42 protein-coding genes, 1 tRNA gene and 6 pseudogenes (2 of these 49 only partly in view) are annotated in these 57,671 nt (G+C 64.2%); 19 read left to right on the forward strand and 30 right to left on the reverse strand.

What is annotated here, in order from left to right:
- The 11 genes from CU_RS08965 to CU_RS09015 form a co-directional block, all read right to left on the reverse strand.
- Window positions 1-329: the 5' end (the start) of a lysoplasmalogenase gene (locus CU_RS08965; RefSeq protein ID WP_012361023.1), read on the reverse strand. The gene continues 541 nt to the left of window position 1, outside the view; the window shows 329 of its 870 coding nt (coding positions 1-329); it begins with the start codon at window positions 327-329; its stop codon lies off the left edge, out of view.
- A 58-nt stretch (window positions 330-387) separates the two neighbouring features.
- Complete coding sequence (gene pyrE, locus CU_RS08970) at window positions 388-945, reverse strand: orotate phosphoribosyltransferase (protein WP_012361024.1); 558 nt, start codon at window positions 943-945, stop codon at window positions 388-390.
- Between the two features lie 211 nt (window positions 946-1,156).
- The gene (locus tag CU_RS08975) at window positions 1,157-2,329 is read right to left on the reverse strand and encodes a DMT family transporter (RefSeq protein WP_012361025.1); all 1,173 of its coding nucleotides are present in this window, start codon (window positions 2,327-2,329) and stop codon (window positions 1,157-1,159) included.
- Window positions 2,330-2,570: 241 nt separating this feature from the next.
- Window positions 2,571-4,241 carry a type III secretion system chaperone family protein gene (locus CU_RS08980; RefSeq protein ID WP_012361026.1) on the reverse strand — a complete coding sequence of 557 codons (1,671 nt, stop codon included), beginning with the start codon at window positions 4,239-4,241 and terminating at the stop codon, window positions 2,571-2,573.
- 99 nt (window positions 4,242-4,340) lie between these two features.
- On the reverse strand, window positions 4,341-4,724 hold the full coding sequence (gene gcvH, locus CU_RS08985) for a glycine cleavage system protein GcvH (RefSeq protein WP_012361027.1): 384 nt from the start codon (window positions 4,722-4,724) through the stop codon (window positions 4,341-4,343).
- Between the two features lie 285 nt (window positions 4,725-5,009).
- Complete coding sequence (gene gcvT, locus CU_RS08990) at window positions 5,010-6,200, reverse strand: glycine cleavage system aminomethyltransferase GcvT (RefSeq protein WP_012361028.1); 1,191 nt, start codon at window positions 6,198-6,200, stop codon at window positions 5,010-5,012.
- Between the two features lie 30 nt (window positions 6,201-6,230).
- A complete protein-coding gene (gene gcvP / locus CU_RS08995) occupies window positions 6,231-9,152 on the reverse strand; it encodes an aminomethyl-transferring glycine dehydrogenase (protein WP_012361029.1) in 2,922 nt (973 codons plus the stop codon).
- 243 nt (window positions 9,153-9,395) lie between these two features.
- Window positions 9,396-12,026, reverse strand: a complete 2,631-nt coding sequence (locus CU_RS09000) for a DEAD/DEAH box helicase (RefSeq protein WP_012361030.1) — start codon at window positions 12,024-12,026, stop codon at window positions 9,396-9,398.
- The gene (locus CU_RS09005; protein WP_012361031.1) at window positions 12,026-14,020 is read right to left on the reverse strand and encodes a site-specific DNA-methyltransferase; all 1,995 of its coding nucleotides are present in this window, start codon (window positions 14,018-14,020) and stop codon (window positions 12,026-12,028) included. The genes CU_RS09000 and CU_RS09005 overlap by 1 nt, the downstream gene beginning before the upstream one ends.
- 141 nt (window positions 14,021-14,161) lie before the next feature.
- Window positions 14,162-15,058 carry a D-isomer specific 2-hydroxyacid dehydrogenase family protein gene (locus CU_RS09010; protein WP_012361032.1) on the reverse strand — a complete coding sequence of 299 codons (897 nt, stop codon included), beginning with the start codon at window positions 15,056-15,058 and terminating at the stop codon, window positions 14,162-14,164.
- Between the two features lie 13 nt (window positions 15,059-15,071).
- A complete protein-coding gene (locus CU_RS09015; RefSeq protein WP_012361033.1) occupies window positions 15,072-15,965 on the reverse strand; it encodes a D-isomer specific 2-hydroxyacid dehydrogenase family protein in 894 nt (297 codons plus the stop codon).
- Between the two features lie 209 nt (window positions 15,966-16,174).
- Here CU_RS09015 and CU_RS09020 point away from each other — a divergent pair, with 209 nt between their 5' ends.
- Window positions 16,175-17,044, forward strand: a complete 870-nt coding sequence (locus tag CU_RS09020) for an SDR family oxidoreductase (protein WP_012361034.1) — start codon at window positions 16,175-16,177, stop codon at window positions 17,042-17,044.
- Window positions 17,045-17,073: 29 nt separating this feature from the next.
- Here the strand turns inward: CU_RS09020 and CU_RS09025 are convergent, their stop codons facing one another.
- Genes CU_RS09025 through CU_RS09035 form a run of 3 tightly spaced genes read right to left on the reverse strand, consistent with a single transcriptional unit; the run spans window position 17,074 to window position 19,062 of the window.
- Window positions 17,074-17,586 carry a hypothetical protein gene (locus tag CU_RS09025; protein ID WP_012361035.1) on the reverse strand — a complete coding sequence of 171 codons (513 nt, stop codon included), beginning with the start codon at window positions 17,584-17,586 and terminating at the stop codon, window positions 17,074-17,076.
- 4 nt (window positions 17,587-17,590) lie between these two features.
- A complete protein-coding gene (locus CU_RS09030) occupies window positions 17,591-18,169 on the reverse strand; it encodes a PTS sugar transporter subunit IIA (protein ID WP_231837662.1) in 579 nt (192 codons plus the stop codon).
- Between the two features lie 11 nt (window positions 18,170-18,180).
- Entirely contained in the window at window positions 18,181-19,062 is an 882-nt protein-coding gene (locus tag CU_RS09035; protein ID WP_012361037.1) for a sulfurtransferase, read from the reverse strand.
- Between the two features lie 165 nt (window positions 19,063-19,227).
- Here CU_RS09035 and CU_RS09040 point away from each other — a divergent pair, with 165 nt between their 5' ends.
- Complete coding sequence (locus CU_RS09040; protein WP_012361038.1) at window positions 19,228-20,343, forward strand: hypothetical protein; 1,116 nt, start codon at window positions 19,228-19,230, stop codon at window positions 20,341-20,343.
- 133 nt (window positions 20,344-20,476) lie between these two features.
- On the opposite strand, the gene clpB is transcribed toward CU_RS09040, so the two are convergent.
- Window positions 20,477-23,059 (reverse strand): ATP-dependent chaperone ClpB, encoded by a 2,583-nt coding sequence (gene clpB, locus CU_RS09045; protein ID WP_012361039.1) that lies wholly within the window; start codon window positions 23,057-23,059, stop codon window positions 20,477-20,479.
- 262 nt (window positions 23,060-23,321) lie between these two features.
- Here clpB and CU_RS09050 point away from each other — a divergent pair, with 262 nt between their 5' ends.
- On the forward strand, window positions 23,322-24,560 hold the full coding sequence (locus CU_RS09050) for a flavohemoprotein (RefSeq protein ID WP_012361040.1): 1,239 nt from the start codon (window positions 23,322-23,324) through the stop codon (window positions 24,558-24,560).
- Window positions 24,561-24,598: 38 nt separating this feature from the next.
- Here the strand turns inward: CU_RS09050 and CU_RS09055 are convergent, their stop codons facing one another.
- A complete protein-coding gene (locus CU_RS09055) occupies window positions 24,599-25,504 on the reverse strand; it encodes a carbon-nitrogen hydrolase family protein (protein ID WP_012361041.1) in 906 nt (301 codons plus the stop codon).
- Window positions 25,505-25,725: 221 nt separating this feature from the next.
- Between CU_RS09055 and CU_RS09060 the strand changes: the two genes are divergently transcribed.
- The 3 genes from CU_RS09060 (at window position 25,726) to CU_RS09070 (ending at window position 29,174) form a co-directional block, all read left to right on the forward strand.
- A complete protein-coding gene (locus CU_RS09060; RefSeq protein ID WP_012361042.1) occupies window positions 25,726-26,283 on the forward strand; it encodes a hypothetical protein in 558 nt (185 codons plus the stop codon).
- On the forward strand, window positions 26,283-27,572 hold the full coding sequence (locus tag CU_RS09065) for an alpha/beta hydrolase (RefSeq protein ID WP_012361043.1): 1,290 nt from the start codon (window positions 26,283-26,285) through the stop codon (window positions 27,570-27,572). Before CU_RS09060 ends, CU_RS09065 begins: the two co-directional genes overlap by 1 nt.
- Before the next feature lie 72 nt (window positions 27,573-27,644).
- Window positions 27,645-29,174 carry a basic amino acid/polyamine antiporter gene (locus tag CU_RS09070; RefSeq protein WP_012361044.1) on the forward strand — a complete coding sequence of 510 codons (1,530 nt, stop codon included), beginning with the start codon at window positions 27,645-27,647 and terminating at the stop codon, window positions 29,172-29,174.
- 86 nt (window positions 29,175-29,260) lie between these two features.
- Here CU_RS09070 and CU_RS09075 read toward each other — a convergent pair whose 3' ends face one another.
- Window positions 29,261-29,719: a heat shock protein transcriptional repressor HspR gene (locus CU_RS09075; RefSeq protein ID WP_012361045.1), complete on the reverse strand. Its 459-nt coding sequence runs from the start codon at window positions 29,717-29,719 to the stop codon at window positions 29,261-29,263.
- Window positions 29,720-29,745: 26 nt separating this feature from the next.
- Window positions 29,746-30,951, reverse strand: a complete 1,206-nt coding sequence (gene dnaJ / locus CU_RS09080) for a molecular chaperone DnaJ (RefSeq protein ID WP_012361046.1) — start codon at window positions 30,949-30,951, stop codon at window positions 29,746-29,748.
- Window positions 30,952-31,155: 204 nt separating this feature from the next.
- Between dnaJ and CU_RS09085 the strand changes: the two genes are divergently transcribed.
- Window positions 31,156-32,127: a hypothetical protein gene (locus CU_RS09085; RefSeq protein ID WP_231837663.1), complete on the forward strand. Its 972-nt coding sequence runs from the start codon at window positions 31,156-31,158 to the stop codon at window positions 32,125-32,127.
- A 147-nt stretch (window positions 32,128-32,274) separates the two neighbouring features.
- On the opposite strand, the gene exaC is transcribed toward CU_RS09085, so the two are convergent.
- The 3 genes from exaC to dnaK all read right to left on the reverse strand — a co-directional run bounded on the left by exaC (window position 32,275) and on the right by dnaK (window position 36,610).
- Window positions 32,275-33,795 carry an acetaldehyde dehydrogenase ExaC gene (gene exaC / locus CU_RS09090; protein WP_012361048.1) on the reverse strand — a complete coding sequence of 507 codons (1,521 nt, stop codon included), beginning with the start codon at window positions 33,793-33,795 and terminating at the stop codon, window positions 32,275-32,277.
- Between the two features lie 299 nt (window positions 33,796-34,094).
- Window positions 34,095-34,757: a nucleotide exchange factor GrpE gene (grpE, locus tag CU_RS09095; RefSeq protein ID WP_012361049.1), complete on the reverse strand. Its 663-nt coding sequence runs from the start codon at window positions 34,755-34,757 to the stop codon at window positions 34,095-34,097.
- Window positions 34,757-36,610, reverse strand: a complete 1,854-nt coding sequence (gene dnaK / locus CU_RS09100; RefSeq protein WP_012361050.1) for a molecular chaperone DnaK — start codon at window positions 36,608-36,610, stop codon at window positions 34,757-34,759. The genes grpE and dnaK overlap by 1 nt, the downstream gene beginning before the upstream one ends.
- A 298-nt stretch (window positions 36,611-36,908) precedes the next feature.
- Here dnaK and CU_RS09105 point away from each other — a divergent pair, with 298 nt between their 5' ends.
- A complete protein-coding gene (locus CU_RS09105; protein ID WP_012361051.1) occupies window positions 36,909-37,850 on the forward strand; it encodes an alpha/beta hydrolase family protein in 942 nt (313 codons plus the stop codon).
- Between the two features lie 217 nt (window positions 37,851-38,067).
- Window positions 38,068-41,682 carry a (Fe-S)-binding protein gene (locus CU_RS09110; RefSeq protein ID WP_012361052.1) on the forward strand — a complete coding sequence of 1,205 codons (3,615 nt, stop codon included), beginning with the start codon at window positions 38,068-38,070 and terminating at the stop codon, window positions 41,680-41,682.
- A 195-nt stretch (window positions 41,683-41,877) separates the two neighbouring features.
- Here CU_RS09110 and CU_RS09115 read toward each other — a convergent pair whose 3' ends face one another.
- Window positions 41,878-42,489, reverse strand: coding sequence for a DNA-3-methyladenine glycosylase (locus tag CU_RS09115; RefSeq protein ID WP_012361053.1), 612 nt, complete (start codon window positions 42,487-42,489; stop codon window positions 41,878-41,880).
- A gap of 49 nt (window positions 42,490-42,538) precedes the next feature.
- Window positions 42,539-43,558 carry a CE1 family esterase gene (locus CU_RS09120; RefSeq protein WP_012361054.1) on the reverse strand — a complete coding sequence of 340 codons (1,020 nt, stop codon included), beginning with the start codon at window positions 43,556-43,558 and terminating at the stop codon, window positions 42,539-42,541.
- 5 nt (window positions 43,559-43,563) lie between these two features.
- On the opposite strand from CU_RS09120, the pseudogene CU_RS09125 reads away from it, so the two are divergent.
- A pseudogene (locus tag CU_RS09125) lies at window positions 43,564-43,989 on the forward strand (transposase); the annotation flags it as partial.
- 64 nt (window positions 43,990-44,053) lie between these two features.
- Here the strand turns inward: CU_RS09125 and CU_RS09130 are convergent.
- The 3 genes from CU_RS09130 to CU_RS09150 all read right to left on the reverse strand — a co-directional run bounded on the left by CU_RS09130 (window position 44,054) and on the right by CU_RS09150 (window position 46,997).
- Window positions 44,054-45,246, reverse strand: a protein-coding gene (locus tag CU_RS09130; RefSeq protein ID WP_095075332.1) for an IS3-like element IS3502 family transposase whose coding sequence is annotated in 2 segments (ribosomal slippage) — window positions 44,054-44,958 and window positions 44,958-45,246 — 1,194 coding nt in all. Because the reading frame shifts where the segments join, the coding sequence is not laid out codon by codon here.
- 99 nt (window positions 45,247-45,345) lie between these two features.
- Window positions 45,346-46,520 (reverse strand): IS3 family transposase gene (locus CU_RS09140; protein WP_231837664.1). Its coding sequence is split into 2 segments (ribosomal slippage): window positions 45,346-46,241 and window positions 46,241-46,520, totalling 1,176 coding nucleotides; the frame shifts between segments, so codons are not numbered across the junction.
- Window positions 46,521-46,556: 36 nt separating this feature from the next.
- Complete coding sequence (locus CU_RS09150; RefSeq protein WP_041628529.1) at window positions 46,557-46,997, reverse strand: type I restriction enzyme subunit R domain-containing protein; 441 nt, start codon at window positions 46,995-46,997, stop codon at window positions 46,557-46,559.
- Between the two features lie 73 nt (window positions 46,998-47,070).
- Between CU_RS09150 and CU_RS09155 the strand changes: the two are divergent.
- Window positions 47,071-47,784, forward strand: a pseudogene (locus tag CU_RS09155) (IS6 family transposase).
- A 79-nt stretch (window positions 47,785-47,863) separates the two neighbouring features.
- On the opposite strand, the pseudogene CU_RS09160 reads toward CU_RS09155, so the two are convergent.
- A pseudogene (locus tag CU_RS09160) lies at window positions 47,864-48,311 on the reverse strand (NAD(P)/FAD-dependent oxidoreductase); the annotation flags it as partial.
- Between the two features lie 156 nt (window positions 48,312-48,467).
- On the opposite strand from CU_RS09160, the gene adhP reads away from it, so the two are divergent.
- Both adhP and CU_RS10505 read left to right on the forward strand, forming a co-directional pair.
- Window positions 48,468-49,496, forward strand: a complete 1,029-nt coding sequence (gene adhP, locus CU_RS09165; protein ID WP_012361064.1) for an alcohol dehydrogenase AdhP — start codon at window positions 48,468-48,470, stop codon at window positions 49,494-49,496.
- Window positions 49,497-49,650: 154 nt separating this feature from the next.
- Window positions 49,651-49,797 (forward strand): annotated as a pseudogene (locus CU_RS10505) (sodium:glutamate symporter); the annotation flags it as partial.
- Window positions 49,798-49,884: 87 nt separating this feature from the next.
- Here the strand turns inward: CU_RS10505 and CU_RS10510 are convergent.
- Window positions 49,885-50,598: pseudogene (locus CU_RS10510) on the reverse strand (IS6 family transposase).
- A 46-nt stretch (window positions 50,599-50,644) separates the two neighbouring features.
- On the opposite strand from CU_RS10510, the pseudogene CU_RS10825 reads away from it, so the two are divergent.
- From CU_RS10825 to CU_RS09190, 3 genes and pseudogenes are all read left to right on the forward strand, one after another.
- A pseudogene (locus tag CU_RS10825) lies at window positions 50,645-50,912 on the forward strand (transposase); the annotation flags it as partial.
- Between the two features lie 327 nt (window positions 50,913-51,239).
- The gene (locus CU_RS09185) at window positions 51,240-52,106 is read left to right on the forward strand and encodes a hypothetical protein (protein WP_012361068.1); all 867 of its coding nucleotides are present in this window, start codon (window positions 51,240-51,242) and stop codon (window positions 52,104-52,106) included.
- A gap of 45 nt (window positions 52,107-52,151) precedes the next feature.
- On the forward strand, window positions 52,152-53,396 hold the full coding sequence (locus CU_RS09190; RefSeq protein WP_012361069.1) for a pyridoxal phosphate-dependent aminotransferase: 1,245 nt from the start codon (window positions 52,152-52,154) through the stop codon (window positions 53,394-53,396).
- Window positions 53,397-53,479: 83 nt separating this feature from the next.
- Here the strand turns inward: CU_RS09190 and CU_RS09195 are convergent, their stop codons facing one another.
- Window positions 53,480-54,934: a UDP-glucose dehydrogenase family protein gene (locus CU_RS09195; RefSeq protein ID WP_012361070.1), complete on the reverse strand. Its 1,455-nt coding sequence runs from the start codon at window positions 54,932-54,934 to the stop codon at window positions 53,480-53,482.
- A gap of 74 nt (window positions 54,935-55,008) precedes the next feature.
- The gene (gene dcd / locus CU_RS09200) at window positions 55,009-55,575 is read right to left on the reverse strand and encodes a dCTP deaminase (RefSeq protein WP_041628532.1); all 567 of its coding nucleotides are present in this window, start codon (window positions 55,573-55,575) and stop codon (window positions 55,009-55,011) included.
- Window positions 55,576-55,785: 210 nt separating this feature from the next.
- On the opposite strand from dcd, the gene CU_RS09205 reads away from it, so the two are divergent.
- The 3 genes from CU_RS09205 to ramB form a co-directional block, all read left to right on the forward strand.
- Window positions 55,786-55,856, forward strand: a tRNA-Gly gene (locus CU_RS09205).
- 189 nt (window positions 55,857-56,045) lie between these two features.
- Window positions 56,046-57,497 (forward strand): LssY C-terminal domain-containing protein, encoded by a 1,452-nt coding sequence (locus CU_RS09210; RefSeq protein WP_012361072.1) that lies wholly within the window; start codon window positions 56,046-56,048, stop codon window positions 57,495-57,497.
- 105 nt (window positions 57,498-57,602) lie between these two features.
- A protein-coding gene (gene ramB / locus CU_RS09215; RefSeq protein WP_012361073.1) for an acetate metabolism transcriptional regulator RamB crosses the window boundary here: on the forward strand, window positions 57,603-57,671 show its beginning. The gene runs 1,476 nt beyond the window's last position; only the first 69 of its 1,545 coding nucleotides appear in the window; it begins with the start codon at window positions 57,603-57,605; its stop codon lies off the right edge, out of view.

Consider the following 57,671-nt stretch of genomic DNA (forward strand, 5'->3'; position numbering starts at 1 on the left):
TCCCCCAGCCAGCCGCCTACCAGACCTGCGAGTAGAAGCGCCTGCCCCGCGCTGGGGGTGTGGATCTTGCCCCAGGAGCGCGGGTTATCTGCGGTGGCACCGGGGGCGAACACGGTGCTCGCGAGCAGGGGCATGAGCGTTGGCTTCACGGCGCGCGTGATGCGATCCGAGCGCGTGGCTGCGGCAGCGACAGAGACGGCGCCGGCCGCCAGGTAGGCGATGCGGCCCGGGTGTGGGTGGCGTGCGGCGGTGCGCAGGGCGCGGGTGCCTTCGGCGGCTCGCTCCAGCACGTGGCTCAGGATTCGGTTCTGCGTCAGGGTGCTGCGCATCGGTGTCTCCTTGTGGGTTCACGGCGCGGCTATCTCACCACCGCGGCGGCGGGCAGGCCTAGTTCAGGCCGAGGTCGGTCAGGCCGAGCAGCGGGCGGTACTCCAGGCCCTCAGCTTCGATGACGTCGCGGGCACCGGTGTCGCGGTCCACGACCGTCGCCACGCCAACGACGTTCGCCCCGGCTTCGCGGGCAGCAGCTACGGCGGTGAGTGGGGAGTTGCCGGTGGTCGTGGTGTCTTCGACGATGAGCACGTTCTTGCCGGCGATATCCGGGCCTTCGATGCGGCGCTGCATGCCGTGCTTTTTGGCTTCCTTGCGCACGACGAAAGAGTCGACCCCTTCGCCGGCGTGCATGATCGCCGTGGCGACCGGGTCGGCGCCGAGGGTCAGCCCGCCGACGTTGGTGTATTCCCAGTCGCTGGTCAGTTGGCGCAGGAGCTGGCCGATGAGTGCGGAGGCTTCCGCGTGCAGGGTGGCGCGGCGCAGGTCGACGTAGTAGTCAGCTTCCTTCCCGGAGGAGAGGGTGACTTTGCCGTGGACGACGGCGAGCTCCTTGACAAGCTCTGCGAGGCGTGCAGCGGCGGCGCGGTCGACGGAGGGGATTTCCTGAGCCATGGGATGCGTTCCTTCCGAAGGAGGGGTGAAAGCTTTTCTGTTCTTTAAGTTACCGCAGGAAAAACAAAACCCACCCAGTGGGCCTCGCGTTGAGCGAGGGCTCACTGGGTGGGTTGCCGCGTGGAAGGGTCAGACCACGCTAACTTTTCGTGGTCACACTTCCGTATGAAGCGTCAGTCACAGTCTTCTTTTAGTCCCGCAGGGGCTTGTTTTAGTCCCGCAGGGGCTTGGCCTCATCTGGTGAGTGTCCCGGAGCGAGGCCTTCTCGGACGAGTTCGTCTTCGATCGTGTCCTCCGCGTTACCGACATCGCCTGTCTTTTGTTTCTTTCCTAGCCACTTATCGAAGAGGCCGTTTTGGTACATCACCGTTCCGAGAATCATGAGGATACCCAGGAACTGCAGCAGGGATGGAACCTCACCGAACAGTGGCCAAGCGATGACCACCGAGGAGACCGGGGAGAGCAGCAGGATACCGGCGGAGAGCGTCGGATCCAGCCAGACAGTGCCCCACTGGACGAAGGTCCAGGCGACGGCCTGGCCGAGGGTGGCCAGCATGATCAGCCAGATCCAGTTCATGGTGGTCAGGTCGTCGCCCAGAGCGGTCTCCGGATTAACGGCAGGAAGGTGACCATCGACGAGGACGCCGTGCGTGAAGTCGAAGCCGCCACGCGGGGAGCCCGTGTGCGCCCAGATAGCCGGTGCGACCAGCTGAGACATAGCGGTGTACATCATCGGCTGGATGTACAGGTCCTTACGCGGAGCGGTGGTACCAGCCTTGCGGGAGAAGTACAGGTAGAAGGAGTAGCAGATACCAGAGGTCAGGCCGAGCAGGGTGCCCAGGGTTGCGGTGTTGATGCCCGCGATCTGCTCCGGGCCGGTGGACTCGCCACTGCCCTCGAAGACACCACCGGTGAGCATGACACCGACGATCATGATCGGCACGAGCACCAGGAAGACCGGCGGGATCTTGTACTTATCGAAGATCGCCGTCAGCATTGGCACGACGATCACCTGCAGGTTCAGCAGGATGGCCGCGATACCGGCGCCGACGTAGAAGATCGAGTAGTTCCAGGCGGTGAAGTCGATACCCAGGAACAGGCCTGCAACGAGGGACATGATGATGCCCGCCTTTGGCAGGGAGCCCTTGCGCTTGATCTCCCAGAAGCCGAACGGCAGCAGGACGATCAGGCCGATCAGAATACGGAGGAATGCCTGCGTCGCAGGATCCATGTTGGAGGCCTTCACCCAGATAGGAGTGAAAGCGAGGAATGCGGTACCCAGTCCGAGAATGAGCACGGCCTTGCCGTGGGACACAGGCTTGACTGGAAGCATGCGTCCGGACGCCGTAGCGCCTTGACCCTTAACAGTGTTCATGGTTTCCATTTTTACATTTCGCTTTCAGGAAAAAGCAATACTTTATGCCTAATATCACAAATAATCCAATATGCCCGTATTGTTTCCACAATTAATCAATCGGTCTTTTTAGTTGGCATGACGGGAGTTATGTTTCTAAAGGAAGTGAATTTCTATGTGGAGATATATCCTTCAACAATTAAGGCCCGAATAATTCCGCCATTGCTCGCGCCTCTGGAAGTAACCATGAGGCTACCTCGAGTTGAAGAATTTAACGCTCCTGCGAACCCGTGCCTTCATCATCATCCGGCTCGACGATTTCCGCCTCCACCAGCTCAATCTCCGCCTCGACCGGCTCAATCGGGGACGGCAGTGCATGGCGCGCATCCGGAGCACGGTGACGGCCACTTCGACGGCGCTGCCCCCGCCGTTCCGCAGCAGTGGCGGACAGCTCGTCACTAAAGATTGTGGGCGCCCTCTCAATATCGGCGCGAATAACCTGGAGGCGCTGACCGACCGATGCAGAAATATGGTCCGGATCCTCTCCAATGAGAGGGATATTCTCCGAATCCATTTCAAGCGCCGGGCCATTGAAATCATCACCCGGGTTCACCTCACGCCCCCGATCGAAACGGCGAGGGAATTCCACGGGATTAGCCGGCCGCTCGATATGCGGACGATCAGAGAAAGATGATTCGTCACTTTCTTGCCCGGCGTAGACTTCTTCAGCTGTCGGATCCGAACTCGGCGACGCGGCAGCCTCCGCTGGCTCCCCTTCCGCCACGGGTGCGGACGGGGTCTGCCCCACGGGGCGCAGGTAACCCGGCCGCGGCTTCTTCTCCCCCACGGGCGCCTCGTCGCCCTCGTTGCGCTCCCGACCGGGCTTGTCCTGCGACGCACCCTCGCCCTGCTGGCGATCAGAAGATTCCGCCCCGGCAGGAGTCAGCGAGACCGAAGTGCCTGGCAGCGCCCGTGTCTGGTCCGCGTTCTCCAGCTCCAGGACCACGCTCATCGTGCGCGGCGGAAGAACCATCGCCGCATGTGCGAGGGAGAGCAACTCCGGCAGGATCTGCAGCCAGATGCTGAAATCCAGCTTCCGGCTAATGCTCAAGACAACCCAGTCGCCACCCCAGATCACATCAGAAGCGACCTGGCTCAGAGCAGCGAGGCTGTCCTCTACCCGAACATCAAGCATCCGGTCGAGTGCCCGCACGTCGGAGGTATAGGCAGCATAAGGCGGCTGATCCAGCAGCTCGGAGCGGCGCAGCCCCTCCGTCACCCCCTGCTCGCGGGAGTAGTGCACCGTCACCGGGGACGTTGCCGCCCGGCGCATCGCCATGAGCGTGCCCTCCCCCAGGTCTGCCACGTGATATTCGTGCCCCTCCCAGAAACCGCTGACCACATCCTTGGCCAGGGCCCGAATGGGAGAGACGTTCACCGCGTGCAGCGCGGCAATCGGCCATTCCTGCGGCAGTTCGAGGTCCTCGCGGGTGTACTCCGCCCCGTTCGCCGCAGCCCACTGGCGGCGCCGGCGGCGGATCGAGGCAAACAACCCGCCTTGGGCAGTCGCTGCGGCCACCATATCCGGCCCCTCCTCGGAGGCCTGTGCGGCCTCAGTGGCCAGCCCCGGCGCGTCCTCTGGCTGGGCTTGCTCCTCCGCCGAGTCCGCGACAGCACCCTCGGTCGCACGGTCGGCCGGCTCGTCGGCGACCTCGCTGCCATCGGTGCCCCAAGGAACCGTCCCAGCGGTCGACGCAGCGCCGTTCGTGTCGCCGTCGTCTTCGTTGGAGGCAGCGTCCGGGAGGGAAGAAACGTGAGGAATCGGCCGCCTAGTCACCGCAGCACCGCCGGACTCCCCCTGGGAGCTCGCGTGCTTCAGCAACCACACCGCCACAACGAGCAAAATTAGCCCGATGAGCAGGGGAACAATCGATCCACTCATGTCGTTCAGCCTAGTCTGCCTCCCCGTGCAGGAACAGAAAGCGGGGAGCGAGTCTGGCAGCCAGCCTCGCTCCCCGCCCGATTGGCGCGTCAGCGCCTCTTACTCGTTGGCAGCAGCGTAGTCGGCGCTGTCCATCAGCTCGCCCGGCTCGGAGACGCGGACGTCGTAGAGCCAGCCCTCGCCGTACGGATCCTCGTTGATGATCCCGGCGTTGTCCTCGAGCTCCTCGTTCACGGCGACGATCTCGCCGGAGACCGGTGCGTAGATGTCGGACACGGACTTGGTGGACTCGATCTCGCCGAATGGCTCGCCGGCCTCAATCTCGTCGCCGACCTCCGGGAGCTCGACGAACACGATCTCGCCGAGAGCCTCTGCAGCGATGTGGGTGATGCCGACGCGCACGACCTCACCCTCCGTGATGTCGGTGGTGTTAACCCACTCGTGCTCTTCGGAGTACAGGAAGTCAGTAGGCAAAGCAGTCATGGTCGCTCCTCACGATCATCTTCAAAAACTGTGGGCGTGACATGGGCCTAGGGTGTAATCCCCACCACATCGAACACGGCAAACTGTACTACACAGCCAGCCCGCTGCGGCGGATATCACGGGGATACCTCGGCCCGGGTCCGGCTGGGCCACCCCCATTTCGCGTTTTGCAGAGCCATTTCACGTTTTGCAGAGTTTGATGCCGCTTTTCTGCGGTTTTCCAACTTCAAACTCTGCAAAACGCGAAATGGGGGGGTAGCACGGGGCGGTCAAGCCCCGGTTGCCCTACTTTTCGCGCTGATAAAAGGGCATCTCCACGACCTGGTACGGGTATTGCTTACCGCGGATATCGACCTGCACGGTCTGTCCCACGGTGGCTGCCCCGCCCTCCTCAGTCGCGGTCTTATCCACGTAGGCCATCGCTACCGGGTAGCCCAGGGTCGGTGAGAGCGCACCCGAGGTGACTTCTCCGATCGGCTGAGCGTCCTCGCCCTCGCCGGCCAGCACCGCGTAACCGCTGCGGGCTGCGCGGCGCCCCTCGCCCTGCAGGCCGATCAGCACCCGCGCCGCGCCCTTCTCCTTCGCCGCCACGATCGCGTCGCGCCCCACGAAGGAATCCTTGGACTTCGTCGCGGCCAGGATCCCCAGGCCCGCGTCGACCGGAGTGAGCTCGTCGTTGAGCTCATTGCCGTAGAGCGGCATGCCAGCTTCCAGGCGGAGGGTGTCGCGGGCTGCCAGGCCACAGGGCAGGCCGTCCAGCTCCGTGGCCTTAGCCAGCGCGATGTTCCACACCTGCTCGGCAGCATCATTGTCCACGATGATCTCGAAGCCATCCTCGCCGGTGTAGCCCGTGCGGGCGATCAGCGCCGGTTGACCGGCGACGATGCCCTTGAAAGCGGCGTAGTAGCCCAGGCCGTCGACCGCGCCCCTGACGTCCTCGGTCGCGCCGGAGGCCTCCGGGGCGTCGGTGACATTCTCGACGATCGCGTGCATGACCTCGGCGGCCTTCGGCCCCTGGATCGCGACCAGGGACTTCTCCGCAGTCTGGTCCACGACGGTGACGTCGAAGCCCTCGGCCCGCTGCGCCAGCGCTTCGGCGACGCGCGGGGCGTTGCCAGCGTTCGGGACGACAAGGAAGTCGTCATCCGCGAGGCGGTAGGTGATCAGGTCGTCCACGATGCCGCCGTCCTCGGTGCACAGCATGGAGTACTTCGCCTTGCCGACCTTGACGGCGGACAGACGGGAAATCAGTGCGTAGTCCAAGAGCTCCGCGGCCTGTGGGCCGGAAACCTCCACCTCGCCCATGTGGGAGAGGTCGAAGACGCCGACGGTCTCGCGGACGGCGCGGTGCTCGTCGAGTTCCTTACCGTACTTCAGGGGCATGTCCCAGCCGCCGAAGTCAGTGAAGCGGGCACCGAGCTGCTCGTGCACCTGGTGCAGGGCGGTGTGCTTCGGGGTGCTTGCAGAATCAGTCATTGCAAAACCTTCCTTCAAACGTGCTGGGGATTAGTCCTCGATGGCGAATGCTTCGAGCGGCGGGCAGGAGCACACGAGGTTGCGGTCGCCGTAGGCGTTGTCGATGCGGCGCACCGGCGGGAAGTACTTCGTCGTGCGCAGCCCGTCCACCGGGAAGGCTGCCTGCTGGCGGGAGAACTTGCCGCCGGAGACGGCCTCCTCGAAGTCGTCACGGGTCACGCTGAAGGCGGTGAACGGTGCGTGGCGCAGGACGGACTCCTCGACGGTGACCTTGCCGTCGATGATCTCCTGGATCTCGCCTCGGATGGTGATCATCGCTTCAATGAAGCGGTCCAGCTCATCCTTGTCCTCGGACTCGGTCGGCTCGACCATCAGGGTGCCCGGCACCGGGAAGGCCAGGGTCGGGGCGTGGAATCCGAAGTCCATCAGGCGCTTGGAGACATCCTCAGCAGTCACGCCGGAGGCCTTGGTCAGTGCGTTGAGATCCAGGATGCACTCGTGTGCGACCAGGTCGTTCTTGCCCGTGTAGAGCGTCGGGAAGTAGTCGGCGAGCTTGCGGGAAATGTAGTTCGCGTTGACCAGGGCCATACGGGAGGCTTCGGTCAGCCCCTCGTCGCCCATCATCGCGATATAGGACCAGGTGATCGGAAGCACACCGGCGGAGCCGTACGCTGCCCCGGAGACCGGCAGGCCAGTGTTCGGGTCCTCGGACTGCTCGACGGTCGCGTCGGTCGGCAGGAACGGGATGAGGTGCTCGGCCACGCAGACCGGCCCCACGCCCGGGCCACCGCCGCCGTGCGGGATGGTGAAGGTCTTGTGCAGGTTCAGGTGGGAAACGTCGCCACCAAACTGCCCCGGCTGGCCCAGGCCGACCAGCGCGTTGAGGTTCGCCCCGTCGATGTACACCTGGCCGCCAGCGGCGTGGACCTTGTCGCAGACCTCGCGGACGTGCTCCTCGAACACACCGTGGGTGGACGGGTAGGTGATCATGATGCCGGCGACTTCCGGGCCGTACTTCTCGAGCTTGGCGTCCAGGTCGTCCAGCAGGATGGAGCCATCCTCGGCGGACTTCACGGCCACGACCTTCAGGCCAGCCAGCGCGGCGGAAGCCGCGTTGGTTCCGTGAGCGGAGGTGGGGATCAGCACCTTGTCGCGCTGATCGTCACCGCGGGAGAGGTGGTAGCGGTGGATCGCCAGCAGGCCTGCGAACTCGCCCTGGGAACCAGCGTTCGGCTGAACGGAGACCTTCGCGTAACCGGTGATCTTGGCCAGGCGCTCCTCCAGGTCATCGATGAGCTCCAGCCAGCCCGCGGCCTGATCGGCCGGGACGTGCGGGTGGATGCCCGCGAACTCCGGCCAGGTGATCGGCTCCATGGAGATGGCGGAGTTGAGCTTCATGGTGCAGGAGCCCAGCGGGATCATCGTGCGATCCAGCGCCAGGTCACGGTCTGCCAGCTTGCGCATGTAGCGCATCATCTGGGTCTCCGAGGTGATGGTGGTGAAGATCGGGTGAGTGAGGATCTCGTCCTCGCGCAGCACCCCGAGGTCAGCCAGCGGGCCAGCGGAAAGGTCGAAGCCGGAGGTATCCGCGCTCGCGCCCTCCTTCTTCGCGACGACGGCCAGCAGCTCAGCGACGTCCTCATCCGTGGTGGACTCGCCGACGGAGATTCCGACGTGATTCTCGTCGACCCTCCGCAGGTTGAAGCCCGCGTCCACCGCACGCTGCAGGACGGCATCCGCACCGCCCACGCTGGACACGTCCACGGTCACGGTGTCGAAGAAAGAGTCGTGTGCCAGGCTCAGGCCGGCCTCGGACAGGCCCACGCCCAGGGCGACCGCGCGGCCGTGCACCTGGGTGGCGATCTGACGCAGGCCAGCCGGGCCGTGCCAGACGGCGTAGAAGCTCGCCACGACGGCCAGCAGGGCCTGGGCGGTACAGATATTCGAGGTCGCCTTATCGCGACGAATGTGCTGCTCGCGGGTCTGCAGCGCCAAACGGTATGCCGGGGTGCCCTCGGCGTCCTTGGACACACCAACGAGGCGGCCCGGCATCTTGCGCTGCAGGGAATCGACGCAGGCCATGAAGCCAGCGTGCGGGCCGCCGAAGAACAGCGGCACACCGAAGCGCTGGGCAGAACCCACCGCGATGTCCGCACCCAGGGAGCCCGGGGAGGTCACCAGGACCTGGGCCAGCAGGTCAGCAGCGATCGTGACCAGCGCGCCGGCCTCCTTCGCAGCGGAGATCAGACCGCTCAGGTCGCGGATCCGGCCGGTGGACCCCGGGTTGGAGACCACAACACCGACCAGCGGGGTGTCTCCCGCGGCGGCGGCGAAATCAGCGGCGGTGGCGTCCTTAAAATCGACGACCTTGACCGGGATGTCCGCAGCCTCGGCGCGGGCCTCAGTCACGGTGATGGACTGCTGATGGAGGGAGGAGTCCAGCAGCACCACACCACCCTGCTTGGCGGCCTTGGCATTGCCGCGAGCCATGAGCTGCACGGCCTCGGCGACGGCGGTGGCTTCGTCCAGCAGGGATGCGCCCGCGATCGGCAGGCCGGTGAGGTCCTGCACCATGGTCTGGAAATTCAGCAGCGCCTCCAGGCGACCCTGGGAAATCTCCGGCTGGTACGGGGTGTAGGCGGTGTACCAGCCCGGGTTCTCGACCACGTTGCGGCGGATCACCGCGGGGGTGATCGTGTCGTAGTAACCGTTACCGATGAGCTGCTTCATCGGCTTATTCTTCGACGCCATCGCCTTGAGCGCGGCGAGAGTATCGGTTTCGGTCAGCGCGTCGGGCAGGCCGATCGGCCCCTCCTGAACGATGGAGGAAGGAAGGGCGGCCTCCGCGAGCGCAGCGGAGGACTCATAGCCCAGGAAGTCGAGGATCTCCTGGGTATCGCTGCCGTTGGGCCCGATGTGGCGGTGGACAAAAGCTGCGTGATCAGTAGCCATCAAGCTCAAACTTTCCGGTTTGTGGTGTGCTTATTCCGCCTAAATCCTATCGGAGGCTAAAGACAATAGTGTCCGGGGTCACGTTTTCAGGGGTGCGGGGTGGGGTGCCCCACCCCACGGGCTTCTTATCCCCGCCCGCTGCCTGCCCTCTCTGGCGCACCCCTGGGGCCATCGAGGCAACGAACCCGAGCACCACTAGCCCAGCTCTTCGGAGCTGGGGCTGGGTGCCGGGGAGGCACGCGGCTACAGCGCGTTGCTAACCGGATTAGCGAAGGCTTTGAGATCCTCCCAGGAGTCGGCACGGGCGGTGTCTTGCTCGTAGGCGATCAGGTAGCCCCAGTGCTGGCCGGCGTAGGCACCCTCGGCCACCAGGCGGCGCACCAGTGCTTCGGCGGCCTTACGTTTGGACTGCACCCGGGCGTCATCCCGGCCGCGTTCGTCCTTGCCCTCGATGATCCAGTGCACCCCGTTGGTATCCAGGGCCACGAAGTCAGGGAAGTAGCGATCCTTAGCGTTGTAGAACACGAAGGCCTGATCCTGCGGATGCAGCCGGTGCCACCACACAATCCCTGGCGAGGTATTTAGCAGTCGTGCCAGCTGATACTCCCCGGTGAAGGAATCAAAAGATTCCTCCGCGAACAGCGATTTGAACCAGCCGCCATACACCCGCCCGCGTACAAACTGCGCACGCGTCTCAATCTGGTCATGCACCTTCTCCCCCAGCGGCAATGTATAGCCGGCACCGGGCATCTTCTTAGGGTGAATGCTGGGCACCTCGCGGGTGGCCCGCAGGGTTTCGGTGATGTAGTCCTTAATCAGACCCAGCAGCTCAGCGCAAGCAGAGTCCAGGGACTTCACGGTCCACCCGGTGAAGCTCACGGCTTGCATGAACCTCGGTACCAGGAAGGTGGATACATAACGGCCGGTTGCTTCGGTCTTGGGTACCAGCGCCAGCTTCATCACCAGTTTCACCAATGTGTCTTGAGCGTCCGCATCCTCGACGTGTACGGAGTCCACCTCAGCGCTCTCGCGATCTTCAGCGCGGAGTTTCTTGCCTAGGACTGCGATGATTTCCTTGCGTAGCAGCACATCGCCTGCGGAGGTCACCCGCCGGGCTGCCTGCTCGACCGCGCCGTCGCTGATCTCCGAGAGATCAATCGGTGGCTGCTGGAGGGTCATTGTGGTCACCGGGAAGTGGTATACGACGTCAGCGAAGCCGGGGTTACGGTCGATGGAGACCAGCTCCCACTGCGGTTCTTCCCTGCCGTCCCGGCCGGGGTCGATGATCTCCCGAACCCCCACCCCCGGTGTTCCCGCCGATCCGCTTTCACCGAGGGGAACCATTGCTGGCTGTGAGCCATCGCCTGCACTTCCGCCCTCGCCTGGGTCGGTGCTGTCGCCTGCTTCCGCGCTGCTCCCAGGGGCTGGCCAGGCGCCTGCCTGCCCGGTACCTGTGCCTGCCCCGGCACCAGCGCCGGGGTCTGTGGAGGATTCGGTGCCCGCGTTGGTGGCTCTGCGGATCGCTGCATCCACATCTGCCTTGTCGGGTTCGGGGACAGCTTTTTCCAGGCCGAACTGCTGCAACACATTCTCAGCATCTAACAGCTCGGTGAAGGACTGGTGGGCGATAATGTCCAGCTGGTCGATCTGTCCCACACCCGTGTACTTCCCGAAGGGCAACCGCAGCCCGCGACCCATCGTCTGCTGGGTCAATACCTCGGACGCCATGGCCCGCAGAGTGACCACGACGGCGATATTCTTCACGTCCCAGCCCTCTTTGAGCTTGTTCACGCTCACCACCGCCAGCACGGGGGAATCAGGCCGGTCAAGCTGGTCGAGTCGACGCTGGGTCAACTCATCTTCGTGCTTGGAGTCCACCTGCAGCACGGCATCATCCCGGCCGAGGTACTCCGGGGTGCGCAACAGGTTAGCTATCTGGGTGGCGTGCTCCACATCGGAGCAGACCACGAAGGCCACCGCGTTCACATGATCGCGGCCCTCTGAGGCGGCATAGGAATCGTAGTAAGCCTGCTTGAGGGCCCGCAGCTGCAGCGCATCACGCAGTTGTTGCTCCTCAGAAGCCTCGTCGGTGCCGTACCCGGTCTTGCGAAATGCCAGTACGGGGGCCTTGACGTACTTGTCTTGGATGGCACGGTAAAGCGGGTACTCGAAGATCACGTGATCGGTCTTCTTATTCACCGATGCGGTCAACCCGATCGCGGCGGCAGGGTCGAGTTCCTTCAGTGCAGCATTAAACGCGGCGGCGCTAACGCCGTAGAGGTGGGATTCATCGGCGATGACCACCAGATCATCCAGCCCCTTCAAGTAGTCGAAGAGCACCCCGGCGTTTTCATCGAACCGGCGGGGTTTACGCCGCATAGCTTCCTGTGTGCCCCCGCGGGTATCCCCCTCGGTGGACTTCGGGGCGATGAGTTGCTGAATGTTGAAGATGAACGTCAGCACCGGCACCTCCCGCCCGAACGCGAGCTCGGCAGCACCATTCTGGCGGGCCACCCAGGCGGAATAATCCTGCGGGGTCACCACCTCAGGCGGCACGGCTGAGCCTGTGATGTAGCGCGGCGCTCCGGGAGTGAAGTTCTGCACGGTCTTTGCCTGCACGGTTTTGCCTGGAGTGACGATCACCACGTTGCCGACACCTTGGCGGCGCAGGTATTCCACAAATGCGGCCATCAGGTACGTCTTGCCCACACCGGTAGCGAGGTTGAGCACCTGCATCACAGACGGGTCATAATCGCCGTCGAGAGTGAACACCAGCTGGCGCAGCGCCTCCTTATTCGGGGCACGCAGGTCGAACTCGGAGCTGATGGATTCCAGCAGGTCGGAATCAAAACTGATATTGAGCCTGGTTGCCATTACTGCTCATCACCCTTGCTATAGCGGAATAGATCATCGGGCAGGGCGACCACCCGCGAGCCCTTCACCGTTTTGCGCAGGTGCTCGCGCACCCCGTCCATGACGGTGGTCGCCGCCAGCACGATTGTCTCGCCGGGCTGGGTCTGGGAGGCCAGCCAGTCGACGATCTCGACCGTGGCCACGCCTTCCACCACCTTGAGCAAGGCATTGCCACGCCGGGCATCGAAAATATAGTCATCATCGGCGTGCAACAGTGTGAACCCGAGGTTGGCGGCCACAGACTGGATCAAAGCTTCGCCGGTGGCTGCTGCTGTGAGCATCACCCGGTCCAGCTCTGGGTTGTAGTCGAAACACGCAGGCGACAGATGGGCGACCTGGAAGCCGCCGCCACCACGCCAGTTCAGCACTTCCTTCGTGCGCCTGGTCTTAGAGGCAGCCTTCAACGCCTTCGTCAGTGGGTTCTTCTTCGCCTCGGGGTCGTCTTTAATCAGCTTGTTCAGCACTCTCGTGAATTTCGCGGCATCTTCCGGCGAGACACCATCGGGGAGTTCGACGTCATAGGCAGCGACGCGTTCCCCCTTCGTCCGCGTAATTCCGCCTGGGTCTTCGTCGTTGACGACCTTCTCCAGACGGGGACGCGTGAACGTCGTGAACGTCGACTCCAACAACTCACACGTCACCCAACGACGCCCCATCTTCTGAGCTACCGCAGCCGTCGTCCCGGACCCAGCAAACACATCCAGCACGATGTCACCAGGATTCGAGCCGATATGAATGATGCGTTCGAGGAGACGCTCCGGCTTCGGAGTGTCAAATGGCGTCAATGCTGGAAAGAGCGCTTTCAGCTCAGACTTGGCAGCGCGATTGTGGCCGACATCCTTGTTTTCCCACCATGTGCGAGGATTGTTGCCCTTGGTGGGAATATACGCTTTACGTCCGATTCCTCCCGTCGAACGGATCAGAATCTCCGGGAGCGGATCGCCTGAAATGCGTCGTGCGGCCACCCGCTTACGTGCTTCATCGAGTGGAACATCCAAAACTAGCGCACACACATCATCGGACGCCTTATCTCTAGGTACTCCTTCATTGCTGGCACGCCAATCAGCGTCATGAAGATTCTCCAGCCGATACGGAACCCACCCCTGCAAGCCGTCAAGAATGCGCTGTTGCGAATATCGCCAACTGGCACCTTTAGGAGGGCGCATCATTTCACCTGTCAGGGGGTTCTGGATCGCATAGCACATGCCTCCCGAGCCGTCGCCATGATTACCCGATGGGTTATCGTCCCACCAAGGTCCGAGGGGGTCATTGTCCGGATTAGAGAAGCGGGCATTGTCGGCTGCTGTGCGAAGAGCCTTGTTTGGCTCGAAGGCCTCGCTACGGCGGTAAACGATAACGAAATCCTGGTCCACCGAGAAACCCAAACCACGCCGAGGGGAGTCAGCCTTTTGCCAAACAATTTCTGCTTGAAAATTCCCCGCACCAAACACCTCATCCATCAGCACGCGCATCCGATGCACCTCAACATCGTCAAGGTGAACCCAGATCGACCCATCATCGGCAAGCAGCTTCTTCATGTGGAGCAGTCGGTCGCGCATCATGGTGAGCCAGATGGAGTGCTCGAGGTTATCTTCGTAGGAGGCGAATGTTTGCGCGGTGTTAAAAGGTGGGTCGATGTAGATCAGTTTGACCTTGCCCACGTACTTCTCGGCCAACTCGGGCACCCGGGTGAGCGATTCGAGGACGTCGCCGGATTCGCCGAGGATCAGAAGGTTCTCGTCCTGAGGCTCAAGGTCGGCGCGCTCGGAATAATCGAACTCCTCCGACTTCTCCGTTTGGCTGCCCTGCACGTAATCGTCGTAGACGAGGGTGTGGGTTTCGCAGTAGCGCGGATCGGAAGGATCCACCCACGTGTAACCGTACTTGCCGGCCTCGGTGGGGATGAGGGCTTTGTCCTTGTTGTACCAGGTCAGCTGGAGGCGTTGCTTCGTCATCTACTCACGTTCTCCCGGTGAACCATCCCAGCTGCCGAGGGACTGATTGTCGAAGAATAAACACATAAGCAATACAGTATCCGAGCCCGCCGACACGGAGTCAGAGTATCGAAAGCAGAAACGATACCCTACCCTACTGCGCTAATAGCCCGCCTCCGGATCAACCTCCGTGGGCAGCGGCTCCCCCGCCGCATAGGCCTCGGCCACGCGGACGGTGTGCTCACCAATTCGGCGGCGCACCGAGTACGGCGGATTGGCCAGGTGCGGCGTGATGACCACATTGGGCATCGTCCACAGTGGGCTATCGGCCGGTAGCGGTTCCGGGTCCGTGACGTCCAAGGCCGCGCCCGCGATCTCCCGCGAGTCCAGGGCCGCTATCAGCGCTTGGGTATCAATGAGCGGACCACGCCCCACATTGACCACAACCGCATGTGAAGGCATCGCCGCAAACGCCGCAGCGTTGCCCAGGTGCTTCGTCTCATCCGTCAGCGGCGCAACGAAGACGAAGTAATCCGCGCGCGGCCACACCGACTCAATGTCGCTAAAGGGAACGGCTTCCGCGCCGTCCACCGGACGGCCTGAGCGATTGACCGCGATGATTTTCACGCCAAACCCGGAGAGCATCTCAATGAGCCGCTTGCCAATCCCGCCCGCACCGATGATCGCCACCGTCGTATTTTCAAACAGGAAAGAGGTGTACGCCTCCACCTCGTCGCGGTTGTCCCAGGTGTCCACACGCTTGTGCGCGTGCAGTTGGGCCAAGAGCAACGCAATCGTGGACTCAGCTACCGTCGAGTCGTAGAGTCCCGCGGCATTGGACCAGCGCACATTCGTCGAGCGGATGAGGTCGAGGATGTGGTCCACGCCCGCGAAAGGCACCTGCACGAATCCAATGGACTCGGGCAGCTCCGGGAAATCAGCTGGCTGCCCGTTAAAGACGAGGAACTCCGCGTCCTCCAGCGCGACACGCTCGTGTCCCGCAGCTTCGAGCGCCGCCGTGGTCTCCTCCCACGGCTCTGGCACAATTGCGTATTTCATTGACTATGCCCCCTTAGTATCCCGCGGTGGCATTGACGCGGGTGGGCATGGGCTCGCCCGCCTCCCACGCCGCCGCGTTCTCGTTAAAAATCTTTCCCATGTGGAACGTCGCCACGTGCTTGGACGCCGCCATGTGCGGGGTCATCACGCAGTTGGGCAGCGCGTAGAGCGGGTGCCCGTCGGGCAGCGGCTCCGGATCCACGACCTCAAGGCCCGCCGCAGCGAGCTGGCCGTCGCGCAGCGCCGCCACGAGGTCGTCGGTGACCACAGTCCCCCCGCGCCCCACGTTGACAAATACCGCTGAGTCCTTCATCGCCGCGAAGAGTTCCACGTTGAAGAAACCAGCTGTCTCCGAGGTGAGCGGCAGAGTCGATACGACGAAGTCGAACCGGTCCCACTCCACATCCTTCAGCGTCACGGGACCGGTTCGCGTGACCTCCGTGAGGTTGACATCAAACGGTCGCAGCAATTGCGCCAACCGCTTGCCGATGCCTCCAGCACCCACGATCGCCACCTCCCGCGGCCGGCCCTGCGCGTAGAGCCACGCCTGGGTTTTGTCGAGCTCCCGCGCGACGTCCCACGTCGCAGCCTGGGCAAAGGCTTTGTGGTGATGCGCGGCAGAAAGCATGAGCGCGAGCGCGGCCTCAGCGACGGGTTCGGCAAATGCCCCGGCCGCATTGCACCACGGCAGTCCGTCCGCGGTGATGACGCCAGCCTCAATGAGTTGATCGACGCCGGTGTAGCAATGCTGCACCCACTGGATATTCGCGGGCATCTCCGGGATACGGTCAGGGCGCGGATCTGTATTGATATAGACCTCAGCTTCCTCAAGCCCCACATGTTCGTGGCCAACGCGTTCAATATCTGCAATCGTCTCGTCCCAGGGACGTGGCATGTAAAACTTCATGGCCCCACCCTAGGGAATCTGGCAATGGGGAGCGCACAACCCCAATCGTGGGAATCCTCACCGGACCCCCGGCGGTTCCCGGCGCCTGGTGGCAACACACCCCCAGCAGGGCACCGCCCATCATTAGGGCAGGGCAGACCACCACTAGCGGCAGGCCAGAAGCAACGCAATCTCAACCGGAAGGGGCATTTTCAGACTATGGTCATTTTGTGGCTAAAAATACTATTCCCAGTTCCCTCAGCTCCTGGTTCCTTCCGCCTGCCCTCCCCCAGGTCCCAGACGGCAGCCTCGCAGTCGTGACCGGCGCGAGCAGCGGGATCGGCAAGGCGGTCGCAGCCCGCTTCGTGGCAGCCGGATTCCGGGTGGTCGGAACCACACGTAACCCGGCCACGCTCACCGATCCGGTACCGCATGTGGAGTACCTAGCCTTAGACCTCGCAGATCCGGCCTCTATTGAGACTTTCGCCGAGGACGTCCTGGCACTTGGCGCGCCGGGCGTGCTCGTCAACAATGCAGGCGAGAGCCAGAACGGCCCACTGGAGGAACTACCCCGGGAGGCGCTGGAGCGGCTGTTCCAGGTCAACGTCATCGGGCACGTGGAACTCACCCAGAAGTTCCTGCCGGCGATGCGCGAGCAGGGTTTCGGTCGCATCGTCATGATCGGGTCCAGGTTGGGGAGTTTCCCGCTGAGTTACCGGGGCAGCTACGTGGCCTCGAAGGCCGCGATCCGCAGCTTCGCCGACTCTGCCCGCAGCGAGCTTTCGCCGTTCGGGGTCGGCATTTCCACCGTGGAGCCCGGCGCGATCTCCACGGGGCTCAGTTCGCGGCGCACCATCTACGTCGACGACGCAGGCCCGTACTCGCGGGACTTCCACCGGATGCTCGACACCCTCAACGACAACGAGGCCAAGGGAATCAGCGCCGAGGACGTCGCGGAGCTGGTGGGCACCGTGGTGGCAGAAGCCCGCCCGCGTGCGGTGTACGCCCGGGGCTCCCTGGCGCCGGTGCCGTATATCCTGCAGCGACTCGTGCCGCGGGAGACGATGTTGCGCATCATGCGCGCCAAGCACGGCCTCTGACACCTGCGGGCAAAACCCGGGGCAGCGGGTTAATCCTCCTCGCCGGGTTTCCTGCCGCCCTCGTCCCCAGAAGTCTTCTCTCCAAAAGCAGAGTGCAGCTGGGAGCGCACCTCCGTGCGCACGTCCAAGCGATGGTTCATCCGCTCCAAATATTCACTCTCGCGCTGTTTGAAGGCCCAATCGCGCCACGGGCGGGCAAAGAGCGCGAGCACCGTCGCACCGACGACCCCCATGAACAGCAGCGCGCCCGCGAGGATGGTGACCGCCGGGCCGCCGTGTACCCCGAACACGATCGCCAGCATCACGCTGCCGACCAGCCCGAGCGAGGCTAGCGACATATAGGCCACGTTGATCGGGTGGAGCCGGTGGCCGAAGCTGCCGTTGTAGGTCATCACCAACGGGATGATCTGCAGCGCGAACAGCCCCAGGAAGTAAAAGGTCGCCACCCGGCGCAGCACGTCGGTGTCCAGCAACTGCGGAAAGCCCGTCAACGCGGTGAGCATCCACAGCATCGCGACGAGGTTCAAGAGGCGCCGTGCCATGTGTCTAGACCCTAAACAGCTCGTCTTGCGCGGCGCACGGGCCGCTCAGTGCGACGGGAAACTCGATCTCCCCCGACCCGTGGGATAGCGCCAACACCAGCACGATCGGATCGTAGCCGAGGCGGCCGACCTCTTTGGGCGCGTAGGTGACCACCGGGGTTCCCGCCTGCACGGTTGAGCCCTCGGCCCAGCGGGTCGCGAAGCCCTGCCCGTTGAGCTGATCAGTGTCGATGCCCATCTGCACCAGCATGCGGGCACTCTCGTCCTCCAGCTCCACGACGAACATGTGGGGCTGCATCCGCACGATGGTTCCGGCGACCGGGGACTGTACCTCCACGATCTCCTTATCGGGGTCTGGGATCACAGCCACGCCTGCGCCTGCGGAGCCGGAGGCGAACACGGGGTGCGGCACCGCATTCAGCGGCGCGGTCGTTCCGGCGAGTGGCGCGCCCACTGGAGTGCGCTCGGCCCCCGGAGCTCCCCCGCGGCCTGTAGCGACGGCATCCACGTCGGCAGCGCCGAAGCCTGCGGCGCCGACATCCCCCTCGCTGCCGAGGTCTTCAAAATCGTGCCCGTCTGTCATGCTTCCCCAGCTTAACCGCGCGCGATCTTGCGGGAGGAGGAGGCGGACCATTGTGACCAACCACCCACGAAGTGCCGCCCGACGGGAAGGCCCGCCTCCTCCATCGCAGCCAGGAACAGGGCGGAGTCCAGCCCGGATCCGGAATGCACAGTCAGCTCAGTGTTCTCATCGATGCCGTGGCTCGCGAAGATCTCGCGCAGCCGGGCCCCACCCAGGACCTTGCCCTCCTCATCCAGCAGGGAGGCCACGGGGATGTTCACAGCGCTCGGAATGTGACCTGCCTGGTGGTCGAAGGGCTCCCGAACACCGCGGAAGCGCTCCGGGTCACGGCAGTCGACCAGCATTCGGTCGCGGCACCAGACGTCGATCTCGTCGATATACAGCTCCGGCATGGAGCGGGGTCGGATCTTGAAGTCCCCGCGCCCTCGGAGAGCACCGATGCCACCGGCGACGTCGCCGCCCGCCTCCTCCCACTGGGAAGTTCCGCCGTTCAGGATCTTCACGTTCTCGACGCCAGCCCAGCGCAGGATCCACCAGGCGCGAGCAGCATAAATGTTGCGCCCGGCGTCATAGATGACGACGGGGCGGCCCTCCGTGATGCCCCAGTTGTAGAAACTGCGTTGCAGGGCGGCCAGGCCCGGCATGGGGTTGCGGCCCCGCGCCCGGGAGGGGGTGCCGGCCAGGTGTTGGAGGGGGTTACAGAACATCGCCCCTGGCAGGTGCTGGCCCACGTAGGCTTCCCACGCGCTGTTCTCGGTCTTGGCCCAGTGGGAGTCGATGATGGTCATGCGCTCGCCGAGGCGATAGGCCTCATAAAGCTGCTCACCGCTGATGAATGGGCCCGGGATCTTGGAGAAGGTATCGTGCACGCGCCGGGAAGTTGCTTGGCTCATGGTCACCATCCTAGAGATTGTGCGCGACTGAGGTTTCCATTACTCAGCCTCGCCCCCGCAGGGCCCCGTGGAAGCATCCTCTATTGGGGTCTATTCCCCGCTCAGGCGCGCTTTCTTATATGCTTTTTAGGTTAGCTTTCTACCCTTCAAAGACTGGAGCAGTGGATGTCTGAGAACCCGTGGGAGAAGAAGCCGTCTCACTCCGGTGACGGCCAGGCGGAGAACCCATGGAATCAGCCTTCGGATAATCCGTGGGCACAGAATCGGCCCGGCGCGGAGCAGCCCAGTGCAAGCCAGCCCAATGCCGGCCAGCCCACGCCAACGTCCCCCAACGCGCCGCGGAACTCGGGGAAGGAGAGCACCGACCCGGACCTGCGTTCGTCGAACCCGGAGGAGGACTGGGCCGGGCTCGCGAACTCGCCGCAACCGCCGAACTACCAGCGGGGCGCAGCGTCGGCCGGCGGGGCGGCTGGAGCGGCGGGCTATGGTCAGGGCTTCCAGCAGGGCCCGTACCAGCAAAGCCCCTATCAGCAAGGTTTCCAGCAGGGGCCGCCGAACGGACAGGGCTATCAGCAAGGCCCTTATCAGCAGGGTGGATACCAGCAAGGCGGCTACCAGCAGACTTATGCCCCGGGGCCGCCCCAGCAGGGCTCTTATCAGCAAGCCCCGGAGAAGAAGTCGGGCAAGGGCTGGCTGATCGCGCTCATCGTCCTCCTGATCCTCGCGCTGATCGGCGGCGGACTGTGGTGGTTCCTCGCGGGCTCCAAGGACGGCGGCTCCAGCGAGGAACCAGTCACCGTCTATGAGACGGAGTATGAGGACGAAACCTCCTCCGAGGAGACGACCGCCAAGGAAGACGACGAGGACGAAGACGAGGACACCGAGACCTCCGAGCCGGAAGATTCCAACGGCCCGAAGGCGGTCTCGTCGCCATCCGACTACCCCTCCGGACTGCGCTCCGACGGCTGGACGGTCAGCAGAAACGCCCAGTGCAACTCCACCGACGAGTGGGTATATGCAGCGACCAACGGCTCCACCTACGTCTCGATCTGCGAGAACCCGGACAACGGCCGCTACTACTACCGCGGCTACAGCGACGGGATGGGATACGAGGAGGACGTCGACATGGCTTCCGCGGACGTGGCCCGCGGCAAGTTCCGAGTCCCCGCCGCGCCGAATACCATCGTGATCGACGGCAAGACCCTGCGCGTGATCGCGGCTGACGGCGGCGAGCTGGATTCCCAGCGCCTCCCGAGGGCCGTCTATAAGTCGAACTACTAGGCCTCTCGTTTCGCGCCCTGCATAAACGCAGCGAGCAGAGGCAAAGGCCCGGCGACACTCAGCACCTCCTGAGTGGCCGCCGGGCCTTGGGCTTTGCTGGGGCGAGAATCTCACCCACCCCAGGCGGGAGCGCTTACTCGCCGCGGTGAATCCAGAGGCTGTCCACGCCCTCGACCTCGTGCGGGTCCACGTCCACACGGACGGTATCGCCGTCCCGAATCGCGCCGGAGAGCAGCTCCTTGGCCAGAGCATCGCCGATGGCCTTCTGGATCAGCCTGCGCAGCGGGCGGGCACCGTAGGCCGGGTCATAGCCACGCTTGGCCAGCCAAGCCTTCGCCTCCGGGGAGACATCCAGGGTGAGGCGGCGGGAGGCCAGGCGATCCGCCAGCCCGCCGATCTGGATGTCCACGATGTGCTCCAGCTGCTCCTCGGACAGCGGGTCAAAGATCAGCACGTCATCCAGGCGGTTGATGAACTCCGGCTTGAAGTGGGCCTTCACCGCGTCCATGATCTGCTCGTGGTTACCGCCGGCGCCCAGGTTGGACGTCAGGATCAGCATCGTGTTGCGGAAGTCCACCGTCCGTCCCTGGCCATCAGTCAGGCGGCCCTCGTCGAGAACCTGCAGCAGGATGTCGAAGACGTCCGGGTGGGCCTTCTCCACCTCGTCGAAGAGCACGACCGTGTACGGGCGACGGCGCACCGCCTCGGTCAGCTGTCCGCCCTGGTCGTAACCGACGTATCCCGGAGGGGCACCGACCAGGCGGGCGACGGAGTGCTTCTCGCCGAACTCGGACATGTCGATGCGGACCATCGCGTGCTCGTCGTCGAAGAGGAACTCCGCCAGCGCCTTGGCCAGCTCCGTCTTACCCACGCCCGTGGGGCCGAGGAAGAGGAAGGAGCCGGTCGGACGGTTCGGGTCGGCCACGCCGGCACGCGCGCGGCGCACGGCGTCGGAGACCGCGTTGACTGCATCCTTCTGGCCGACGACGCGACCTGCCAGGACGCTCTCCATCTCCAGCAGCTTCTCGGTTTCTCCCTGCAGCATCTTGCCGGCCGGGATGCCGGTCCACGCGGAGACGACCTCGGCGATGGTGTCCGGGGTGACTTCCTCGGTGAGCATCATCTCCTGGTTGCCGGCCTGCGCCTTGGCCTGGGCCTGCTCTGCCTCCTCCAGGCGCCGTTCGACGTCCGGGATGCGGCCGTAGCGCAGCTCAGCGACCTTGGCGTAGTCGCCGTCGCGCTCCGCGATCTCGGAGTCCCGGCGCAGGGCGTCGAGCTCCTCCTTGATTCCGCGCAGCGAGTCGATGCTGGACTTCTCATTCTCCCAGCGGGCGGTCAGGCCGGCGAGCTTCTCCTTCTCATCGGCCAGCTCCGAGCGCAGGCGCTCGAGACGGTCCTTGGAGGCGGCGTCAGTCTCCTTGGCCAGGGCCATCTCCTCGATCTCGAGGCGGCGGACGATGCGCTCGGCGTTGTCGATCTCCTCCGGTCGGGAGTCGATCTCCATGCGCAGGCGGGAGGCAGCCTCGTCGACCAGGTCGATGGCCTTATCCGGCAGGAAGCGGCTGGTGATGTAGCGATCCGAGAGGCTGGCGGCGGCGACCAGGGCGGAGTCCTGGATGCGGACACCGTGGTGCACCTCGTAGCGTTCCTTGAGCCCACGGAGGATACCGATGGTATCCTCCGGGGTCGGCTCGCCGACGTAGACCTGCTGGAAGCGGCGCTCCAGGGCCGGGTCCTTCTCAATGTGCTGGCGGTACTCGTCCAGGGTGGTCGCACCGACCAGGCGCAGCTCACCGCGGGCGAGCAGCGGCTTGATCATGTTGCCGGCATCCATCGCAGAGTCGCCGCCGGCGCCAGCGCCGACGATGGTGTGCAGCTCGTCGATGAAGGTGACGATCTCGCCGTCGGCTTCCTTGATCTCGTCGAGGACGGCCTTCAGGCGCTCCTCGAACTCGCCGCGGTACTTCGCGCCCGCGAGCATCGCGCCCAGGTCGAGGGAGACCAGCTTCTTACCCTTCAGGGATTCGGGGACGTCGCCCGCGACGATGCGGCGGGCCAGTCCCTCGACGATCGCGGTCTTACCCACGCCCGGTTCGCCGATGAGCACGGGGTTATTTTTCGTGCGCCTCGATAGCACTTGGACCACGCGGCGGATCTCCTGGTCGCGGCCGATGACCGGGTCGATCTTCCCGGCGCGGGCGGCGGCGGTGAGGTCGGTGGAGTACTTCTCGAGGGCCTGGAACTGGCCCTCCGGCTCTTCGGTGGTGACCTTGCGGTTGCCACGCACGCTTTCGAAAGCGCCACGCAGGGCGTCAAAAGTGCCACCCAGGTTGTGCAGAATCGTCGCGGCGTCCGAGTTGCCCTTAGCGATACCGGTGAGCAGCACCTCGGTGGAGACGTAAGTGTCACCGAGTTCCCCAGCGAGTTCCTGGGCGGCCGTCATGGCGTTCAGGGCGTCGCGGTTGAACTGCGGATTGGCCATGCCGGAGCCCTGCGCGGTGGGGTAACCCTCCACGAGGGACTTCGCCTGGGTCCGCACTGCGTCGGCGTTGACGCCAGCTGCGGTGAGGATCGGCTGGGTAATGGAGTCCTGCTGCTCGAGCAGGGCCACCAGCAGGTGGCCGGGGCGGATGTCCGGGTTCCCGCGGTTCGACGCGTCCTGAAGGGCGGTCTGCATTGCTTCGCGGGTCATGGTGGTTGGGGTGAAGGAGCTCATGATCTTGTGACCTTTCTGTGGTGAGGTTTGTTGCTACCTATCCTAATTGAGTTCACTAGACTCAACCACGCTAGCCTTGAGTCTATTCCACTCAACCTAAAATTTTTTTCCGATCACTACAGCCCACTTTCTACCCCTCCCCATCCCGCCCGCGCCGCACAGCCCACGATGATGGCCTTGGAGCCAAGATCGTGGGACAATAAGCCCGCATCACAGCTCGCCGCACACCCGCAGCAGCTGCCCAGGAAGGGAGCCCCACTCAATGTCACGCCACGCAGCACCCAGCGACCGCGGCTCCATTGACCTGCTCTCCCCCATCCTCAATCAACTCGGCCCGCTGAGCGCACGAGTCCGCGACATCCTCGACGCTGAAGCACCCGCGCCCGCGCCCACAGCGCAGCCGCTGCGCACCGGAGAGTCTCCGGACGCCACCCTGACCGCATGGTCGGATCTGAAACCAGATCAGCCCCTCCTAGCCCGTGGCCTCCGGCCGCTGCTCACCAGCCTGGGACTGGCCGAGCACCCTGGGAACTACACCGGCGAATACCCCCAGAAGGAAGCCGATTTCCTGATTGCCCTCGGCCACGACCTCCGCAAGCACGGGCTGGAGGCCGAGCACTACGGTGCGCTCGCCCGCGCGCTCGGCCAAGCGGGGGCCGACGTCCCCACTCTGGACGAGCAAGCGCAGGCCACGCTGGAGGATGCCGCAAACCTGACCTGCCACCTGCTCGCCCTCGGCGCCCAGCGCAGCACCGCAACCGCGACGCGCACGGCCGAGGTCCTCGACGTGGCGGAAGCCTACCCCGGAGACGAGGCCGCCGGGCGTCCCGCGATCGGCGTCATTCGCGTCCAGGAAAGCTCACCGCAACCCTGGTGGACCGGGCAGTACCTCGACGTCCGCACCCCTTACGGCGAAAAGCAGTGGCAGTACCTGCACCCCGCCACGCCTGCCAACCCGGACGGACTGATTGAGTTCCACGTGCGTGGGGATAGCGCCGCCCGCCGCGCGATCCTCGCGGAGGCCCAGGTCGGGGATCAGTGGGTACTCGGGGCGAACTATGGCTTCCTCAGCGTGGCTGCCGAGGACGAGCGCCCGGTGTGCATGGTCGCGCAGGACACGGGCCTGGCTCCGCTGCGGGCCCTATTGCTGGAGATCGCGCAACAGCCCGAGCCTCCGGAGACCGCGCTGTATGTCGGAGCCGATAGCGTCGCCGAATTCTACGAGCTGCCCAGCTTGCTGGGCTTTGCGCGCGCCTGGGACTGGCTGCGAGTAGTGCCCGTGGCCGCGGAGGCAGCCGGGATCGAGGAACTGACGGGGACGTCGGCGGAGCTCGATGGGCTGCTGCGGGTCGGCCATGCCGTCAACGCCGCCATCCGGGACGGCGCGTGGCAGGATGCCCGGGTGCTCGTCGCCGGGAATGACGCGCAGGTCACCGCGAGCGTGGATGCGCTGCTGGCAGCGGGCGCGGACCCCAGCCAGCTCAGCGTGGATCGGGGCTAGTCCTCTGGGGCTAATCCTCTGAGCCTAACCCTCTGGGGCTAATCCTCTGGCTCGATGTGGATCGTCTCGGTGATCTCGCGGTCGAGGTTGTGGCCGCCGAGGATCGGCAGGCCCTTGCGGACGTGGTCCACGGAATTCGGGTCGATATCCACCGTCAGCACCTGGGCGGCGTAGCCGGTCTCCGCGAGCTTGGCCCCCTGCGGGCTCACCACCACGGAGTGCCCGACACCGGTGGGGCCTTCTGGCTTGCCGTAATCCTCGGGGCTGCCAGGTCGGGCCATGCCAGCGGCCACGAGGTAGGAGCTGGAGTCCAGGGCCCGGGCGGAGGTCAGCGCGCGCCACTGATCGAGCTTGCCTGGCCCATCTGCCCAACTGGTGGGCACGACGATGACCTTCGCGCCGGACTGCGCCAGGGCGATGAAGTGGCCGGGGAAACGAATGTCGTAGCAGGTGGCCAGGCCGATCTTCACGCCATTGAGCTCGAAAGTAACGCGACGGTTCCCGGGGCGCACGGTGGCGGATTCCTGGTGGCCGAAGGCGTCGAAGCAGTGGATCTTGTCGTAGCCCGCGAAGATTCCCGGCCCCGCAACCAGCAGGGTGTTGGTCACGCGGCGGAACTCCTGGATGCCACCGCTATCCCCCGGGCGCTCGGTGGATAGCTCCCCATTGGGCAGCCGGAAAACCGTATCCGCCGGGGTGAACATGCCCACGACGGCGACGATCCCATGCTCCTCCGCGGTGGCCTTGATGGCCCGACCGAAGGGGCCGTCGAGGGGTTGGGCGACCGTGTCGAGGCGCCCAGCATCGAAGGGGAACATCGCGGCCTCAGGGAAAACCACGAGGTCAGCGCCGTTTTGCGCGGAGCCAGCGATGTACTTCCGGATGAGGGCGAGATTCGCCTCGACATCCGGCTGGGCGCTCATCTGGATCACGGAAATTCGCATGCCACCAGGGTAACGAGAAACCACACCCGGCGCTGGCGCTCGTGGGGATTAGACCTGGGCGCGGCTGTGGCCACTGTGGATATCCCCGGCGCGGCTGTCCACAGAAACTACCGCTGGCTCCGCACTGGATTCCGCAGCGCCGCCCGCGGTGTTTTCCTAAACGCACCGGCCGCCGGCGGCGATTAGCCCCGCCACCAGGCCACCACACACGAGGGGGAAGAATGCCAGAGACCACCACGCTCGCACCGGGGATCGAGCACATCCTCGGTCGCATCGGAGACACAGTATCCAGCACGGCGGCCCAGACCGCCGAGGATGTTGCGCAGGCGGGCGCCGAACGCGCCCGGTTGGGGCTCACCAATCACGCAGAACTCACAGACCAGGTGGAAGGCAGCCTGCGCGGGCTCTCCTCCCCCGAACCCGACGGCCAGTCCGATGCCCCGCACGACGCAGTGAGCAGCAGCACGCAGCTGGACTACGGCGACGTCCTTCATCTCGACCCCATCGCCCTGGAGCACGTCCTCATGTCCAGCAAGAAGCTGCATGCACAAACTTCCGACCAGGCAGGAAGGCTCAGCCCGGGGTTGTCACCGGGCCCTGGTCCACGCATGGGCGCGGCCGTGGCGCATGCCAACGCCGCCATTCCCACCGCCCTGCGCTCCCAGCTGGAGCAGTGGCAGCAGATGTGCGCCGATATCTCGTCTTTTAAGGACGCCAACACCGCAGCCGATTCGGTGGCTGCGCGGTGCCTGGCGCCGACCGGTGGAGGTGAGTCGTGATGAGCGGCGTGACGGTTCCCGCGGTGGAGCACGCCGCCACCGGCGAGATCGTGGAACAGGCGCGTACCTGGTCGGATGCCGGCGAGCACATCTCCGAACTCGCCGCACAGTGCCGGGGGCTGGGAATGACCGAACCGGAGGTGTGGCAGGGCGCAGCGGCGGACGCGGCACACCACCGGCTGAGCACCGCTCTCACGCAGGCGGACTCCACGGGCTGGGCAGCCGGCCTATGCGGCACCTCGACTAGCGGCTACGCCCGGACACTGCAGATCGCCCAGGGGATCCTCAAGGCGCTGCGCTGGGTTGAGCCCATGATCCACATCGACAGTGCTGGCGTGGCGCACACGGCGATTCCCGCACTTCAGCCCGTCGCCGGAACGCTGACCGGCATCGCGCAATCCGCGCTCACGCTGGTGCGGACGGTCGACGCTGCGGCTGGTTCCGCCGTCGAGGCACTGGCCTCCCATGTCCGCCCGGTCCCCGTGGTGGGCTGGGGTGGGGCCGAACCGGGTGGGGCGGCTGTGATGCCCGCCCAGAGCATCAACCTGCCTTATGGCACCGCGACCGTGGTCGGCGATGTGGCCAGCGCAGAGCGGGTCATCACCCTCGTCGGCGGGGTGGGCTCCCGCGGGGAGGCCGCCAAAGCCAAGCAAGTGCGCTTCGCCCAACAGCTCGCCGGGGAGAAAGTCGCGGTGGTGTCCTGGAACGGCTACCATGCCCCCAGCAACCTGATCAGCGGTGCCAGCGGGGAGCTCGCCACCACGGGTGGGGCCCGGCTGCGGGCCTTCCAGGACAGCCTGCGCCGGATCAACCCCGACGCCACATTGCACGTCAGCGGCTATAGCTACGGTTCCGTTGTCGTCGGCCAGGGCGCGGCCGACGGCCACCTCGACGCCGACCGGGTCACCTTCCTCGGCAGCCCCGGCGTCCCCGTCAACCACGCCAGCGAGCTACGGCTCAACCCCGGCGCGCGGGTCGAGGCCTACACCGAACCCGGCGACCTCATCGAAAACATCAGCTCCGCCGCCACCCTCGGGAAGCTGGCGTACGACCCCGCCGCCGTGTTGCCGAAGAACCAGGGCATCCACGGAGCCGACCCCACCTCCCCACTTTTCGGGGCCGATGACCTCCTGAAGCCGGGCGGCAGTGGCGAGCGTGCTGGCATTTCTCGGCTATTGGAGTACGGGATCGACCGGGTCGACGACGCGCGGCTGGCCGCTGGCGGAGAGACTGGTTCCCACAGCGCTTATTACAACGATCCGGCGGTGGTGGAAGCCCTGCGCGAATAGGCGCCTCACCTGGGGATACCCCCTTTTCGCGTTTATTCGCGTCACTGCTTTCTTCGCTGTAGCCTACGAAAGATGAAGACTAACGCTCAGCCGTCCACCCCGGAGGTCCTGGTCGCCGACGATCCGCGCACCGTCCGGCTTGGCACCCTTGTCAGTTTGATCATTGGCAGCGCTGTGGGCGCCGGCATCTTCGCCATGCCGCAGAACATCGCGCTGGTGGCCTCCCCAGGCGCGGCGATGATCGGCTGGATCATCACCGGCCTCGGCATGCTGTGTGTGGCCTATGTCTTCCAGGCCCTCGCGCAGCGCAAGCCGCACCTCGACTCGGGCGTGTACAGCTACGTGCGCGCCGGGCTGGGTGACTTCATTGGTTTCGCCTCGGCGTGGGGTTATTGGCTGGGCACGATCATCGCCCAGGTGGGCTATGCGACCCTATTCTTCAGCTCGCTGGGCTTCTTCTTCCCCATCTTCGGTGGCGATCACCCCTTCGTTCAGTCCCTCGCGGTCTCCGCACTGACCTGGACGATCTTCCTGGTGCTCTCGCGCGGCGTGCGCCAGGCGGCGATCATGAACGTGGTCGCCACGGTCGCGAAGATCCTGCCGATCATCGCTTTCCTCGTGCTGGTTGCCTTCGTGGGCTTCAAGCCGGAGGTCCTCACAACGGACTTCTGGGGTCAGGCCGCTACGTTTGGTGAGGACGGCAACCAGGTCAGCACCCTGACCGACCAGGTTAAGGGCATGATGCTCTTCACCGTCTGGGCGTTCATCGGCGTGGAGGGTGCGTCCACCTATTCCAAGCGGGCGCGCCACCGCAAGGACGTCTCCCTCGCCACCCTGCTGGGCTTCCTCGTCGTCTTCCTGCTGCTGGTGCTCGTCAGCTTCCTGTCCTTCGGCGTGGCCAGCCGCGAGGAGCTCGCCGCGATGGGCGATAACTCGATGGCGGAGGTCCTGGAACTCGTCGTCGGACCGTGGGGCGCGGGCCTGATCTCCATCGGCCTGTGCATCAGCGTGCTGGGCGCCTACGTCTCTTGGCAGATGCTGTGCGCCGAGCCGATCATGCTGATGGCCCAGGATGGCCTGCTGCCGAAGTTCGTTGGTAAGACGAACCCGAAGGGCGCCCCGGTCACCGCCCAGCTGTTCTCCGCGCTGATCATCCAGGTGTTCATCGTGATCTTCTACCTCAACGAGTCCACGTACTCCACGATGGTGCAGCTGGCGACCTCGCTCTACTTGCTGCCTTACGTCTTCAGCTCGCTGTACCTGCTGTTCCTGGCCACCCGCGGCGCGGGCATCGCTCACCCGGATGCCGGCCGCCTGTTCAACCTCTCCGGCCCGGAGATCCCGAAGTCCACCAACCGGATTCACCTCGTACTGGGCGGGGTGGCGTTCATTTACTCGCTGTGGCTGCTCTACGCCGCCGACCTACGTTTCGTGCTGCTGGGCACGCTGCTGGTGATGCCGGGCATGATCATCTACATCTTCACCCGCATCTCCGCGAACGAGCGGATCTTCAATGCCTTCGAGTGGCTCATCGCTGCTATTGTGACTGTTTCTTCTATTGCGGGGCTCTGGCTCATCCTCACCGGGGAGATTGCGCTCTAAACCGCCAATAATGAACTTCAGGCCCGCTACCCCAAGGTAGGGAGCGGGCCTGAAACGTCTCACTGGCAGGCTGGCTAGCCATACCGCTAGCGCTTGCGCCGCTGCTCCCACAGCACCACCGCGGTGGAGCGCGGCACGTGCACGATCTCGCCGCGGCTGCGGCCCCGCGATTCGCCGCGCGCATTGGCCAGCTGCTGGCGCAGCACCGCGTTTTCCTGCTGTGCAGCCTGCAACCGTTCCTCCAGCTCGATGATGCGCTGGATGCCCGCGAGGTTCACGCCCTCCTCGTGGGAGAGCCGCTGGATCTCCAGCAGCTGGGCGATATCGTCCCGGGAATAGCGCCGCCCGCCGCCACGGGTGCGCTGTGGGGTGACCAACCCCATGCGGTCGTAGGTGCGCAGGGTTTGGGCGTGCATGCCGGTGATCTCGGCGGCCACGGAGATCACGAAGACCTCCTGCTCCTCCCCCTTGCTTCTGACCCCGGCCGTACCGGCCTCCGGCCCGGCCTGCTCGTTCGGGCCCTGCTTCTTGCTTGCCTCAGACATTGGCTTTCACCTCCACTTCCTGGCTCTTAGTCCCGACCGGCCCAGTTGGCACGAGGGTCGAAGCCGGAGCGCTTCTCCTCTTCGGCGTAACTGCGCAGGGCGCTCATCGCGCCTTCGTCGAGGTTGCTCGGAATCTCCACCTTTACGGTGACCAGCAGGTCGCCGCTGTTGCCGTTGCGTTTGTGGACGCCGCGTCCCCGCACCCGGAGGGTCGTGCCGTCCGCGGTGCCCTGTGGGATGCGGACGCGCACCTTCGAGTCCAGGGTCGGGACGGTGACCGCCCCACCGAGGACGAGTTCGGTGTAGCTGACCGGGACGGTGAGCTGCAGGTCGTCGCCGCTTCGGGTGAAGACCTTGTCGGGCTTAACGTGGACGGTGACGAAGAGGTCGCCGGAGGGCTTGCCACGTTCGCCCGCGGCACCCTGACCTGCCAGGCGGACCTTCTGCCCGTCGACCACGCCGGCTGGGACGCGGACGGTGATGGTGCGCGGGCGGTGCTGCTGGCCGGTGCCGGAGCAGTCCGGGCACGGGTCCTCGATGCGGGTGCCGGTGCCGGAGCAGTCCGGGCAAGGCCGGGAGAATCCGAACGCGCCCCGGTCCTCGGAGACCAGCCCGTTGCCGCTACAGGTCCCGCAGGTGCGCGGGCTGGTGCCAGGCTTCGCGCCAGAGCCGTGGCAGTTGGTGCAGGGGGCCGCGCTGGTGAGCCGGATGGGCACGGTCACGCCCTTGGTGGCTTCCCGGAATTCGAGGGTGATCTCGGTTTCTACGTCCGCGCCCCGGCTGCGTTTGCGCTGGCGCCGCCCGCCACCGCCGCTGAAGCTGCTAAAGCCGCCGCCTCCGCCGCCGCTTGCACCACCGAAGACGTCGCCGAAGATGTCCGAGATGTTGAATTCCTCGCCCATCCCGGTGCCACCGCTAAAGCCGCTGAATCGGCCGCCGCCGCCGAAGCCGCTAAAGCCGCCTGGGGCACCGCTAAAGCCGCCACCCATGCCGCCGGAGGCGACCATGGACTTCAGCTCGTCGTATTCCTTGCGCTTCTCCTTATCACCCACGACGGAGTAGGCCTCGGAGGCTGCCTTAAAGCGGTTCTCGGCCGCGGTATCCCCAGGGTGTTTATCCGGGTGGTTGTCCCGCGCGATCTTGCGGTAGGCCTTCTTAATCTCCTCAGCGCTGGCGCTTTCACTCACGCCGAGGTCTTTGTAATAATCCTTGTCTATCCATTCACGGTTCATTGTCTTCTGCCTTCGTTCTAATCTGCTGTTTTCTAAATTTTTGCGGTTATGGGCGGTGCCGTTTGGAGCTGCTCAGGGCACGCCACGGAACTCAACCTTGAGTCTACCGCGCTGAACTTTGCGCTTCCATTCTGCCTCAACGATTCTGCGGGCAAAGTATTCCTTCTTCTGGGGTTTTCCGCCCGAACGGTTAGGCTGGAGGCTATGACCCCTCGGAAGCCCAATTGGTTTGAACGGCTCTTCGGCCAGCCTGCCGCCGCCAGCGGTGCGGACAGCACCCCGGTTCAGCAGCCCGATACCGCACCTTCCCCGGACGCCGCGAGCCTCAACGGCGAGACGGATGGCTCCCCCGCGGCCCCGCAGGATAACGTCCCGCAGGCCCCCTCCGAGATCCCGGTCTCCCAGATGCGCGATGCAGATTTTTATGCCGCGATGCGCGTGCGCCTGGCCCCGGTGAAGAAGGAGCTGGGCGTGGCACCGAAGGGTGCTTTCCAGTTCGATAAGGACTCCCCCGTCCGCCCCTACGCCGATGACCTCATCGTGCGCCTCTGCCTGGACCGCCCCGGCGGGATTCGAGCGCTCACGGAGCGCGACCTCGATGACCGCGGCCTGGTGGAACATCTCTACCGCATGGGCTACCGGAACCTATGGCAGGACCTCATTGAGTCCGACCTGCACTTCCGGGAGGTGCGTTCGGATTCGGGCGTGCTGCCTCACGATGGCGGGCAGGACCCGGAGATGGTGTGGTGCATCGAGTCCAGCTCCTACTATGCCGGCTCCGCCCCGCTGTTCCTGGAAGAGCTTTTCGCCCGCTATCGCCCTGATGTGGACTTGAGCTCGGGCATCATTTTCGCCAGCCCTCACCGCCACCTGACACTGGCGCGCGAGGTCACCAATGGCAACGACCTCATGGGCTCGATCGGACTGATGGCGACGATGGCGGCGGAGCAGTACAGCTCGAAGCCGGGCCAGATCAGCCCGCGGCTGCACCTGCTGCACATGGGTGAAGTCACCACGTTCACGGACGTCGTGTGGGGCGATAAGGATCGCCAGGTGGAGATCCAAGTCAAGCCCACCCCCTATCTGATGGGCCGGATTAGCGATGGCCTGGACGGCGATGGCGGTTTCGGCTTCGGTGGCCCGGGCGACCCGGGCCCAGGCGGGCCAGGTCTCTAGCACCAAACCCCAGGCCTGCCGGTGGTGCACAGAAAACTAGGCGCCCCGCGCGCAGCACCCCGTCCGACCCAAGTAAATCAGAAACGCGAAAGGCCCCGCCCAACGGCGGGGGCCTTCCTTCGAGCCAAGGGCTCTAGCAAAACCGACCTAGAACAGGCCCGTGGCGTTCTCCGAGTAGGAGACGAGCAGGTTCTTGGTGTGCTGGTAGTGAGACAGCATCATCAGGTGGTTCTCGCGGCCAATACCGGACTCCTTGTAGCCACCGAACGCGGCGTGAGCTGGGTAATTGTGGTACTGGTTCACCCACACGCGACCCGCCTGGATGTCACGGCCGGCACGGTAGGCGATGTTGCCGCTACGGGCCCACACGCCGGCGCCCAGGCCGTAGTTCGTGTCGTTAGCGATACGGATGGCCTCGTCGTAGTCCTTGAAGGTCACCACGGACAGCACCGGGCCGAAGATCTCCTCCTGGAAGATCCGCATGTCATTGGTGCCCTTAAAGACGGTCGGCTCGATGTAGTAGCCGTTCTCCAGCCCCTCGATCTTGTTGACGTTACCGCCGGTGAGGGTTTCGGCCCCCTCCTTCGGACCGATCTCCAGGTAGGAGCAGATTTTGTCCATCTGCTCACGGGAGGCCTGCGCACCCATCTGGGTTTCGGTGTCCAGCGGGTTGCCCTTCTTGATGGCGTTCACGCGCTTCACGCCGAGCTCGAGGAACTCGTCAGCAATGGACTCGTGGACCAGCGCGCGGGACGGGCAGGTGCAGACCTCTCCCTGATTCAGGGCAAACATCGCGAAGCCCTCGAGAGCCTTATCGAAGAATGCGTCCTTCTTATCCATAATGTCCGGGAAGAACAGGGATGGGGACTTGCCACCCAGCTCCAGGGTGACGGGGATGATCCGCTCGGCTGCGACCTTGTTGATGATGCGGCCGACCTCGGTGGAGCCGGTGAAGGCGATCTTGGCGATGCGCTTGGAGCCGGACAGGGCAGCACCGGCTTCCGAGCCGAGTCCGTTAACGATATTCAGGACGCCATCAGGCAGCAGGTCTGCGATCTTTTCGACCAAGTACAGCAGGGAGGCCGGGGTCTGCTCCGCCGGCTTCAGGACGATGGCGTTACCGGCAGCCAACGCCGGTGCGATCTTCCAGGCGGCCATGAGGATTGGGAAGTTCCATGGGATGATCTGCCCCACGACACCCAGTGGCTCGTTGAAGTGATAGGCGACGGTGTCGTCGTCGATCTGGGAGAGCCTTCCCTCCTGGGCGCGCAGGGCACCGGCGAAGTAGCGGAAGTGGTCGACGGCCAGGGGAATGTCTGCGGCGAGGGTTTCGCGGACTGCCTTACCGTTATCCCAGGTATCCGCGACGGCGATTTCCTCGAGGTTCTCCTCGATACGGTCGGCGATGCGGTGCAGGATCAGGGCACGCTCGGCTGGGGAGGTCTTGCCCCAGGCTGGCGCTGCCTTGTGCGCCGCGTCGAGCGCGAGCTCGATGTCTGCAGCCTTGCCGCGGGCCACCTGACAAAACACTTCACCGGTGACGGGGGTGACATTGTCCAGGTACTCACCATCGACTGGCGGGATCCACTCGCCGCCGATGAAGTTGTCGTAACGCTCACGGAAGTTGACGATCGAACCTTCGGTCCCTGGGTTCGCATAAATAGTCATGTACTGCCCTTTCTGGTTGAGCTCAGATGAGCTTGTGAGACACTTTACATTTGGACAGCAAAGTATGCCACTGTTTTTCTTCCCTTTTCGCGTTTTCCCTTAATCGATCAACCTCGCCCCAGCTCCCACCCTTAGTTCACCCTCCCTTATAAAGCCTTGATTCACCACCGGAACACCGTCGCAGGAGAGGAGTTTTATTAGAGCCGTGAGGCTGCTTTGGCGCTGGCCGAAGTAGATCCGGACCATAGACAGCAAAAGACCCGGCCCCCGAATGAGTGCCGGGTCTTATACCGCGGTTATTACTGCGGATCCGCGATGACAACCATCGCGTGGCGGAGCACTCGCTCCCCCATGCGGTAGCCCTTGCGGAGCACGGTACCGACAGCCTTCTCGTCGCCAGAGGACATGTCCTGCACGGCCTCGTGAAGCTCCGGGTCGAAAGCATCACCCTCGGCGCCGAAGACCTCAACCTTGGCCCCGCGCAGAACCGTGTTCAGCTTGTCGGACATCGCCTTGAGCGGCCCGGTCAGGTCGCCGTGCTCGGCGGCCAGATCCAGGTCGTCCAGGATCGGCAGGAGGTCCGTGGCCAGGCCAGCCTTGGCTGCCTCCACCGCTGCCTCCCGGTCGCGTTCAGCGCGGCGACGGTAGTTGGCGTACTCGGCGGTGACCCGCTTCAGATCCTCGGTGCGCTCAGCCAGCTCAGCCTCGGCCGGGTTGGCGGCAGCCTCCGGGTCCAACGAAGGATCGACCGTCTCGTCGCCGTCGGCCAGGTCGGCCGCAGCGTCGTCGGCTGCTACCTCGGCGGCGTCGCGCTGGGCGTCCTCCTGGGCCTTCACGGCCGCTTCGGGGGATTCGCCCGGCACCTCGCCGGCATTGTCGACGGCCGCATCCGCCTCTGGGTCAGTGACCGCCGGATCACCTGGGTTATCCGGCATCTCGCCGGAGGTGTGTGCGTTCGTCATTACTTCTTCTCATCCTCGCTGTCGTCCTCGTCGACAACCTCAGCGTCGACGACGTTCGGATCCTCGGAGCCTGCATCCTCAGCGCCGCCTGCCTCGCCAGCCTGGGCTGCCTCGGACTCGTAGATGGCCTTACCCATCTCCTGGGACTCCGCGGAGAGCTTCTCCATGGCGTCCTTGATGGCCTCGATATCCTCACCCTTCAGGGCCTCGTCGACAGCCTTGGCTGCCTCCTCGACCTTGTTCTGGATGTCCTCGGAGACCTTGTCCTTGTTGTCCTCGACGAACTTGCGGGTCTGGTAGACGGTGGACTCTGCGGAGTTACGGACTTCCTGCTCCTCGCGGCGCTTCTTGTCCTCCTCAGCGTGAGCCTCGGCGTCCTTGATCATCTGGTCGATCTCGTCCTGGGAGAGGCCGGAGCCATCCTGGATCTTGATCGTGTTCTCCTTGCCAGTGCCCTTATCCTTCGCGGTGACGTGCACGATGCCGTTGGCGTCGATGTCGAAGGTCACCTCGATCTGCGGGACACCGCGCGGGGCCGGAGCGATACCGCCGAGCTCGAAGGAGCCGAGCAGCTTGTTGTGCTGCGCCATCTCGCGCTCACCCTGGAACACCTGGATCTGCACGGAAGGCTGATTGTCCTCAGCCGTGGTGAAGGTCTCGGAACGCTTCGTCGGGATGGTGGTGTTGCGCTCGATGAGCTTGGTCATCACGCCACCCTTGGTCTCGATACCGAGGGACAGCGGGGTGACGTCGAGCAGGAGGACGTCCTTAACCTCACCGCGCAGAACACCAGCCTGCAGCGCCGCACCGACAGCGACAACCTCGTCCGGATTCACGCCCTTGTTCGGCTCCTTGCCGCCGGTCAGCTCCTTGACCAGGTCGGTCACGGCTGGCATGCGGGTGGAACCACCGACCAGGACGACGTGCTCAATCTCGTTGATATCGACGTCGGCGTCCTTGAGGACGGCCTGGAAAGGCTTCTTGGTGCGGTCCAGCAGGTCCTGGGTGATGCGCTGGAACTCGGTACGGCTCAGCGTCTCGTCCAGGAACAGCGGGTTCTTGTCGCCGTCGACGGTGATGTACGGCAGGTTGATGCTTGCCTGCTGGGAGCTGGAGAGCTCGATCTTCGCCTTCTCAGCGGCCTCGCGGAGGCGCTGCAGGGCCATCTTGTCCTTGGTCAGGTCGATGCCGTTGGCGTTCTTGAACTTCTCGACCAACCAGTCGACGATCGCCTGGTCCCAGTCGTCACCGCCGAGCTTGTTGTCACCGGAGGTTGCACGGACCTCGACGACACCGTCGCCGATCTCCAGGAGGGAGACGTCGAAAGTACCGCCACCGAGGTCGAAGACCAGGATGGTCTGCTCCTTGTCGCCCTTCTCCAGGCCGTATGCCAGTGCTGCGGCAGTCGGCTCGTTGACGATACGCAGGACGTTCAGGCCTGCGATCTGGCCGGCGTCCTTGGTTGCCTGGCGCTGGGAGTCGTTGAAGTAAGCCGGCACGGTGATGACCGCGTCGGTGACGTCCTCGCCCAGGTAGGACTCGGCGTCGCGCTTCAGCTTCATCAGCGTGCGTGCGGAGATCTCCTGTGCGGTGTACTTCTTGTCGTCGATTTCGACGTTCCAGCTGTCGTTGCCGATGTGGCGCTTGACGGAGCTGATGGTGCGGTCAACGTTGGTGACCGCCTGGTTCTTTGCGGACTGACCGACCAGAACCTCGCCGTTCTTAGCGAAGGCTACGACGGAAGGCGTGGTGCGTGCGCCCTCGGAGTTGGCGATAACGGTTGCCTCGCCACCCTCGAGCACCGACACCACAGAGTTCGTGGTTCCCAGGTCAATACCTACTGCGCGTCCCATTGTCTTTTCTCCTTTTTGTTGTGGGTTTTATGTGCTGGCCCTTGCGAGCCTCTCACTAAGCCTTAGCGCCCTAGACTCAAGTTTTATTCCCAGCATTCGGAAAATCTTTTAAATTTCTCCGAAAACCAGCGATTTTCAGTTATTTTGAGCCCTTCGGTGGCCTCGGAGACCCTGCATGAGCGCCAGCGCCTCAACTTCTGTAACCAAGTATCCAAAGATTTCATTCCCGGTCAAGCCAAGTTGAGTGCAATGCGCTCAGCTTCCATGATTTTCGCAGGACAGACTAGGCTAAACAGTCATGAGCCTGTCGATGCACATCGCCGCACTCTTCCCAGACCCGCGCGTTCAGCGCGCCAAAAAGCAAACCGGCATCGCCCGGAAGACTGCCATCGTGCCGGATCCACCCCACGAGGTGCGCCAGCACTATGCCGTCTTCGAGCGCTATCACGCAGGCTTTCCCATTTTCTCCATCACCCAGATGGTCTTCGGAGACTCCCAGTCCGCCGAGGCGCAGGAGTACGACCCGAACGCGCCAGCCCTCGACGAGCTCACACCCCAACAGACCGCCAAGCGTGCCGTCCTCTATATCCCGGGTGGCGACTTCTCCGACTACATGCCAACCGCCGCCTGGCGCTTCGTCACCGACCTCGTGGACGCAGGCCTGCGCGTCGATATCCCACTTTCTGGTCGACTCCCGGACTACACCGCCCGGGAAGCCGTCCCCTTGGTGCGCCGGGCCTACCAGGATCTACTGAAGGAGCACGGGGCGGAAAACATCACGATCATCGCCGATGGTTCCGGTTCCGCACTCGCCCTCGGCAGCCTGCTGGCATTCCTGCCGGACGCATGCCCCTCCAACGTCATCCTCGCCGACCCCTGGTACGACCTCGTGGCCAGCGGCTGGCAACAGGAACACACGGGCAAAGTGGCGTCCTACCTCAAAGAGGTCTCCCATCGCTGGGCCGGCGGCCAGCTCAATAACGCGAAGGTCAACCCCGGCGTCATGGGACGCCAGGAGTGGCGCCAGTGGGCAGGCTCCGCCTTCCACATCTTTGTCGGCGGTCACAGCCAGCCAATGCGGGACGCGCGCCGACTCGAGAAGGATCTGAAGAACGCGGACGTGGCGGTAAACGTCACGCGCGTCGAGGGAACGGTCTACATGTACCACCTACACCGGACGAGCGAGGGCCGTCGCGACCGCCGTCAGATGATCCGCATCGCGCAGGGGCAGGAGAGCTAAACCGCGACGCCAATGACCCTGTGTTCTGCATCACTAGTGGTAGAGCGCTGATTCGTGAGCCAGGACACAAATTACGCAACATTTCTATTGCTTATTTCACCCCCGGGGCGGGGCCGAAAAAGTGTATATACCTGCGGTTAAGCTGCTAACGTACGCATAAAGTAACGGAATTATAGGTATCCAGCTCATCCGAGACTGGCTTATAAAGGAGTACTCTATGTACCTGCTTGCAGCAGGGCAGGCGACAAGCACTGACATTCCGTGGAATGTCACGGTTCCCCTGGGGATCATTGGCGCACTGCTCTCCATCCCAGCCTGGATTTTCTTCCTCCGCGGTGCCCTGCAGATCTTCAAGACGATCCGCTTGGGCCAGCCAGCGCTGAAGCGCACGGATAACCCGGGCGCCCGCCTCGGCAACCTGATCAAGGAAATCCTGGGCCACACGAAGATGGCCAAGAAGCCTGGGGTCGCTATCGCCCACTGGTTCGTCATGGTGGGCTTCCTCCTGGGCTCACTGGTCTGGTTCGAGGCCTACATCCAGACCTTCAACCCCGAGGGCGGCTGGCCGATCATCGGCAACTGGGCCGTCTACCACTTCGTTGACGAGATCCTGGGTATCGGCACCACGCTGGGCATCATCGCCCTGATCATCATCCGCCAGAACATCGGCGATAAGGAGCGCAAGGCACGCTTCTACGGCTCCAACGCCAAGGCCGCGTACTTCGTCGAGATCGTGGTCCTCCTTGAGGGCCTGGGCATGATGTTCGTGAAGGCCGGCAAGATCGCCACCTTCGCCAGCTACGAGGGTGGCCACGTCGCCACCGACTTCCTGACGATGCAGATCGCGAAGATCCTGCCGGAGTCCCCGCTGATGGTCTCCGTCTTCGCGCTGATCAAGCTGCTCTCTGGCATGGTCTGGCTGTTCATCGTGGGTCAGAACATCACCTGGGGTGTCGCATGGCACCGCTTCATGGCGTTCTTCAACATCTTCCTGAAGCGCAACTCCGACGGCCGTAACGCGCTCGGCGCGGCGAAGCCGATGACTTCCCAGGGTCGCATCCTGACTATGGAAAACGCCGACCCGGACACGGATAACATCGGCGCCGGCTCCATCGAGGACTTCACCTGGAAGGGCTGGATGGACTTCACCTCCTGTACCGAGTGTGGCCGCTGCCAGGAGCAGTGCCCGGCGTGGAACACGGAGAAGCCGCTGAGCCCGAAGAAGCTCATCATGGACCTGCGCGACCACGCAGTCTCTTCTGCCCCGTACCTGCTGGAGAAGGCCTCCGCCCCTACCGGTGGCGGCCTGTTCACCGGTGACGCCACCGAGGCGGATCCGGCAGCCGAAGCGCACGCCGATATGCCGCTGCTGCAGCTGGTCGCCGAGGGCGAGATGGGTGTTATCGACCCGGACGTCCTGTGGTCCTGCACCAACTGTGGCGCCTGTGTCGAGCAGTGCCCGGTGGACATCGAGCACATCGACCACATCGTCGACATGCGCCGCTACAAGGTGCTGGCTGAGTCCGAGTTCCCGACCGAGCTGGGTGGCCTGTTCAAGAACATGGAGACCAAGGGCAACCCTTGGGGCCAGAACAACAACCAGCGCTCCGACTGGATCCAGAAGGCGAAGGCCGACGGCATCGAGGTGCCGGTCTTCGGCGAGGACATCGAGAACTTCGACGACACCGAGTACCTGTTCTGGGTCGGTTGTGCCGGCGTCTACGACGACAACGCCACCAAGACGACCCGCGCGGTCGCCGAGCTGCTGTACACCGCTGGTGTGAAGTTCGCCGTCCTGGGTGAGAACGAGGGCTGCACGGGTGACTCCGCCCGTCGCGCCGGTAACGAGTTCCTCTTCCAGATGCTGGCTGAGCAGAACATTGAGGTCCTGGACAACGCCTTCGAGGGCGTGCCGCCGAAGCAGCGCAAGATCGTGGTCACCTGTGCTCACTGCTTCAACTCTCTGCGTAACGAGTACCCAGAGATGGGCGGTAACTACGAGGTCATCCACCACACCCAGCTGCTGAACAAGCTGGTTCAGAAGGGCTACCTGGAGCCGGTGAACACGCCGTCCTCCAGCCGTACCGTGACCTACCACGACCCGTGCTTCCTGGGCCGTCACAACAAGGTCTTCGACGCGCCGCGTGAACTGATCGGCGCCTCCGGTGCTGAGCTCACCGAGATGCCGCGCAACCGCAACACCGGCTTCTGCTGTGGTGCTGGTGGTGCCCGCATGTGGATGGAGGAGGACCTCGGTTCCCGCATCAACCTGAACCGCACCGACGAGGCGCTGGCCACCGGCGCGGACGCCATTGCGATTGGTTGCCCGTTCTGTAAGACGATGATCAACGACGGTGTGAACAACCGTCAGGCAGACATCGAGGACAAGAGCGAGCGCACCCAGGTTCTGGATATCGCTCAGATGTTCCGCGAGTCCATCCTGGTCGACGGCGAGCTGCCGGCACCGCGCTCCCCTGAGTTCCTGGCCGCCCCTGAGCGTGGCTGGGTCGATGAGGAGAAGCTGGCCCGCGAGGAGGCCGAGCGTAAGGCTGCGGAGGAAGAGAAGCGCCGCGCTGAAGAGGAGAAGAAGCGCAAGGCTGAGGCCAAGGCTGCCGAGGACAAGAAGAAGGCGGCTGCCGCTGCCGCCGGTGGCGCTGCAGCTGCGGGTACCGCGGGTGCCGCTGCCGCCGCTCCGGCTGCGCCTGGTGGTGCCCCGGCCGCTCCTTCTGCTCCGGCCGCACCAGGTGCTCCTACCGTTCCTGCTGCAGGTGTCCCGGCTGCCCCGGCTGCCCCAGCGGCACCAGGTGCTCCGGCCGCACCGTCGGCCCCTGCTGCACCATCTGCAGGCGCTCCGGCTGCTCCGGCCGCACCGTCGGCCCCGGGTGCTCCAGCAGCTCCTGCTGCTCCGGGCGCTTCCGCCCCAGCTGCACCGAAGGCTCCTGCTGCTCCGGCAGCTCCAGGTGCCCCAGCGGCTCCGGGTGCTCCAGCGGCTCCTGCTGCACCGTCTGCAGGTGCCCCATCGGCCCCAGCAGCTCCTGCTGCACCGGGCGCTCCTGGTGCTCCAGGCGCACCGGGTGCTCCGGCGGCTCCGGGCGCTTCCGCCCCAGCTGCGCCAAAGGCTCCTGCCGCTCCGGGTGCTCCAGGCGCACCAGCAGCCCCGGGTGCCTCCGCTCCAGCGGCTCCGGCAAGCGAGGGCTCCGCTGCAGCTGAAAAGCCAGCAGCAGCACCGGCTGCGGAGAAGACCGAGTCCGGCGCCATCAAGCTGGGCAGCACCGCTCCGGGCGCACCAGGCGCTCCGGGTGCACCGGCTGCGCCGGCCGCAGCACCAGCGGCAGCTGCCCCTGCAGCAGCTCCAGCGGCTGAACCAGCTGAGGCTCCGACCGCCCCAGCAGCCGAGCAGAGCGAGCAGGCAGAGGCTCCAGCTGAGGCTACTGCCCCGGCAGCTGAGGCACCACAGGCTGCTGCACCAGCATCGGGTGCAACCGAGGAGGGAGGCGTGATCAAGCTCGCCGCCTCCACCCCGGGAGCTCCGGGTGCACCGGGCGCGCCAGCGGCTTCTGCTGCACCGGCTGCTGCCCCACAGGCTGCAGCGCCAGCTGCTCCGGCCCAGCCAGCAGCACCGCAGGCACCTGCCGAAGAGCAGGCCGAGGCTCCAGCCGAGGAGGCTGGCGCTGAAGAGACCCCAGCCGAGGAAGCACCGAAGGCCGCTGAGGCTCCCGCCGCTCCGGCAGCGGATAAGCCAGCCAGTGGCGCGACCACCGAGGGTGGGGTCATCAAGCTGACCCGCAACACCCCGGGCGCACCGGGTGCCCCAGGCGCTCCTAACTCCTAAGGGTCAGGCAAGAGGCACGGCCCTCTGACCTAAAGAACCGCATCTGCTTCCCAGCAGGTGCGGTTCTTTCTATGCGCCGCCTCGCGGCAATCCCCTTTGAAACGCAACAGTCCGTCGCGGACTACTCCAGCCCCTGCTAAAAACGGGACCTGCCGGTCAGCCCCAGCGCCCCACCACCAACAGTGAAGCGCCGACCTAACCGCGTGGTCGGCCGCGCGGCGAGCTGACCGTCCGGTCACCCGGGATCCAGAAGCGCAGCGGGGCGGCGACATTCTTCGAAATCCCGATACGCGGCCCGGCGAAAAACTCCGCCCGCTCCGCCGGCGGTTGCAGGTACAGCACCCCCTCCTCGGGGTCAGTCACCCCCAGCGCGTCATCAACCTGGATCACCCGCGAACCGTCGAGAGGCAGGTCGAAGCCCATGGCCTGGCCGAAATTTCCGGGACCGCGGGCCAGGTTCTCCTCGGCATGACTCTCCCCACGCCGCTGACGCGCGAGTTCCTTTCCCGCGATGACCTCCCCGGCGCGCAGCAGGATCCCTCCCGCCTCACCTTCCGGGTGACACACCAGGTTCCCGGCGCGGTGGATCCCGTAGCTGGCGTAAACGTAGAGCCTCTGCGGTGGGCCGAACATCGTTTCGCACCGGGGCGTGGGGCCGTTGTAGGCATGAGATGCGGGATCATTGCGCCCCACGTAGGCCTCGACTTCAGTGAGGCGTACCGCTACCTGCCCAAAGCGAAGCACCCCTCCCAATAGGAGGGGTGCGGTGTGTTCGGCAGATTGATGGAAGTCGAGGTGGATGGTCATGCCCACCACCTTAGGTGGGTGCCTTCCTGCTCGCTTTTAGTCGCTGGTTTTAGAGGCGCTGGCGGCTCAGGAAGTTCCAGACTTCCTGGCTGGCATCCGGCACGCGGTTCCAGGTGTGGTTCTGCGGGTTGGTGATCAGCTGCGTCTCAGCGCGGGCGCAACGGTAGACGTGGCGCTTGCCGCCCGGGACGTTGTGGATCGCTGGCTGCGGTGCACAGCCATTGCGGGCCTTGTAGCTGTTCATCAGGCGCGGGACGCTCAGGTACGGACGGCCGTGGCGGGTGCCGCCGTTGTAGCGCATCATCGTGTCGCCGGTGCCGTGCATCACGAGGATCGGGATCGGCAGGTTCTTACAGCCGGAGTTCACCGGGTTGTAGTAGGCACCGCCGACGGACGCGACACCCGCGAAGACGTGCGGCAGGTGGCAGGCGACGACAGCGGTCATGCCGCCACCATTGGAGTGGCCGGTGGCGTAGATGCGGCGACGGTCGACGTTGTAGGTGCGGTCAATCTCGTCGATGATCTGGGTGACGAAGCGCAGGTCCTCGCCGCCACGGACGCTAGCGTACGGTGCACCCTCCCAGCCGTGGTTGATGGACTCCGGGTAGATGCGGATGGCCTCGCGTGCCGCACCAGTCTCGTGCAGGCGGGAGTAACGGCGGAAGTTCTCCGGGCTATCGCGCCAGCCATCGAAGCCGAAGACCACCGGGGCGGGGCGGGCCGGGTTGTAGTGAGTCGGGACGTGCATGATGTACCGGCGGTTGCGGCCGGTGGACTTGGTGTACACGTTGATGGATTGGCCGTTGCCGATGTGCGGAGCTGGCTTCGCGTTATTCGGGCGCCCCTGCGGCGCCGGTGCCGGCGCGTCCGGCAGGCTGGAGCCCGCTGGGAGTGCGTCCTGCACCCGCTGGCCGTTCGGCAGGCGGATGTCGCCGAGGTTCGGCAACTGAACCTGTGGGAGCTGGAAGTCGGAAGACTGTGGGACGGCTGGCAGCGGTGGCAGCTGCGCCTCAGCCTTGAGGGTGTCAGGAAGTTTGTGTGTGAGGCTCTGATTGAGAGGGAGTTTCACCGATAATGACTACGGTGTCACCGAAGAAAGGCCATGACCCGGCGAGGGTCAACGAGATCAGCGAGAAGCTGATGGAAAATCCTGAGCTGGCTAGCCTGATCAGCGAGCTGTCGACCTCCGCTGATGATGCCAGCGAGCTGGTCAAAGGCCTGCTGCAGGCATCAATCAACGCTGGTCTGCAGGCGGAGATGGATGCGCATTTGGGCTATAGCCACTCCGACCGCAAGTCCAAAGCCCAGGTTGAACCCGTGCACGGCGGCAATCACCGCAACGGGTCGTACACCAAGACCGTCAATTCTGGCTACGGCGCGGTGGAAGTGACCGTGCCCAGGGATCGTGCTGGCACGTTTACTCCGAAGATGGTGCCCAAGGGCGCACGCCGGCTCACAGAACTCGACGACATGATCGTCTCGCTATACGCCGGCGGGATGGGGCCCGGCCCCCGGAAAGTAGACACCGTGGGGGTGAAATTATTGGCTTTACTCTAGCGCATTGTTAGGAAGCGTGAGATTCGTACTCAATGGGTGTGAGGTACTTGCACCAGGAATGCCTTCGGGTGGTGTTGTAGCGCGCACACCATGCGAAGACGTCGCGTCGGCAGACTAGCTGATTGGAAAAGACTTTCTGGTCTTTGAGCACTTCTCGTTTCAACGCCGCGTTAAACGACTCCGCGAGTGAATTATCAGCGCTGCTGCCAACTGCTCCCATCGACTGGGTGACGTTGAGTCTTCGGCAGACAGCCTGAAACTGCGATGAGGTATACACGCTGCCATGATCTGAGTGGAAGATCGCCCCGGAGAGACTGCCACGGGTACGGCGAGCATGCTCGAGCGCTTCTTCGACGAGGTCGGTGCGCATGTGGTCTGCGATCGCGAAGCCGACGAGCATCCGCGAGTAGCAGTCAATCACAGAAGCCAGATACATATTCGACCCGTCTGCGATCGGCAGATAGGTAATATCGCCGACGAGGATCCTATTGGCAGCTGGCGCAGTGAAGTTCCGCTTGACCAGGTCAGCGAATATAAAGCGATGACGCTCACGCTGTGTTGTCGTGACCTTACGTTTTTTCGTGTAGCCGCGCAGCTGAAGCTTCCTCATAATCGGGGCGATGCGCTTATGGTTGACCGGTCCGGTGCTACTGTACGCATCGTTGAAAGTCAGCTCGGCGGCAATGCGTTTTGCGCCGTAGAGCTGCTTCTTGTCGTCGAAGATGGCCTGGACCTTGGCTCCGAGTATGGCATCATCAACCAGTCTGCGGTGCCGCTGGGCGCTGCTAGCTTTCCATTTGTAGTAGGAGCTGCGGTTTAACCCGAGTACGGTGCACATCCGCTTGACCGAGTAATCGGTGCGGTGGTCATCAACGAACCGGAAGCGGATCACCAGTTCGTCTCTTCCATGAAATATTTGGCTGCCTTACGCAAAATATCGCGTTCTTCTTTCAGGCGGGCGTTTTCCTGTTGCAGCTGACGTAGCTTCTCAGCATCGGTCAGTTGCCTCGCACGATCAGCACGTAAGCCCGCTGAAAGCTGGGGTTTCGTGCCAGTTCCGTACTTATCAACCCATACGCGAAGCGTGGAGCGGTTGATCCCTAAATCAGCGGCCGCAGCGTTCACCGACACCTGTGGATCGTTCTCGTACATCGCGACCGCGTCGCGCTTGAACTGATCCGAATAAACCTTCCTAGGCATGGAGGTAGATTACCTTTCCCCGACTCAACACAGCCGGAATCAGAGGTGTCTACCAAACAGGGGTCAGGTCCGTCCTGAAGGTTTGGTTGACCTCCGGGTTTATGCCGCCAGTGTAGCGGCTGGGTTCATGATGAGTTCGAACTCGATGGGGGTGAGTTTCCCGAGTCGGCGTTGACGGCGTTTGCGGTGGTACTTGCCCTCGATCCAGGACACGATGGCCAGACGCAGTTCTTCTCGTGTGCCCCAGGATCGACGGTCGAGGACGTTCTTCTGCAGTAGCGCGAAGAACGACTCCATCGCGGCGTTATCGCCACATGCCCCGACCCTGCCCATCGAGCCACGTAGCCTGTGGCGCTTCAGCGCTTTGCGGAAGCGGCGCGACCGGAATTGGGACCCTCGATCGGAATGGACGATCACCCCAGCGGGCCGGCCTCGGTGGACCACCGCCATCTCGAGCGCGTTGACGGCGATACGGGCCTTCATCCGTGAATCGATCGAGTAGCCCACGATCCGGTTGGAGAACACGTCCTTGATCGCACACAGATACACCTTGCCCTCGCGGGTGCGGTGCTCGGTGATATCGGTCAGCCACACCTGGTTAGGTTCGTCAGCGGTGAACTGACGCTGCACCAGGTCATCGTGAACCGGTGCGCCGGCCTTCTTGTAGCGAGTCTTACGCCTGGCGCACACCGACTGGATCCCGGCGACCCGGCACAACTGCCACACTCTGCGCTCGGACAACTCGTAGCCCAACTCAGCGAGGTCGTCTGCCAGCACCCGGTAGCCGCCTTCCGGATCATCGGCGTGGAGTTCGCGCAGCACGGCGATCAACTCGCGTTCCTCGGCCTCACGGGCTGACACCGGTTGCTTGAGCCACTTGTAGTAGCCCTGTTTGGAGAATCCCAGTATCCGGCACGCGACCGCCACCGGCACCCTCACCCGGCCACCGACCGCGGCCATCTCCTTCACGAGCGGATAGATCATTTTGGGGGCATGATGTGAGCCTGCGACAGATACGCCGCCGCGCGCCGCAGCACCTCGTTTTCTATCTCCAACTCCCGGATCCTGCGCAGCGCCTGCGACATGTCCTTGCGCGCCTCTGGATCGGTGGTCGGGGTCATCCCATGGGACTTGAACCTCGCGTCACGGATCCACGCCTGCAGCGTGGTCTTCGCGATACCGAGGTCCTTGACGACCTGCTTCTGCGGGATACCCGACTCGACCAACGCGACCGCGTCGCGCTTGAACTCGTCGGTGTAGGTGATCTTCGGCATGGTTGCCATCCTTTCAGCACGACGCCCTCTCAGGAATCATGCGGTCTTGGAGTCAACCAAACCTTCGGCAGTCCCCTGCGAGTAGTACGGCTGGAACGCTTCCAAGATCGTCTCAGGATCGTTGACGAAATCCACCACGAACGTCTTGGTTTTGTTTTTCGAAGGCATCGTCCTGTTAAGACGGGAAAGTGTCTGCACCGCCATCACGCCCGATAGTGGCTTGTCCACATACATCGCGGACAAGCGTGGCTCATCGAATCCGGTCTGGTATTTATTCGCCACGATCAAAAACTTGTATGCAGCACCGTCGACCATCTTGGACGTTTCCATCCGGCGCTGTCCCTCGGGTGCGTTTTCGTTATTGAGCGAGGATTCGGTGACGATCTGCTCTACATCTTCGTCCTTGGACACCTCCAGGGAGCCAGAAAACGCCACGAGTGCTTCAAGCCCGTGGTACTTCGGGTTGGACTTGATCACGTCTTGGACTGCTCTAAACGGTGCTGTTGCAAAGTTCGGGCGACAGGAAGACCTGCGTGAAATAATCACAGCCATGGGCATCTTCTCCGGTCGTCATTTCCCCCGTGAAATCATCCTGTGGGCGGTGCGGTGGTACTGCCGCTACGGGGTGAGCTACCGAGATCTCGAAGAGATGATGACTTCAGCGGGGCGTGCCGGTTGATCACACCACGATTCTCACCCCTGGGTCCAGAAATACGCCCCTGAGCTGGACAAGCACACTTGGTGGTACCGACAAGTTCCTGACTGGCAGGCCCGGTCCTGGCGGGTGGACGAGACCTATATCCGGGTCGGGGGAAAGTGGTGCTACCTCTATCGGACCATCACCGCTGGCGGGCATACCCTGGATTTTTACCTGTCCCCAAAGCGTAACGTCGCCGCAGCGAAGCGTTTCCTGGCCAAGCCCCTGAGGACGAACACGATAACCGGGTTCCCGCGGGTGATCAACACCGATAAAGCACCCTCCCTGGCCAGGGCAATCGCCGAGTTGAAGTCAGAGGGAATCTGCCCGCAGACCGTGGAACACCGGCAGGTGAAATACCTCAATAACGTCATTGAAGGAGATCATGGGCGGCTGAAACGGATCCTCGGACCGAAGGGGGCGTTCAAAAACCGGACCTCGGCGTACCGGACGTTGAAAGGGATGGAAGCGATGCACTCATTACGGAAAGGCCAGGGCGCGATGTTTGCCTACGGGCAACCGAACCCGGATGCGGTGATCGTCAGCCGGGTGTTCGAGGCTGCCTGAGAACGCCGACCCGCAGCGAGCATCAGAGGATGAAGACTGGGTCGTCACGGCTCTCCGCCTGAAGTTTGCAACAGCACCGGATGTAGGGGTTGTCCCAGGTGCCGGTGGCGTTGAGGACGATGTCGGCGGTGAAGGTGGTGCCGTCGGCGAGTGTGATCCGCAGCGGGGAGGCGGGGTCCGTGGTGGTCGGTTCGACGCGGTGGACGGCGGCTGGGCGGGCGACGTCGAGATTGAAGGTGTCCTCGTAGGCTCCGTAGTAGTCGGTGACCAGCCGGGAGGCGGGGACGTCCGGGTCGGGGCGGTCCATGGCAGGCCCGGCAGGTCCGCGATGCCGTGCGCCCTGCCGAGGGTGAGGGAGTCCCAGCGGTGGCACCACGCGCCCCGGGGCCGTCGTTCGCATCGAGAACCACCATGTCGTCCCGCCGGGTCCCGCGGCGGAGGGGCTCGTGGGCGGCGGACAGCCCGGCCTGGCCCGCGCCGATGATGACGGCGGGGATGTGGCGGTGCTGCAGGTCAGCGGGGTTCATGGCTGTCATCCTACGCCTGTTATATGACATGTCAGCAAGGTATGTGTCATGACCACTGTAATGGGAACTATACTCATTACGAAAAGTGATGGACGTCGTAGGTTCTGTTATGTACAGTGAAACCACCCCCGGCCCCCCCCCAACGATTGGATACCCATGACTGACACAACGTTCCGCGCCGCCGTCGTTGAGGACTTCGGTCCCGAACTCAACCTCCGCGACGTCGAGATGCCCACGCCCGGCCGCAACCAGGCGCTGGTGAAGCTGCAGGCCTCCGGCATCTGCCACACCGACCTCCATGCCGCCGAGGGTGACTGGCCCGTCAAGCCCGAGCCGCCCTTCGTTCCCGGCCACGAGGGTGTCGGCGAGGTCGTCGAACTCGGCCCCGGTGACCACTCCGTCAAGGTCGGCGACATCGTCGGCAACGTCTGGCTCTGGTCCGCCTGCGGTGAGTGCGAGTACTGCCGCACCGGATGGGAGACCCTGTGCAACCAGGCCGAGTACGGCGGCTACACCGTCAACGGCTCCTTCGGCACCTACATGCTCGTGGATACCCGCTACTGCGCCCGCATCCCCGAGGGCTCCGACCCCGTCGAGGTCGCCCCGATCCTGTGCGCCGGCGTCACCGTCTACAAGGGGCTGAAGGTCTCCGAGACCAAGCCCGGTCAGTTCATGGTCATCTCCGGCGTCGGCGGCCTCGGCCACATCGCCGTCCAGTACGCCGTGGCCATGGGTATGCGCGTCATCGCCGTCGACATCGCCGACGAGAAGCTCGAGCTGGCCAAGAAGCACGGCGCGGAGTTCACCGTCAACGCCAAGCACGCCGACCCGGCCGAGGCGGTCCAGGAGTTCACCGACGGCGGCGCCCACGGTGTCCTGGTCACCGCGGTCCACCCGCAGGCGTTCGGCCAGGCGGTCGGCATGGCCCGCAAGGGCGGCACCATCGTGTTCAACGGCCTGCCCCCGGGGGACTTCCCGGCCCCGATCTTCGAGATCGTGTTCAAGGCCCTGACCATCCGCGGCTCCCTCGTGGGTACCCGCCAGGACCTGGCCGAGGCGCTCGACTTCTACGCCCGCGGCCTGATCAAGCCGACCGTGTCCGAGTGCTCCCTCGACGACGTCAACGCCGTCTTCGAGGAACTGCGCCACGGCAAGGTCGACGGCCGCATGTCCATCCGCTACTAGCGGCCGCCGGCACCTGACCCCGCCATCCCCGACCGCCCGGGTCGGGGATGGCGGGGTTGACGGGTTAAGGTAACTGCACACCCGTACAACTGCATCAGCGCAGCGTACACCCCACCCGGTGGCCGGTGCGTACCGGAAGGAAGTGAACGGCGCCATGGATTACACCCCGTACAGCCTGCTTATCGACGTCGGCTGGATCTCCCTGCTCATGGTCATCGGCAACGTCCTGCGCCGCAAGGTGGGCCTGTTCCAGTGCCTGCTCATGCCGGCCTCGATCACCGCCGGCCTCCTCGGCCTGATCAACTTCTCCGGTGCTGTTGCAAACTTCAGGCGGAGAGCCGTGACGACCCAGTCTTCATCCTCTGATGCTCGCTGCGGGTCGGCGTTCTCAGGCAGCCTCGAACACCCGGCTGACGATCACCGCATCCGGGTTCGGTTGCCCGTAGGCAAACATCGCGCCCTGGCCTTTCCGTAATGAGTGCATCGCTTCCATCCCTTTCAACGTCCGGTACGCCGAGGTCCGGTTTTTGAACGCCCCCTTCGGTCCGAGGATCCGTTTCAGCCGCCCATGATCTCCTTCAATGACGTTATTGAGGTATTTCACCTGCCGGTGTTCCACGGTCTGCGGGCAGATTCCCTCTGACTTCAACTCGGCGATTGCCCTGGCCAGGGAGGGTGCTTTATCGGTGTTGATCACCCGCGGGAACCCGGTTATCGTGTTCGACCTCAGGGTCTTGGCCAGGAAACGCTTCGCTGCGGCGACGTTACGCTTTGGGGACAGGTAAAAATCCAGGGTATGCCCGCCAGCGGTGATGGTCCGATAGAGGTAGCACCACTTTCCCCCGACCCGGATATAGGTCTCGTCCACCCGCCAGGACCGGGCCTGCCAGTCAGGAACTTGTCGGTACCACCAAGTGTGCTTGTCCAGCTCAGGGGCGTATTTCTGGACCCAGGGGTGAGAATCGTGGTGTGATCAACCGGCACGCCCCGCTGAAGTCATCATCTCTTCGAGATCTCGGTAGCTCACCCCGTAGCGGCAGTACCACCGCACCGCCCACAGGATGATTTCACGGGGGAAATGACGACCGGAGAAGATGCCCATGGCTGTGATTATTTCACGCAGGTCTTCCTGTCGCCCGAACTTTGCAACAGCACCTTCAATCGAGTCGCTCAACGCTTAAACTGCGTAAAGCTACCCGTAACCGCGGGCAATTCCCGAACGATACCGCGGCGCTGAAAACGCTGTGGCTGATGATCTGCAACATCGAAGACAAGCGCGCTGCCCAGCGAGCGAAGAATGCAAAGCGCGACATCGAATGCAACGGCTATGTTGAAGGGGTGAAAGCCACCGGGTGGAAACAGGCCATCAACCAACTAGCTGTGGCACACCCCGACCGATTCGCGGACTACTTGTAAACCAAGCCCCCGCACACAAAGAATCGGACACTCTCTCAGCCTTTGGTGTGGTGGGCAGTTCTCCCAGGCCCAAGCCTAGCACCAGTAGCCCGCTAAAAGCGACGACGGCGGCGCGCTTGAACCCACGGCGAGCTCTAAGGTTTTTCAGCATTCTCTTACCTTACATCAAGGAAGAAAGAAGTCACATGAATAACACCGGTAACATTTACAATGTGACACCACCCCTCCAATAAGCGACCTACCTGCACGATTGTCGGCACGGAATCGGAGAACATAAACTTCAGTCCTAACCCCCCGCCGTCCCCCCCTACGTAAGAAGGCGAGCTAATGACGACCCCCGGCAACTCTGAGCGAGACGTCGCACGGTCAGGCACGCCCGCAACCGACGCGGAGATGTCTGAGGCCACGACCGACGGCGCTACCCCGGCGCCGCATGAGCCAACGGAAAACACCCCGCAGGACAACGCGCAGGGCGACGTCGACACCGACCCGAACGCCGACACCGCAGCCTCCCCCGTCGCGGACAACTCCCCCGAGGCAACGGACGAGGATGGTACCGAGGCCGAACAGGACCCCGAGGAACTGGAGGAGGACGACCGCCCGTGGCGCCAAAACCTCGCCGCGGACATGAAATCCCCCATGGGCAAGCTCCCCACCTGGGGCTGGATGGCAATCATCCTGACCGTGGCGGTCATCGCTGCCATCGCCTTCGGAATCCTCTTCATGGGTAAGGCGAAGACCACCGCGGAGGCTAACGAGTCCCCCACCGGCGCGATCACCCCATCCCGCCCGGCGGCAACCACGACCAGCAAGTACGAGCGCGACCCGAACGCCGGGGCGCCCAACGGCGGCTACGTGAACCCGGGATACGTCGACCCCGGATACTACGAGCCCGCCCCAGAGCCGGAGGAGACGACCACGGACCCCTCCGAGGAAACCACGAGCAAAACCCCAAGCTCGAAGCGCAAGCCCTCCTCGGACACTCCAAAGCCACCAGCCCAGGGCGATAACGGAAACACCGAGCCGAAGCCGAACCCCGGCACCGGCAATAACGGCGGAAACGAGGGAGTCCTCCCTAACCCCGGCGACGTCATCGACCAACTCACCGGTGAGGACGACAGCGGCACCGGCGGTGGTAACCGCGGTGGCGGGAACACCGGCGGAGCGGGAACCGGAAACGGCGGGCGGAACTAGCCGAAATGCTGGCGAAACGTTTGCCACCCTGGCAAGGTTTGAAGAATGAGTAAGCCCCTACGCCCCAGCGAATTGCGCCACCTGAACCAATCTTCGAAGCTGGCTAACGTTCTCTACGAGATCCGCGGCCCAGTCAACGCGGAAGCCGAGCGCATGGCCGCCGACGGCCACCGGATCCTCAAGCTGAACACCGGCAACCCCGCCGAGTTCGGCTTCGAGGCCCCGGATGTGATCATGCGCGACATGATCTCCGCTCTGCCGCACGCGCAGGGTTACTCCACCTCCAAGGGCATCATCTCCGCCCGCCGCGCGATCGTCGCCCGCTACGAGGTCATCCCCGGCTTCCCGGAGTTCGACGTCGAGGACGTCTTCCTGGGTAACGGTGTCTCCGAGCTGATCACGATGACGATGCAGGCCCTGCTCGACGACGGCGACGAGGTCCTCATCCCGTCCCCCGACTACCCGCTGTGGACGGCGTCGACGTCCCTGTCCGGCGGTAAGCCGGTGCACTACCTGTGCGACGAGGAGGACAACTGGAACCCCTCCATCGAGGACATCCGCTCCAAGGTCACCGAGCGCACCAAGGCCATCGTGGTGATCAACCCGAATAACCCGACCGGCGCGGTGTATTCCAAGGAGATCCTGCAGCAGATCGTGGATGTGGCCCGCGAGCATTCTCTGCTCATCCTGGCCGACGAGATCTACGACAAGATCCTGTACGACGACGCCAAGCACATCAACATCGCGAGCCTCTGCCCGGACCTGCTGTGCCTGACCTTCAACGGCCTCTCCAAGGCCTACCGGGTCGCCGGTTACCGCTCCGGCTGGATGGTCATCACCGGCCCGAAGGGGCACGCGGAGGGCTTCCTGGAGGGCCTGACGATGCTCGCCGGGACGCGGCTGTGCCCGAATGTTCCGGCCCAGCACGCCATCCAGGTGGCGATCTCCGGCCGTCAGTCCATCGACGGCCTCGTGCTGCCAGGTGGCCGTCTGCTGGAGCAGCGCAATATGGCGTGGGAGAAGCTCAACGAGATCCCGGGCGTGAGCTGCGTGAAGCCGATGGGCGCGCTCTACGCTTTCCCGAAGCTGGACCCGAACGTCCACGAGATCCACGACGATGAAAAGCTCATGTTCGATCTGCTCCGCGCGGAGAAGATTCACCTGGTTCAGGGCACGGGTTTCAACTGGCCGACCCCGGATCACTTCCGCATGGTTACCCTGCCGTGGGCCCGCGATATCAAGGACGCCATCGAGCGGCTGGGGAACTTCCTCGCCAGCTACCGCCAGTAGGCCCGGCCCCTGCGGCGGACCCCCGCTGCCCGTGCCGACTCAAGGCAGGCAGCCGGGCACAGCCCCCCGGTGCGGAGGCGACTTTAGGCGAGCGTGCGGCTGCGGCCGAGTGCGAGCACCCGCCAGCCGGCATCCTCCCAGGACTGCTGGTCCAGGCAATTGCGCCCATCGATCACGGTGGGCGCCTTCTTTTTCTTCTTCTCCCCCGGCGCTACTCCTGCCCCGGGGGGCGGACCGGCCTGCACCGCATCCAGCGCCTCGGCCGGCTTCAGACGTCGGAACTTCGGCCACTCGGTAGCCACAATCACCAGCTCCGCTCCCTGCAGGGCCTCGGGCAGCGTGGGGGCGTGCTGCAGCTCGGGAGCCGCCAGGCGGGCAGTTTTCTTCGCCTTCGGGTCGTAGATGCGCACGTGAGCCCCGGCCTGGTAGAGCCGCATCGCGATATCCACGCCCGGTGCCTCGCGCACATCATCACTGCGAGGCTTGAAGGCTGCGCCTAGCACGGTGATGCTCCGGCCGGTGACGTCCCCACCGAAGACCTCGTGGGCCATGTGTTCCACCTTGTCGCGGCGGGAGTTGTTGATCGCGTCCACCTGGCTCAGCAGGCCGCTGGCCCCGGTCGCGCCGAGCTCTTCGGCGGTGGTCATGAACGCACGGACGTCCTTCGGCAGGCAACCACCACCGAATCCGAGACCGGCGTGGAGGAAAGACTTGCCGATGCGACGGTCCGCACCCAGGGCCGCGGCGAGTGCCGTGACGTCCCCACCGGAGGCGTCGCAGAGATCGGCGACCGCATTGATGAAGCTGATCTTGGTGGCGAGGAAGGAGTTCGCGCTCGTCTTCACCAGCTCCGCGGTGGCGGGGTCCATCATCATCAGTGGTGACCCCTCGGCCAGGGGTTCGGCGTAGATCTCCCGGACGAGCTTTTCGACCTTCTCGCGGTCCTCGTCCCGCGCTCCGACGACGATGCGGTCAGGGTGCAGGGTGTCGTCCACTGCGGTGGATTCGCGGAGAAACTCGGGGTTCCATGCGACGGTGCAGCTCGCCACCGGGGCGGAATCCTTCTTAGCCTTCGAGCCTTTCTTGCTGCCGGTTTTCTTGGCTGCTGCCTGCGCCGCCGCGGCGTGGATGAGCCGGTCCATCCGTTCCTGCAGCACCGGGGTGGTCCCGACGGGGACGGTGGACTTACCCAACAGGACGTGATCGCCGCGTAGTAGCGGGGCCAAGGCGTCGACGACGGCGTAGATCTGGCTGAGGTCGGCCCCCGCACCGCCGGCCTGCTGCGGGGTGCCGACGCAGAGGAAGTGAGTCTTGGCGAACTCGGCGGCTTCCGCCGGGTCGGTGGTGAAGCGCAGTTTTCCTGCGCTGACCCCCCGTTTCAAAAGTTTCTTTAATCCCGGTTCGTAGAACGGGGATTTGCCAGCGTTGAGCCTTTCGACTTTCGCTGGATCGGTATCCACCCCCAGCACGTCATGGCCGAGCTCGGCCATGCACGCTGCGTGTGTTGCTCCCAAGTAGCCGGTGCCGACAACAGTCATCCGCATGCCCCACACAATACGCACGGATTCGGTTGCGTGACGGGCAGCGCGTCAGCGACGCCGGATCGGGGCCGCTACTTGCGGAAGTTCAGATAAGCCTTCGACGGAGTCGGACCGCGCTGGCCCTGGTACTTCGAGCCCACCGCACCCGAACCATAGGGGTTCTCGGCGGGGCTGGAGAGCTTGAAAATAGCCAGCTGACCGACCTTCATCCCCGGGTACAGGGCGATCGGCAGGTTCGAGGTATTGGAAAGCTCCAGGGTGATGTGACCGGAGAAACCCGGGTCGATGAAGCCCGCGGTGGAGTGGGTCAGCAGCCCCAGGCGCCCCAGCGAGGACTTGCCCTCCAGGCGGCCTGCCAGGTGATCGGGGATCGTGAACTTCTCAAGCGTCGCGCCGAGGACGAACTCCCCCGGGTGCAGGATGAAGGGCTCCTCGCCTTCCACCTCCACGAGGGTGGTGAGCTCCTCCTGCGGCAGCTTCGGGTCGATGTGGGTGTACCGGGAGTTATTGAACACCCGGAACAGGCTATCCAGCCGCACGTCCACAGAGGAGGGCTGCACCATCGAGGCATCAAAAGGCTCGATGCCGAGCTGACCGGCGGCGATTTCTGAACGGAGGTCACGATCTGAAAGAAGCACGTCTCCCAGTCTAACCGAGCAACCCGCGCCGAACCCCCACACCACTGAGCGGGGCTCAGATTGGGCCACCGAGCGACAGCCGGATCGAGCCACCGAGCGACAGCCGGGTTAAACCATTGTGCAGCGGCCGACGCGACGCTAACGGCCTGGCCTTTTGGCTGCTCCCCGACGCGTGCCCTATACTTAATCGCTAGTGTCCAGGACACATTTGCCGATGTAATTCAATGGTAGAATGTCAGCTTCCCAAGCTGAATACGCGGGTTCGATTCCCGTCATCGGCTCAGATTCCCCCGGTGGGCATATGCGCACCGGGGTTTTCGCTATCCCGAGCCATAAAATCCACCCCTCCCCGCTACACTCATATCCACCATCACCCTGCCGAATCCCTACCGGCAGGCCGGGCGCCGGGGCGAGGTTGACGTCCTAAAACTAAAGAGCGCCCCTGGGGCGGAGAAGGAAGGACCACGACGATGGCGCAGCAAGCCAGTCGGCAGGCCGACGAGCATGCCAGCGGGCAGGGACTGACGCGGATCAGCGACCAGGAGAACCCCTACCCGGTACCGGAGAAATACCCGGAGTATCAGCCGAAGAACGATACGACGAAGGGGCAGCGCAAGCTCTCCGTCTACACCGCTATCGACGCCCTCTTCATCATCGTCACCCTCGCCCTGACCGCCTGGTACCTGGCGCTGATGATCCTCAACGGCTTCAACATGGAAACCAAGAGCCTGATCTGGGTGATCTGGTGGTTCCTCGTGCTCGCGTACCTCTCGCTGCCGCGCATGCACCAGCTGTTCACCTTCGTCTACGTGCCGGACTACTTCGTCGCCCGCGCGCGCACCTCCGATGGGCTGCTGGGCGATCCGGTGAATATTGCGCTGCACGGCTCGGAGGAGGACATCCACGCGGTGCTGCTGGCCGCGGGTTGGACGAAGGCAGACAAGATCACGCTGCGTTCCAGCTGGAAGATTGCCGTATCCAGCGTGTTCCGGAAGTCCTACCCGGCGGCACCGGTCAGCCCGCTGGTGATTTTCAAGCGCTCGCAGGCCTTCGCCTATCAGCAGGAGGATTCCGGCAGTGCATCCAAGCGCCACCACGTGCGGCTGTGGCGCACCCCGGATGATTGGGCGCTGCCCGGCGGGGAGAAGGTCGCCTGGATGGCCGGCGCAACCTACGACCGGGGCGTGGGGCTGTCCAGCTTCACCGGCCAGATCACCCACAAGATCGACGAGGACACGGACGCCGAACGCGACTACCTCATCGGCACCCTGCAGTACGTCGACCCAAAGATCACCGTCAAGGTGCTGCCGGACTTCTCCTCGCCGTATATCTGCCACAACGGCGGCGGAGACAAGATCGTCACGGATGGTGACCTTCCGATTGTCGACGTCACCGGCGCGGCCGAAAGGCTCGCTGACGTCCCCAAAGTGCGCGACGGCGTGCAGGCGCGCAAGGAGGAAGAAGAGGCCAGCCGCAAGCGGGACAAGGAGCTGCCACCGGCTGAGATGAATATCGTCGGTGCGCTGACCGCCATCGTGGCGATCTTCACCGCGTGGCGTTCCGGCACCCAGCTGGCGAGTATCGGCTGGGTGACTGGTTCGCTGAAGCAGACCTGGGTGCTCTACGGGCACTTCGTCGGGTCGCTAGCGGCACTGCTGCTCCTGGTCCTGACCTTCATGCGCATCCGGTGGGCGCGTGTGCTGCTGATGGTCACGATCACGCTGATCTCCATCGGCGACCTCTTGGCCGCCGCAACCTCCGAGCACCACGTGGCCAGCAACCTCTTCATGGTGGCGGTCGCGCTGGTGCTGGTGATGAGTATTTCCTCCGAGAGTTCCAGGCGCTGGGTCAGCGGCGGCCGGGAGGACAAGGTGGTCAGTTACAACCTGCGCCACCCCAACCGCGGGCTATCCGTGGAGTAGGAAGCGCCACCCGCGCTCGACATTCGAGCAGGAACGCGCCCGGGAAACGCCCCGCACCGGAACGTCTCCGCGACAGAACGCCTCCGCAACGAAGAAAGGTTCAGCATGGCCGACGCACCGTCCCCCGGTTCCCGGGGTGTCCGGAGCACCCAGGGTGCCCGAGCTTCCCAGAGC

It is taken from the genome of Corynebacterium urealyticum DSM 7109, assembly GCF_000069945.1.
Taxonomy (GTDB): domain Bacteria; phylum Actinomycetota; class Actinomycetes; order Mycobacteriales; family Mycobacteriaceae; genus Corynebacterium; species Corynebacterium urealyticum.

Excerpts from the sequence above, each read along its gene's own strand:
- CU_RS09010 (WP_012361032.1), bottom strand. The coding sequence starts at position 15,058 with ATGAAATACGCAATTGTGCCAGAGCCGTGGGAGGAGACCACGGCGGCG.
- CU_RS09025 (WP_012361035.1), bottom strand. The coding sequence starts at position 17,586 with ATGGCACGGCGCCTCTTGAACCTCGTCGCGATGCTGTGGATGCTCACC.
- gcvP (WP_012361029.1), bottom strand. The coding sequence starts at position 9,152 with ATGGCTACTGATCACGCAGCTTTTGTCCACCGCCACATCGGGCCCAAC.
- CU_RS09040 (WP_012361038.1), top strand. The coding sequence starts at position 19,228 with ATGTCTGAGAACCCGTGGGAGAAGAAGCCGTCTCACTCCGGTGACGGC.
- CU_RS09195 (WP_012361070.1), bottom strand. The coding sequence starts at position 54,934 with ATGACTGTTGTCGGCACCGGCTACTTGGGAGCAACACACGCAGCGTGC.
- dnaJ (WP_012361046.1), bottom strand. The coding sequence starts at position 30,951 with ATGAACCGTGAATGGATAGACAAGGATTATTACAAAGACCTCGGCGTG.
- CU_RS09210 (WP_012361072.1), top strand. The coding sequence starts at position 56,046 with ATGGCGCAGCAAGCCAGTCGGCAGGCCGACGAGCATGCCAGCGGGCAG.
- CU_RS09115 (WP_012361053.1), bottom strand. The coding sequence starts at position 42,489 with ATGACCATCCACCTCGACTTCCATCAATCTGCCGAACACACCGCACCC.
- CU_RS09060 (WP_012361042.1), top strand. The coding sequence starts at position 25,726 with ATGCCAGAGACCACCACGCTCGCACCGGGGATCGAGCACATCCTCGGT.
- CU_RS09035 (WP_012361037.1), bottom strand. The coding sequence starts at position 19,062 with ATGAGCCAAGCAACTTCCCGGCGCGTGCACGATACCTTCTCCAAGATC.
- CU_RS09005 (WP_012361031.1), bottom strand. The coding sequence starts at position 14,020 with ATGACGAAGCAACGCCTCCAGCTGACCTGGTACAACAAGGACAAAGCC.
- CU_RS09055 (WP_012361041.1), bottom strand. The coding sequence starts at position 25,504 with ATGCGAATTTCCGTGATCCAGATGAGCGCCCAGCCGGATGTCGAGGCG.
- CU_RS09075 (WP_012361045.1), bottom strand. The coding sequence starts at position 29,719 with ATGTCTGAGGCAAGCAAGAAGCAGGGCCCGAACGAGCAGGCCGGGCCG.
- dnaK (WP_012361050.1), bottom strand. The coding sequence starts at position 36,610 with ATGGGACGCGCAGTAGGTATTGACCTGGGAACCACGAACTCTGTGGTG.
- CU_RS09190 (WP_012361069.1), top strand. The coding sequence starts at position 52,152 with ATGAGTAAGCCCCTACGCCCCAGCGAATTGCGCCACCTGAACCAATCT.
- gcvH (WP_012361027.1), bottom strand. The coding sequence starts at position 4,724 with ATGACTGCTTTGCCTACTGACTTCCTGTACTCCGAAGAGCACGAGTGG.
- CU_RS09110 (WP_012361052.1), top strand. The coding sequence starts at position 38,068 with ATGTACCTGCTTGCAGCAGGGCAGGCGACAAGCACTGACATTCCGTGG.
- CU_RS09050 (WP_012361040.1), top strand. The coding sequence starts at position 23,322 with ATGTCACGCCACGCAGCACCCAGCGACCGCGGCTCCATTGACCTGCTC.
- CU_RS08975 (WP_012361025.1), bottom strand. The coding sequence starts at position 2,329 with ATGGAAACCATGAACACTGTTAAGGGTCAAGGCGCTACGGCGTCCGGA.
- CU_RS09015 (WP_012361033.1), bottom strand. The coding sequence starts at position 15,965 with ATGAAGTTTTACATGCCACGTCCCTGGGACGAGACGATTGCAGATATT.
- pyrE (WP_012361024.1), bottom strand. The coding sequence starts at position 945 with ATGGCTCAGGAAATCCCCTCCGTCGACCGCGCCGCCGCTGCACGCCTC.
- grpE (WP_012361049.1), bottom strand. The coding sequence starts at position 34,757 with ATGACGAACGCACACACCTCCGGCGAGATGCCGGATAACCCAGGTGAT.
- CU_RS09030 (WP_231837662.1), bottom strand. The coding sequence starts at position 18,169 with ATGACAGACGGGCACGATTTTGAAGACCTCGGCAGCGAGGGGGATGTC.
- exaC (WP_012361048.1), bottom strand. The coding sequence starts at position 33,795 with ATGACTATTTATGCGAACCCAGGGACCGAAGGTTCGATCGTCAACTTC.
- clpB (WP_012361039.1), bottom strand. The coding sequence starts at position 23,059 with ATGAGCTCCTTCACCCCAACCACCATGACCCGCGAAGCAATGCAGACC.
- CU_RS08980 (WP_012361026.1), bottom strand. The coding sequence starts at position 4,241 with ATGAGTGGATCGATTGTTCCCCTGCTCATCGGGCTAATTTTGCTCGTT.
- CU_RS09070 (WP_012361044.1), top strand. The coding sequence starts at position 27,645 with ATGAAGACTAACGCTCAGCCGTCCACCCCGGAGGTCCTGGTCGCCGAC.
- CU_RS09105 (WP_012361051.1), top strand. The coding sequence starts at position 36,909 with ATGAGCCTGTCGATGCACATCGCCGCACTCTTCCCAGACCCGCGCGTT.
- adhP (WP_012361064.1), top strand. The coding sequence starts at position 48,468 with ATGACTGACACAACGTTCCGCGCCGCCGTCGTTGAGGACTTCGGTCCC.
- CU_RS09085 (WP_231837663.1), top strand. The coding sequence starts at position 31,156 with ATGACCCCTCGGAAGCCCAATTGGTTTGAACGGCTCTTCGGCCAGCCT.
- CU_RS09185 (WP_012361068.1), top strand. The coding sequence starts at position 51,240 with ATGACGACCCCCGGCAACTCTGAGCGAGACGTCGCACGGTCAGGCACG.
- CU_RS09000 (WP_012361030.1), bottom strand. The coding sequence starts at position 12,026 with ATGGCAACCAGGCTCAATATCAGTTTTGATTCCGACCTGCTGGAATCC.
- CU_RS09065 (WP_012361043.1), top strand. The coding sequence starts at position 26,283 with ATGAGCGGCGTGACGGTTCCCGCGGTGGAGCACGCCGCCACCGGCGAG.
- gcvT (WP_012361028.1), bottom strand. The coding sequence starts at position 6,200 with ATGACTGATTCTGCAAGCACCCCGAAGCACACCGCCCTGCACCAGGTG.